This is a genomic window from Streptomyces sp. NPDC002092, assembly GCF_053593775.1.
The window spans coordinates 1-54,980 of the sequence record NZ_JBSFDG010000009.1; the positions used below are offsets into that span (position 1 = coordinate 1).

General features: G+C 70.6%; 55 protein-coding genes and 1 pseudogene. 25 read left to right on the top strand and 31 right to left on the bottom strand.

Going from position 1 to position 54,980, the window contains the following annotated elements:
* Positions 1-547: 547 nt before the first annotated feature.
* A complete protein-coding gene (locus tag ACWCRD_RS21345; protein WP_450967383.1) occupies positions 548-1,189 on the bottom strand; it encodes a DNA-3-methyladenine glycosylase in 642 nt (213 codons plus the stop codon).
* A 136-nt stretch (positions 1,190-1,325) separates the two neighbouring features.
* Between ACWCRD_RS21345 and ACWCRD_RS21350 the strand changes: the two genes are divergently transcribed.
* The 3 genes from ACWCRD_RS21350 to ACWCRD_RS21360 all read left to right on the top strand — a co-directional run bounded on the left by ACWCRD_RS21350 (position 1,326) and on the right by ACWCRD_RS21360 (position 3,341).
* A complete protein-coding gene (locus tag ACWCRD_RS21350) occupies positions 1,326-2,108 on the top strand; it encodes a sporulation protein (RefSeq protein WP_450967384.1) in 783 nt (260 codons plus the stop codon).
* A 42-nt stretch (positions 2,109-2,150) separates the two neighbouring features.
* Positions 2,151-2,690 (top strand): YbhB/YbcL family Raf kinase inhibitor-like protein, encoded by a 540-nt coding sequence (locus ACWCRD_RS21355; protein WP_450967385.1) that lies wholly within the window; start codon positions 2,151-2,153, stop codon positions 2,688-2,690.
* 144 nt (positions 2,691-2,834) lie between these two features.
* Positions 2,835-3,341: an HNH endonuclease gene (locus tag ACWCRD_RS21360; RefSeq protein ID WP_389082842.1), complete on the top strand. Its 507-nt coding sequence runs from the start codon at positions 2,835-2,837 to the stop codon at positions 3,339-3,341.
* Between the two features lie 63 nt (positions 3,342-3,404).
* Here ACWCRD_RS21360 and ACWCRD_RS21365 read toward each other — a convergent pair whose 3' ends face one another.
* The 3 genes from ACWCRD_RS21365 to ACWCRD_RS21375 form a co-directional block, all read right to left on the bottom strand.
* Positions 3,405-4,349, bottom strand: a complete 945-nt coding sequence (locus ACWCRD_RS21365; RefSeq protein ID WP_099927853.1) for an SPFH domain-containing protein — start codon at positions 4,347-4,349, stop codon at positions 3,405-3,407.
* A gap of 131 nt (positions 4,350-4,480) precedes the next feature.
* Positions 4,481-4,912 carry an NfeD family protein gene (locus tag ACWCRD_RS21370; protein ID WP_450967386.1) on the bottom strand — a complete coding sequence of 144 codons (432 nt, stop codon included), beginning with the start codon at positions 4,910-4,912 and terminating at the stop codon, positions 4,481-4,483.
* A gap of 93 nt (positions 4,913-5,005) precedes the next feature.
* Positions 5,006-5,797: an ATP-binding cassette domain-containing protein gene (locus ACWCRD_RS21375; RefSeq protein WP_115908975.1), complete on the bottom strand. Its 792-nt coding sequence runs from the start codon at positions 5,795-5,797 to the stop codon at positions 5,006-5,008.
* Positions 5,798-5,938: 141 nt separating this feature from the next.
* Between ACWCRD_RS21375 and ACWCRD_RS21380 the strand changes: the two genes are divergently transcribed.
* Positions 5,939-6,727 carry a hypothetical protein gene (locus ACWCRD_RS21380; RefSeq protein ID WP_450967387.1) on the top strand — a complete coding sequence of 263 codons (789 nt, stop codon included), beginning with the start codon at positions 5,939-5,941 and terminating at the stop codon, positions 6,725-6,727.
* Positions 6,728-6,918: 191 nt separating this feature from the next.
* Here the strand turns inward: ACWCRD_RS21380 and ACWCRD_RS21385 are convergent, their stop codons facing one another.
* The 3 genes from ACWCRD_RS21385 to ACWCRD_RS21395 form a co-directional block, all read right to left on the bottom strand.
* Positions 6,919-7,164: a chaplin gene (locus tag ACWCRD_RS21385; protein WP_450967388.1), complete on the bottom strand. Its 246-nt coding sequence runs from the start codon at positions 7,162-7,164 to the stop codon at positions 6,919-6,921.
* 169 nt (positions 7,165-7,333) lie between these two features.
* The gene (locus tag ACWCRD_RS21390; protein ID WP_344403680.1) at positions 7,334-7,975 is read right to left on the bottom strand and encodes a response regulator transcription factor; all 642 of its coding nucleotides are present in this window, start codon (positions 7,973-7,975) and stop codon (positions 7,334-7,336) included.
* Positions 7,968-9,113 (bottom strand): GAF domain-containing sensor histidine kinase, encoded by a 1,146-nt coding sequence (locus tag ACWCRD_RS21395; RefSeq protein ID WP_450967389.1) that lies wholly within the window; start codon positions 9,111-9,113, stop codon positions 7,968-7,970. The genes ACWCRD_RS21390 and ACWCRD_RS21395 overlap by 8 nt, the downstream gene beginning before the upstream one ends.
* A gap of 225 nt (positions 9,114-9,338) precedes the next feature.
* Between ACWCRD_RS21395 and ACWCRD_RS21400 the strand changes: the two genes are divergently transcribed.
* From ACWCRD_RS21400 to ACWCRD_RS21410, 3 genes are all read left to right on the top strand, one after another.
* On the top strand, positions 9,339-10,037 hold the full coding sequence (locus ACWCRD_RS21400; RefSeq protein WP_450967390.1) for an SDR family NAD(P)-dependent oxidoreductase: 699 nt from the start codon (positions 9,339-9,341) through the stop codon (positions 10,035-10,037).
* Positions 10,034-11,077, top strand: coding sequence for an S-adenosylmethionine:tRNA ribosyltransferase-isomerase (locus ACWCRD_RS21405; RefSeq protein ID WP_450967391.1), 1,044 nt, complete (start codon positions 10,034-10,036; stop codon positions 11,075-11,077). The genes ACWCRD_RS21400 and ACWCRD_RS21405 overlap by 4 nt, the downstream gene beginning before the upstream one ends.
* Before the next feature lie 341 nt (positions 11,078-11,418).
* The gene (locus ACWCRD_RS21410; RefSeq protein WP_450967392.1) at positions 11,419-12,156 is read left to right on the top strand and encodes a transglycosylase SLT domain-containing protein; all 738 of its coding nucleotides are present in this window, start codon (positions 11,419-11,421) and stop codon (positions 12,154-12,156) included.
* Between the two features lie 95 nt (positions 12,157-12,251).
* Here the strand turns inward: ACWCRD_RS21410 and ACWCRD_RS21415 are convergent, their stop codons facing one another.
* The gene (locus ACWCRD_RS21415; protein WP_450967393.1) at positions 12,252-14,771 is read right to left on the bottom strand and encodes an FHA domain-containing protein; all 2,520 of its coding nucleotides are present in this window, start codon (positions 14,769-14,771) and stop codon (positions 12,252-12,254) included.
* 241 nt (positions 14,772-15,012) lie between these two features.
* Between ACWCRD_RS21415 and ACWCRD_RS21420 the strand changes: the two genes are divergently transcribed.
* Positions 15,013-16,812, top strand: coding sequence for a streptophobe family protein (locus ACWCRD_RS21420; RefSeq protein WP_450967394.1), 1,800 nt, complete (start codon positions 15,013-15,015; stop codon positions 16,810-16,812).
* Between the two features lie 387 nt (positions 16,813-17,199).
* Entirely contained in the window at positions 17,200-18,414 is a 1,215-nt protein-coding gene (serB, locus tag ACWCRD_RS21425) for a phosphoserine phosphatase SerB (RefSeq protein WP_450967395.1), read from the top strand.
* Between the two features lie 112 nt (positions 18,415-18,526).
* Here serB and ACWCRD_RS21430 read toward each other — a convergent pair whose 3' ends face one another.
* The 4 genes from ACWCRD_RS21430 to ACWCRD_RS21445 form a co-directional block, all read right to left on the bottom strand.
* The gene (locus ACWCRD_RS21430) at positions 18,527-19,045 is read right to left on the bottom strand and encodes a SixA phosphatase family protein (protein WP_450967396.1); all 519 of its coding nucleotides are present in this window, start codon (positions 19,043-19,045) and stop codon (positions 18,527-18,529) included.
* Positions 19,046-19,110: 65 nt separating this feature from the next.
* On the bottom strand, positions 19,111-19,317 hold the full coding sequence (locus tag ACWCRD_RS21435) for a hypothetical protein (protein ID WP_450967397.1): 207 nt from the start codon (positions 19,315-19,317) through the stop codon (positions 19,111-19,113).
* Positions 19,318-19,496: 179 nt separating this feature from the next.
* Positions 19,497-19,613, bottom strand: a complete 117-nt coding sequence (locus ACWCRD_RS21440; RefSeq protein ID WP_097262240.1) for an SGM_5486 family transporter-associated protein — start codon at positions 19,611-19,613, stop codon at positions 19,497-19,499.
* A 43-nt stretch (positions 19,614-19,656) separates the two neighbouring features.
* A complete protein-coding gene (locus ACWCRD_RS21445; RefSeq protein ID WP_450967398.1) occupies positions 19,657-20,964 on the bottom strand; it encodes a CynX/NimT family MFS transporter in 1,308 nt (435 codons plus the stop codon).
* Between the two features lie 70 nt (positions 20,965-21,034).
* On the opposite strand from ACWCRD_RS21445, the gene ACWCRD_RS21450 reads away from it, so the two are divergent.
* Positions 21,035-21,724: a FadR/GntR family transcriptional regulator gene (locus ACWCRD_RS21450; RefSeq protein WP_450967399.1), complete on the top strand. Its 690-nt coding sequence runs from the start codon at positions 21,035-21,037 to the stop codon at positions 21,722-21,724.
* On the opposite strand, the gene ACWCRD_RS21455 is transcribed toward ACWCRD_RS21450, so the two are convergent.
* The 3 genes from ACWCRD_RS21455 to fabG form a co-directional block, all read right to left on the bottom strand.
* Positions 21,705-22,052 (bottom strand): hypothetical protein, encoded by a 348-nt coding sequence (locus tag ACWCRD_RS21455; RefSeq protein WP_344403692.1) that lies wholly within the window; start codon positions 22,050-22,052, stop codon positions 21,705-21,707. The genes ACWCRD_RS21450 and ACWCRD_RS21455 overlap by 20 nt on opposite strands.
* A gap of 195 nt (positions 22,053-22,247) precedes the next feature.
* Complete coding sequence (fabI, locus tag ACWCRD_RS21460; RefSeq protein ID WP_450967400.1) at positions 22,248-23,015, bottom strand: enoyl-ACP reductase FabI; 768 nt, start codon at positions 23,013-23,015, stop codon at positions 22,248-22,250.
* A gap of 5 nt (positions 23,016-23,020) precedes the next feature.
* Positions 23,021-23,740 carry a 3-oxoacyl-[acyl-carrier-protein] reductase gene (gene fabG, locus ACWCRD_RS21465; protein ID WP_344403694.1) on the bottom strand — a complete coding sequence of 240 codons (720 nt, stop codon included), beginning with the start codon at positions 23,738-23,740 and terminating at the stop codon, positions 23,021-23,023.
* Between the two features lie 256 nt (positions 23,741-23,996).
* Here fabG and ACWCRD_RS21470 point away from each other — a divergent pair, with 256 nt between their 5' ends.
* The 5 genes from ACWCRD_RS21470 (at position 23,997) to ACWCRD_RS21490 (ending at position 29,455) form a co-directional block, all read left to right on the top strand.
* Positions 23,997-25,553, top strand: coding sequence for a TldD/PmbA family protein (locus ACWCRD_RS21470; protein WP_450967401.1), 1,557 nt, complete (start codon positions 23,997-23,999; stop codon positions 25,551-25,553).
* Positions 25,550-26,944, top strand: coding sequence for a metallopeptidase TldD-related protein (locus ACWCRD_RS21475; protein WP_450967402.1), 1,395 nt, complete (start codon positions 25,550-25,552; stop codon positions 26,942-26,944). Before ACWCRD_RS21470 ends, ACWCRD_RS21475 begins: the two co-directional genes overlap by 4 nt.
* A 56-nt stretch (positions 26,945-27,000) precedes the next feature.
* On the top strand, positions 27,001-28,266 hold the full coding sequence (gene tyrS, locus ACWCRD_RS21480) for a tyrosine--tRNA ligase (RefSeq protein ID WP_450967403.1): 1,266 nt from the start codon (positions 27,001-27,003) through the stop codon (positions 28,264-28,266).
* A gap of 334 nt (positions 28,267-28,600) precedes the next feature.
* Complete coding sequence (locus tag ACWCRD_RS21485) at positions 28,601-28,999, top strand: DUF3099 domain-containing protein (RefSeq protein WP_450967404.1); 399 nt, start codon at positions 28,601-28,603, stop codon at positions 28,997-28,999.
* Positions 29,000-29,236: 237 nt separating this feature from the next.
* Complete coding sequence (locus ACWCRD_RS21490; protein ID WP_389082890.1) at positions 29,237-29,455, top strand: hypothetical protein; 219 nt, start codon at positions 29,237-29,239, stop codon at positions 29,453-29,455.
* On the opposite strand, the gene moaA is transcribed toward ACWCRD_RS21490, so the two are convergent.
* The 3 genes from moaA to ACWCRD_RS21505 form a co-directional block, all read right to left on the bottom strand.
* Positions 29,452-30,441, bottom strand: coding sequence for a GTP 3',8-cyclase MoaA (moaA, locus tag ACWCRD_RS21495; protein ID WP_450967405.1), 990 nt, complete (start codon positions 30,439-30,441; stop codon positions 29,452-29,454). The genes ACWCRD_RS21490 and moaA overlap by 4 nt on opposite strands.
* Positions 30,442-30,620: 179 nt before the next feature.
* A complete protein-coding gene (locus ACWCRD_RS21500) occupies positions 30,621-32,246 on the bottom strand; it encodes a solute symporter family protein (RefSeq protein ID WP_450967406.1) in 1,626 nt (541 codons plus the stop codon).
* On the bottom strand, positions 32,243-32,599 hold the full coding sequence (locus ACWCRD_RS21505) for a DUF485 domain-containing protein (protein ID WP_450967407.1): 357 nt from the start codon (positions 32,597-32,599) through the stop codon (positions 32,243-32,245). Before ACWCRD_RS21505 ends, ACWCRD_RS21500 begins: the two co-directional genes overlap by 4 nt.
* Positions 32,600-32,851: 252 nt before the next feature.
* Between ACWCRD_RS21505 and ACWCRD_RS21510 the strand changes: the two genes are divergently transcribed.
* The 4 genes from ACWCRD_RS21510 (at position 32,852) to ACWCRD_RS21525 (ending at position 38,570) form a co-directional block, all read left to right on the top strand.
* Positions 32,852-34,378: a S8 family peptidase gene (locus ACWCRD_RS21510; protein WP_450967408.1), complete on the top strand. Its 1,527-nt coding sequence runs from the start codon at positions 32,852-32,854 to the stop codon at positions 34,376-34,378.
* 108 nt (positions 34,379-34,486) lie between these two features.
* A complete protein-coding gene (locus ACWCRD_RS21515; RefSeq protein ID WP_450967409.1) occupies positions 34,487-36,010 on the top strand; it encodes a S8 family serine peptidase in 1,524 nt (507 codons plus the stop codon).
* 84 nt (positions 36,011-36,094) lie between these two features.
* Positions 36,095-37,459, top strand: coding sequence for a CoA transferase (locus ACWCRD_RS21520; protein WP_450967410.1), 1,365 nt, complete (start codon positions 36,095-36,097; stop codon positions 37,457-37,459).
* A gap of 100 nt (positions 37,460-37,559) precedes the next feature.
* Positions 37,560-38,570: a CopD family protein gene (locus ACWCRD_RS21525; RefSeq protein WP_450967411.1), complete on the top strand. Its 1,011-nt coding sequence runs from the start codon at positions 37,560-37,562 to the stop codon at positions 38,568-38,570.
* Positions 38,571-38,572: 2 nt separating this feature from the next.
* On the opposite strand, the gene ACWCRD_RS21530 is transcribed toward ACWCRD_RS21525, so the two are convergent.
* The 4 genes and pseudogenes from ACWCRD_RS21530 to ACWCRD_RS21545 all read right to left on the bottom strand — a co-directional run bounded on the left by ACWCRD_RS21530 (position 38,573) and on the right by ACWCRD_RS21545 (position 41,381).
* The gene (locus ACWCRD_RS21530) at positions 38,573-39,619 is read right to left on the bottom strand and encodes a zinc-dependent alcohol dehydrogenase family protein (protein WP_450967412.1); all 1,047 of its coding nucleotides are present in this window, start codon (positions 39,617-39,619) and stop codon (positions 38,573-38,575) included.
* A 126-nt stretch (positions 39,620-39,745) separates the two neighbouring features.
* Positions 39,746-40,459, bottom strand: a complete 714-nt coding sequence (locus ACWCRD_RS21535) for a VIT1/CCC1 transporter family protein (protein ID WP_450967413.1) — start codon at positions 40,457-40,459, stop codon at positions 39,746-39,748.
* Positions 40,460-40,483: 24 nt separating this feature from the next.
* Positions 40,484-40,817: pseudogene (locus ACWCRD_RS21540) on the bottom strand (amidohydrolase family protein); the annotation flags it as partial.
* A gap of 3 nt (positions 40,818-40,820) precedes the next feature.
* Positions 40,821-41,381, bottom strand: coding sequence for an acetoacetate decarboxylase family protein (locus ACWCRD_RS21545; protein ID WP_450967414.1), 561 nt, complete (start codon positions 41,379-41,381; stop codon positions 40,821-40,823).
* 181 nt (positions 41,382-41,562) lie between these two features.
* Between ACWCRD_RS21545 and ACWCRD_RS21550 the strand changes: the two genes are divergently transcribed.
* From ACWCRD_RS21550 to ACWCRD_RS21570, 5 genes are all read left to right on the top strand, one after another.
* Positions 41,563-42,552: a DEDDh family exonuclease gene (locus ACWCRD_RS21550; protein WP_450967415.1), complete on the top strand. Its 990-nt coding sequence runs from the start codon at positions 41,563-41,565 to the stop codon at positions 42,550-42,552.
* 80 nt (positions 42,553-42,632) lie between these two features.
* A complete protein-coding gene (locus tag ACWCRD_RS21555; RefSeq protein WP_099934050.1) occupies positions 42,633-42,866 on the top strand; it encodes a hypothetical protein in 234 nt (77 codons plus the stop codon).
* A gap of 49 nt (positions 42,867-42,915) precedes the next feature.
* Positions 42,916-43,707, top strand: a complete 792-nt coding sequence (locus ACWCRD_RS21560; protein WP_450967416.1) for an SURF1 family cytochrome oxidase biogenesis protein — start codon at positions 42,916-42,918, stop codon at positions 43,705-43,707.
* Positions 43,708-43,775: 68 nt separating this feature from the next.
* Positions 43,776-45,563, top strand: a complete 1,788-nt coding sequence (locus ACWCRD_RS21565; RefSeq protein ID WP_450967417.1) for a glycoside hydrolase family 15 protein — start codon at positions 43,776-43,778, stop codon at positions 45,561-45,563.
* A 5-nt stretch (positions 45,564-45,568) separates the two neighbouring features.
* The gene (locus ACWCRD_RS21570) at positions 45,569-46,324 is read left to right on the top strand and encodes an SDR family oxidoreductase (protein WP_450967418.1); all 756 of its coding nucleotides are present in this window, start codon (positions 45,569-45,571) and stop codon (positions 46,322-46,324) included.
* Between the two features lie 3 nt (positions 46,325-46,327).
* Here the strand turns inward: ACWCRD_RS21570 and amaP are convergent, their stop codons facing one another.
* Genes amaP through ACWCRD_RS21595 form a run of 5 tightly spaced genes read right to left on the bottom strand, consistent with a single transcriptional unit; the run spans position 46,328 to position 48,665 of the window.
* Complete coding sequence (gene amaP / locus ACWCRD_RS21575) at positions 46,328-46,906, bottom strand: alkaline shock response membrane anchor protein AmaP (protein WP_450967419.1); 579 nt, start codon at positions 46,904-46,906, stop codon at positions 46,328-46,330.
* A 5-nt stretch (positions 46,907-46,911) separates the two neighbouring features.
* Positions 46,912-47,562 (bottom strand): DUF6286 domain-containing protein, encoded by a 651-nt coding sequence (locus ACWCRD_RS21580; protein WP_450967420.1) that lies wholly within the window; start codon positions 47,560-47,562, stop codon positions 46,912-46,914.
* Positions 47,559-47,942 carry a hypothetical protein gene (locus ACWCRD_RS21585; protein WP_450967421.1) on the bottom strand — a complete coding sequence of 128 codons (384 nt, stop codon included), beginning with the start codon at positions 47,940-47,942 and terminating at the stop codon, positions 47,559-47,561. The genes ACWCRD_RS21580 and ACWCRD_RS21585 overlap by 4 nt, the downstream gene beginning before the upstream one ends.
* Positions 47,939-48,124: a hypothetical protein gene (locus ACWCRD_RS21590; RefSeq protein ID WP_450967422.1), complete on the bottom strand. Its 186-nt coding sequence runs from the start codon at positions 48,122-48,124 to the stop codon at positions 47,939-47,941. The genes ACWCRD_RS21585 and ACWCRD_RS21590 overlap by 4 nt, the downstream gene beginning before the upstream one ends.
* Before the next feature lie 43 nt (positions 48,125-48,167).
* Positions 48,168-48,665, bottom strand: a complete 498-nt coding sequence (locus ACWCRD_RS21595; protein ID WP_232653205.1) for an Asp23/Gls24 family envelope stress response protein — start codon at positions 48,663-48,665, stop codon at positions 48,168-48,170.
* An 89-nt stretch (positions 48,666-48,754) separates the two neighbouring features.
* Between ACWCRD_RS21595 and ACWCRD_RS21600 the strand changes: the two genes are divergently transcribed.
* Complete coding sequence (locus ACWCRD_RS21600) at positions 48,755-49,468, top strand: nucleopolyhedrovirus P10 family protein (RefSeq protein WP_450967423.1); 714 nt, start codon at positions 48,755-48,757, stop codon at positions 49,466-49,468.
* A gap of 79 nt (positions 49,469-49,547) precedes the next feature.
* On the opposite strand, the gene ACWCRD_RS21605 is transcribed toward ACWCRD_RS21600, so the two are convergent.
* From ACWCRD_RS21605 to ACWCRD_RS21620, 4 genes are all read right to left on the bottom strand, one after another.
* A complete protein-coding gene (locus tag ACWCRD_RS21605) occupies positions 49,548-50,351 on the bottom strand; it encodes an enoyl-CoA hydratase/isomerase family protein (RefSeq protein ID WP_450967424.1) in 804 nt (267 codons plus the stop codon).
* Positions 50,352-50,480: 129 nt separating this feature from the next.
* Positions 50,481-50,702 (bottom strand): helix-turn-helix domain-containing protein, encoded by a 222-nt coding sequence (locus tag ACWCRD_RS21610; RefSeq protein WP_004002281.1) that lies wholly within the window; start codon positions 50,700-50,702, stop codon positions 50,481-50,483.
* Between the two features lie 374 nt (positions 50,703-51,076).
* A complete protein-coding gene (locus ACWCRD_RS21615) occupies positions 51,077-52,675 on the bottom strand; it encodes an ABC-F family ATP-binding cassette domain-containing protein (protein ID WP_450967425.1) in 1,599 nt (532 codons plus the stop codon).
* A 682-nt stretch (positions 52,676-53,357) separates the two neighbouring features.
* On the bottom strand, positions 53,358-54,758 hold the full coding sequence (locus tag ACWCRD_RS21620) for a hypothetical protein (RefSeq protein ID WP_450967426.1): 1,401 nt from the start codon (positions 54,756-54,758) through the stop codon (positions 53,358-53,360).
* Positions 54,759-54,980: the final 222 nt, after the last annotated feature.

Sequence of the window (54,980 nt, forward strand, 5' to 3'; positions counted from 1 at the left end):
TTAAGCACGCCGCCAGCGTTCGTCCTGAGCCAGGATCAAACTCTCCGTGAATGTTTACCCGTAATCGGGTGACACATTACGAGAGCGGAACAACCGGGCGGAATAAGCCCGGCCGTTCACAGCGTCCTCGCTGTGTTTTTCAAAGGAACCTCGCCACCAGGAAACTTCCCGGTGGCGGGGTATCAACATATCTGGCGTTGATTTTTGGCACGCTGTTGAGTTCTCAAGGAACGAACGCTTCCTTTGTACTCACCCTCTCGGGCTTTCCTCCGGGCAGTTTCCCTTCGGTCTTGCGTTTCCGACTCTATCAGATCCTTTCGGGCCTGATTCCCTGTCGGCGGGGCCTTTCGACATTCACTACGTTAGCCGATTCCCCCGGCAAACTCATAATCGAGTTCTGCGAGTCCGAATTCAGGCATGCGGGCACACCGAATTCGACCCCGCCGAGGGGCGATCGTAGGTAGTGGTTTGGCCGCTTCCGGCTGCTGGCGATTGCCGTACCCGGTTCAAGCGGCTCGGGCTACATTACGCACCTTCCAAGGACGCGTCAACTTGAGCGGCGCCTCGGAACGTGGGCCCGATAGGGGCTCACCGTCGGGTCGTTGGCGATCCAGAAGCGCCACGGGTGAACGCCCCCGTCACCGGCCACGCCGGTGCGGGGACCGTTGCGTACCTGGTCCGGGGTGACGGCGGTGCCCGTCAGGATCCGCAGCGGGGTCTCCCCCGGGGCGCACGCGTCCGTGCCGTCGAGATCGCGGGCCACGTCCAGAGCTGTGGCCAGGCGTGCGGGCCCTTTGGCCAGTTCCTTGTCGTTTCGGGCCGAGAGTCGACGTTTACGAGCGAGCTCGGCGCCCTCGATGACCTCGCCGGCCCGGAGCAGGACCGCGCTCGCCCTCCCTTCGGGACCGCACACCAGGTTCATGCAGAACCACATGCCGTAGGTGAAGTAGACGTATACGTGCCCGGGCGGACCGAACATCACGCCATTGCGGGCCGTACGGCCGCGATAGGCGTGGGAGCCGGGGTCGTTCGGGCCGTCGTAGGCCTCGACCTCTGTGAGGCGCAGGGCGATCGGGCCGTCCGGTGTCGAACGCACGAGGATGCGGCCCAGGAGGTCGGGGGCGACTTCCAGGACGGGGCGGTCGAAGAACTCCCTGGGGAGTGGCGTACGGTCCGGTGACGCGATCATGGTGTACGAGCCTAGTCCAGACGGGTGGAGACCAAGGGCTGGTCAAGGTTCTCTCTCCTTGCCAGGGTGTGGGGCGGAACCGGCCGTGCCGGGATCGCGTTTGAGGGATCAAGGGTCCACACGTATAGGGAGAGACATGGCGTTCAAGAAGCTGCTCGCGAGCCTGGGGGCCGGCGGGGCTTCGGTCGAGACGGTGCTGACCGAGGTCAACGTCGTTCCGGGCGGCGTCGTCCAGGGTGAGGTGCGGATCCAGGGCGGGTCCGTGAACCAGGACATCGAGGGCCTGTCGGTCGGGCTGCAGGCCAGGGTCGAGGTCGAGAGCGGCGACGAGGAGTACAAGCAGAACATCGAGTTCACCAAGGTTCAGCTCGGTGGCGCCTTCGAGCTGCAGGCCGGGGCCGTGCACGCGGTGCCGTTCGGGCTCGAGATCCCGTGGGAGACGCCGGTCACGATGATCGACGGGCAGGCGCTGCGCGGGATGAACATCGGTGTGACCACGGAGCTGGCGATCGCGCGGGCCATCGACTCCGGCGACCTGGACCCGATCAATGTGCACCCGCTGCCGGCGCAGAAGGCGATCCTGGACGCGTTCATCCAGCTGGGCTTCCGCTTCAAGAACGCGGACATGGAGCGCGGACACATCCGGGGTACTCGGCAGAAGCTGCCGTTCTACCAGGAGATCGAGTTCTTCCCGCCGTCGCAGTACCGCGGTCTGAACCAGGTCGAGTTGAGCTTCGTGGCCGACGAGCACGCCATGGACGTCATCCTGGAGATGGACAAGAAGCCCGGTCTGTTCAGCGAGGGCAGTGACACGTTCCGGTCCTTCCAGGTGGGTCTGCACGACTTCCAGGGGACCGACTGGGCGGCGTACCTCAACCAGTGGCTGTCCGAGGTCGGCAGCAAGCGCAACTGGTTCTAGGCTCGGAACTGCTGATTCCGCCATCGATCAGGAGGTACCGAGGTGACCGAGCTCAAGCGGCGGCCGCTCCCCCATGACTTCCATCCGCCCGTGCCGTCGTTCACGGTGACGAGCGAGGACGTCCAGGAGGGCGCCACGCTCAAGGACGCTCAGGTCTACGCGGGCGGCAACACCTCGCCGCAGCTGCGGTGGGAGGGCTTCCCCGCCGAGACCAAGAGCTTCGCCGTGACCTGCTACGACCCGGACGCCCCTACGGGCAGCGGGTTCTGGCACTGGACCGTCTTCGACATCCCGGCCTCGGTGACCGAGCTGCCGGCCGGGGCGGGCAGCGGCAAGTTCGAGGGGTTGCCCGAGGGTGCCGTGCAGGTGCGCAATGACTACGGGAGCAAGGACTTCGGCGGGGCCGCTCCGCCGCCCGGGGACGGCCCGCACCGGTATGTGTTCACGGTGTACGCCGTGGATCAGGAGAAGTTGGGCCCGGATTCCGGTGCCTCTCCCGCCGTCATCGGGTTCAATCTGCGGTTCCACGCGATCGCGCGTGCCCAGCTGATCGGTGAGTACGAGGTGCCCGCCGAAGACTGACGTTCATGGAACGTTTGCCCGCCTCTGGTCTTGGAATTGATCAGGGGCGGGCAGTTTTTATTGCGTTGTCCATCTCGGCGTGCCCGGCCAGAGTTGATCCAAGCCCGCCAGGGGGTGGGCCGACTGCACGGGAGGTGGGCTGGGATGCGGGACACGCTGGTACTGAATGCGAGCTTCGAGCCGCTGTCGACGGTGACGTTGAATCGAGCCGTCGTTCTGGTACTGCAGGACAAGGCCGTTGTCGAGCAGGCCCATCCCGAGCTGCGCATGCGTGGAGCCGCGGTCGACATACCCGTGCCCCGGGTGATCCGGCTGTGCCGGTACGTGAGGGTGCCGTTCCGAAGACAAGCGCCGTGGTCGAGGCGGGGGGTGCTGGTCAGGGATCGGCACCGGTGCGCGTACTGCGGACGACGGGCGACCACCGTGGACCATGTGGTGCCGAGGGCGCAGGGTGGCCAGGACTCGTGGCTGAATACGGTGGCCTCGTGCGCGGAGGACAACCACCGTAAGGCGGACCGGACTCCGGAGCAGGCTGGTATGCCGTTGCTGCGACAGCCGTTCGAGCCGACGCCTCAGGACGCGATGCTGCTGACGCTTGGCAGTGAGGACTTCGAGGCGCTTCCGGACTGGCTGGCTCAGCCCGCCGCCTAGGCCGTACACAGAACTCGGGGCTCACCTCCGTCGGAGGTGAGCCCCGGTGTCGTACAGGACACGTCAGTCGATCGACGGCTTCTCTCGGCGTTCCGGAGCCTTCTCCGAGCCTCCGCCGCCCGAGTTGCCGCCGAACGGGCCGAAGTTGCCCATGGCGCCGGAGAGGCCCTTGAGGGCGTCGCCGATTTCGCTGGGGACGATCCAGAGCTTGTTGGCGTCGCCCTCGGCGATCTTCGGGAGCATCTGGAGGTACTGGTAGCTGAGGAGCTTCTGGTCGGGGTCGCCGGCGTGGATGGACTCGAAGACCGTGCGGATCGCCTGGGCTTCGCCCTCGGCGCGCAGGGCGGCCGCCTTGGCCTCACCCTCGGCGCGCAGGATCTGGGACTGCTTCTCACCTTCGGCGGTGAGGATGGCGGCCTGGCGCGTACCTTCGGCGGTGAGGATCGCTGCGCGCTTGTCACGGTCGGCGCGCATCTGCTTCTCCATCGAGTCCTGGATGGAGGTGGGCGGTTCGATGGCCTTGAGCTCGACGCGGTTGACGCGGATGCCCCACTTGCCTGTGGCCTCGTCGAGGACGCCGCGCAGGGCCGCGTTGATCTCCTCGCGGGAGGTCAGGGTCCGCTCGAGGTCCATGCCACCGATGATGTTGCGGAGCGTGGTGACGGTGAGCTGCTCGATCGCCTGGATGTAGCTGGCGACTTCGTACGTCGCGGCCCGGGCGTCGGTCACCTGGTAATAGATGACCGTGTCGATGTTGACGACCAGGTTGTCCTGGGTGATCACCGGTTGCGGCGGGAACGGCACGACCTGCTCGCGGAGGTCGATGCGGTTGCGGATCGTGTCGATGAACGGGACCACGATGTTGAGGCCCGCGTTGAGTGTCCGCGTGTAGCGGCCGAAGCGCTCCACGATGGCGGCGCTGGCCTGTGGGATGACTTGGATTGTCCTGATCAGGGCGATGAAGACCAACACCACCAGAATGATCAGGACGATGATGACCGGTTCCATCGTCGTTCCCCGTACCCTTCTCCGCCTCGGCGCTTTCGGAAGATCTTATGGTTGTTGAAGATCTTGCTGGTCGAGTCTGACAGACCGTCGCACAACTCGTGGGCTGTTCACTTCAGTTGAGTCCTACGAGGTCAGATGACGATCGCGGTTGCCCCTTCGATCTCCACGACATCCACTTCCTGCCCCACTTCGTAGGCGCTGCCGGCGTCGAGTGAGCGTGCCGACCAGACCTCGCCGGCCAGTTTGATCCGGCCTCCGGAGCCGTCGACGCGCTCGAGCACGACGGCCTGCTTGCCCTTCAACGCCTCGACTCCCGTGGCGAGTTGGGGGCGTTGCGCGCTGTGCCTGGCCGCGATGGGGCGTACGACGGCGATGAGGGCGACCGAGACGACGACGAAGGTGAGTACCTGGGCCACGGAACCGAAGCCCACTCCGGCCATGACGGCGGCGGCGACGGCGCCCACTGCGAGCATCCCGAACTCCGGCATCGCGGTCACCACGAGCGGGATTCCGAGCGCAGCCGCGCCGACCAGCCACCACACCCATGCGTCGATGTCGTTCACATGGTCATGGTAGGACCGCGGGTCCTGCCTCGGACAGGGCGCAATGTGGCTGGGTGGGCTTCTTGCCGGGGTTTTCGCGCGGGCTTCACACCGTCAGGACAGCGGCAGGCCCTGAGCGGTCCAGCGGTCGCCGACCTGTTCGACGACGAGCGGGAGGCCGAAGCAGAGGGAGAGGTTGCGGGAGGTGAGCTCGAGTTCCAGCGGGCCGGCGGCGAGGACCTTGCCCTGGCGGATCATCAGGACATGGGTGAAACCGGGGGCGATCTCCTCGACATGGTGGGTGACCATGATCATCGAGGGGGCGATCGGATCGCGGGCGAGGCGGCCGAGGCGGCGGACCAGGTCCTCGCGGCCGCCGAGGTCGAGGCCGGCGGCGGGCTCGTCGAGGAGGAGGAGCTCGGGGTCGGTCATCAGGGCGCGGGCGATGAGGGTGCGCTTGCGCTCGCCCTCGGAGAGGGTCCCGAACCTGCGGTCCACGTACTCGGTCATGCCGAGGCGGTCGAGGAAGGCGCGGGCGCGCTGCTCGTCGATGTCCTCGTAGTCCTCGTGCCAGCCGGCGGTCATGCCGTAGGCGGCGGTGAGGACGGTCTGCAGGACGGTCTGGCGCTTGGGGAGCTTGTCGGCCATGGCGATGCCGGCCATGCCGATGCGGGGGCGCAGTTCGAAGACGTCGACCTTGCCGAGGGTCTCGCCGAGGATGGTGGCGCTGCCGTTGCTGGGGAAGAGGTAGCTGGAGGCGACGTTCAGGAGGGTCGTCTTGCCGGCGCCGTTGGGGCCGAGGATGACCCAGCGCTCGCCTTCCTTGACCGACCAGGAGACCTGGTCCACCAGAGCCCGGCCCTCCCGGACCACGGATACGTCCTGAAGCTCCAGAACATCGCTCATGAGCGCGTTGTCTCCCCTTGCAGTGTGACCGGTCTCGGCGTCTCGGCTGTCGCGTGCGCGCTTTTCGGGCGCAGCCCTCGATGAAATCTACGCCACCGGCCGCCCGGCCCATTCCATCGGTCCGGTCCTTAGGGTGGGGGCATGCTCTCGGAACCGCGTTCAGGACGCTTTGCCGCTTGGGGAAACGCCCTTTTGGCCGGACTTGTCTCGCCGGACGACGCCGTGCTGGCGATCGTCGGGGACGATGCCGTGCATCGCATGGAGGGGCTGCCCGGTGAGTCGGCGCCCGTCGGGCTCACGCTGGCGTTGGGCCGGCTGCGGGCGCTCGGCGTCACGGCGCTGCGGGTCGCGCTGCCCGCGCCGGGGCATCCGCTGGGGCTGAGCGGGCCGCCGGAGTTCAATGCGCGGGCGATGGACGCCGAGGAGGCGGTGGTCTGTCATGGCGCCGCGTTCGGGTTGGTGCCCGAGGTGTACGAGGCCGGGCCCGAGGGCGATGTGCACGTGGAGGTCGTGTGGCACTGCCTGCCGGTGCGGGAGGCTCCACCGGCGGATGTGCCCTCGCTGGGTGAGGCCGAGCGGGAGCTGGCGGAGGCGTTGCGGGAGGCGACGGAGGTGCTGGCGCGGTTGGACGTGGCCGGGTCGGGGCCGGTGGCGGAGGCGGCGATCGATGCGTACCGGGCGCGGGCCGAGCGGGGGCGTGAGGTGCTGGCGCCGGGTTATCCACCGCGGGCGGTGCGGGTGCTGGAGCTGGCGCAGCGGGTGGGGCTGCTGATTTCGCTTGCTCGCGGCAACGGGCACGGGGGTGCGGTCAGCTCCGCCGAGATGGCGGCGCGGGCTCTGGCTCTGCGGCCGGTGGAGCGGACGGCCCGGCGGGCGCAGGTCGCGGCGTACAACTCCGTTGTGGAGGAGCGGGAGCGGGGGGTGCGGTGAGCGGGGGCGGTTTTGTGGCCGGCGGTTGTCGTCGCGTCTGGGGGCTCTGCCCCCAGGCCCCCGTGTCGGCCTGAACGGCCTCGTCCTCAAACGCCGGACGGGCTGAAAGACACCCGTCGACCGGCACGGAAAACTGATCGGCCTCCCGGGATGCCCGGGAGGCCGTAGTCAGTGCATGCGGTTGGCCTGCGTCAGTGGTTGACGGCCAGGTTGCCGAAGGCGGGGTTCAGCACGCCGACGACGTTCACGCTGTTGCCCGAGACGTTCACGGGGACGTGCACCGGGGCCTGGACCACGTTGCCCGAGACGATGCCCGGCGAGCCCACTGCCGTCCCGTCGGCGTGCGCACCGCAGGTGGCGGAGGCCATTCCGGCTCCAGCGGCGAGCAGACCGCCGGTCACCATCGTCACGGCCGCTGCCTTCTTCAGGTTCTTCACTTTCCAAGCCCTCCCTAGCGGTTGCTGCGGCAATCGCCGCAGCACGCACTGAAGAACGGCGGAGATCCCCGGAGGATGCGCCATCCGGGGGACATTCCCACGACGGTATGAATCTCAGTCCGGAGCGGAACCCTCCGTATTGCCGCGGCGTCCCGGCGCGCGGCGCGTTTCAGCCGGTCACACCGTGTCGGACGGCCCACAGCGCCGCCTGGGTGCGGTCCGCCAGGTCGAGCTTCATCAGGATGTTCGAGACATGGGTCTTCACGGTCTTCTCGGACAGGACGAGGGCGCGGGCTATCTCCCGGTTCGAGCGGCCGTCCGCTATCAGGCCGAGCACCTCGCGCTCCCGTTCCGTGAGTGAACCACCTCGCCCTTGGCCCGAGTTGGCCTCCTCCTGGGACAGCAGGGCGCCCGCGACCTCGGGCTGCAGCAGGATGTGCCCGGCGTGGACCGAGCGGATGGCGCCGGCCAGGGCGTCCGGGTCCACGTCCTTGTAGACGTATCCGGCGGCGCCCGCGCGCAGGGCCGGGACCACCGTGCGCTGTTCGGTGAAGCTGGTGACGATCAGCACGCGCGCGGGGTTGTTCAGCTCGCGCAGCTTGCGCAGGGCGTCCACGCCGTCCATGCCGGGCATCTTGACGTCCATCAGGACGACGTCGGGCTGCAGTTCCTCGGCACGGGCGACTCCTTCGGCGCCGTCGGCCGCCTCGCCCACGACCTCGATGTCGTCCTGCACTTCGAGGAAGGTGCGCAGGCCGCGACGGACCACCTGGTGGTCGTCGACGAGCAGCACCTTGATTGCGTCAGCCACCGGGGACCTCCATCTCGATCGTGGTGCCCTTTCCGGGCGCCGACTCCACGGTCAGCACGCCGCCGACCCCGCTCGCGCGGTCCCGCATGGACACCAGGCCCAGGTGGCGTCCCGCGCGGCGTATCGACTTCGGGTCGAAGCCGCTGCCGTCGTCCGTGACGCGCAGGACCGCTCCGCCCTCGCGCCGGGACAGCGTCACGTCCACGTGCCGCGCCCCGGAGTGCCGCAGGGCGTTGTGCAGGGCCTCCTGGGCGACGCGCAGGACGGCCTCCTCCTGGGCGGCGGGCAGGGCGCGTACGCCGCAGCTGTCGAAGGTCACACGCGCGGTGTGGGCGCGGTCGAGGACCTGGATCTGGGTGCGCAGGGTGGCGACCAGGCCGTCCTCGTCGAGGGCCGCGGGGCGCAGCTCCACGACGGCGGCGCGCAGTTCGTCGGCCGCCTCGGCGGCGAGCGCGGCCACCTGTTGCAGCTCGCCCTTGGCGCGGGAGGGGTCGCGGTCGACGAGGGCGGCGGCGGCCTGGGCGGTCAGGCGCAGGGAGAAGAGCTTCTGGCTGACGGCGTCGTGCAGCTCGTGGGCGAGGCGGGAGCGCTCCTCGGCGATGGTCAGCTCGCGGCTGCGCTCGTACAGGCGGGCGTTGGTGAGGGCGATCGCGGCGTGCTGGGCGAGGATGGCGAGCAGGTCCTCGTCCTCCTCGGTGAAGCCGCAGCTGCCTTCCGCTTTGGGACAGTTCTTGTTCGCCAGGAACAGGGCGCCGATGACCTCGTCGCCGTCCCTGATGGGCAGGCCCAGGAAGTCGGACATGTCGGGGTGGGCGGAGGGCCAGCCCTCGAAGCGGGGGTCCTTGCGGACGTCGGCGAGGCGCTCGATCTTCGCCTCCTGCAGCATCGCGGCGAGGATGCCGTGCTGGCGCGGGAGCGGGCCGATGGCCTTCCACTGCGCGTCGCTCACGCCGTCGACCACGAACTGGGCGAAGCCGCCGTGGTCGTCGGGGACGCCGAGGGCGGCGTACTGCGCGTCGAGCAGTTCGCGGGCCGAGGCGACGATCGTCTTGAGGACGTCGCGCACCTCGAGATGCCTGCTCATGGCCAGCAGCGCGGTGCTCACCGCGGTGAGGCCGGACCGGGGGCCGTGACTCATGCCCTCAAGGTACCGGCGGGGTGTGACAGCGGGGATCGGACCTGTGACGGCGGGGTCTGCGCCGGTGGGCCTAGGGCGGGCGGACTAGGTCCGGGGCCCCGGACGGGCGGCTTAGTCCGAAGGGCCCCGGCTGGTTGGGGCCCGCGTCCGAGGCGGGGCGGGCGGCGCGGTTCCTAGGTTGAGGTCACCGCCGATCGACGGGCGGCCGAGACGAGGGGACGTGTCATGCCGGTAGCGATCATCACGGGGGCTTCGAAGGGGCTGGGGAGGGCGCTGGCCGAGGCACTGGCCGCGCGCGGCTGGGATCTGGTGCTCGACGCAAGGACGCAGGGGGCTCTCGCCGAGGCGGCGGGGGCCGCGTCCGCGTACGGCACGCGGGTGAGCGCCGTGCGCGGGGACGTCACGGACGCCGGTCACCGGGCGGAGCTGGTGGCGGCCGCGGAGAAGCTGGGCGGCATCGATCTGCTGGTGAACAACGCCAGCGCGCTGGGTGCCGAGCCGCTCGTACGGCTGGAGGAGCTGCCCCTGGAGGGGTTCCGGCGGGCGCTGGAGGTGAACGTGGTGGCCGCGCTGGGCCTGGTCCAGGAGGCGCTGCCGCTGCTGCGGACGTCCGAGGCGGGCACGGTGATCGCGGTCAGCTCGGACGCGGCCGCCGAGGCCTATGAGACCTGGGGCGGGTACGGCGCCTCGAAGGCGGCCCTCGACCATCTCGCGGCTGTGCTCGGCGAGGAGGAGCCCGGGCTGCGGGTCTGGGCGGTCGACCCCGGGGACATGGCCACGGACCTGTATGCGGCGGCCGTACCGGACGACCGCGATCCGCGGCCGGCACCGGCGAGTGTGGTGCCGGCGTTCCTTCGGCTGCTGGACGAGCGCCCCGCGAACGGCCGGTACGCAGCTCCGGCGCTGCTGAAGGAGCAGCGATGACGGTGGCGGTGCACGTACCGGAGGAGCTGTCGGCCCGGATCCCGGTCGAGCAGCGTGGGGCGGGGCTCGACCGGGATGCCGTACGGCTGCTCGTGTCGCGCGGCTGCGAGGTGTCGCACCATGCGTTCGTGGAGCTGCCGCGGCTGCTGCGGGCCGGGGATCTGCTCGTGGTGAACACCTCGCCCACGCTGGCCGCGGCCGTGGACGGGCGGGCCGGGCACGCGCGCGTGGTGGTGCACTTCTCGACGCGCGGGGACGACGGGCGGTGGGCGGTCGAACTGCGGGATCCGGACGGAAAGGGCACCACGCGCGCGCGTGCGGGCGGGCCCGCGGGACTGGAGGTGCGGCTGCCCGGGGGCGTGCGGCTGGTCCTGGAGGAGCCGCTGAGCGCGCGCGGCGACCGGTTGTGGTGGGCGCGGGTGTCGGGGGCCGGGGTCCTCGGGCTGCTGCGGGAGCACGGGCGGCCCATTCGCTACTCCTATACGGAGCGGGACCAGCCGCTGTCCGTCTACCAGACGGTGTTCGCGCTGCCGCCGGCCGACGGGGCGGGCAGTGCGGAGATGCCGAGTGCGGCGCGGCCCTTCACGGCGCGGTTGGTGGCGGAGCTGGTGAGCCGGGGTGTGCAGTTCGCACCGATCACCCTGCACACCGGGGTGGCCTCGGCGGAGGCGCACGAGCCGCCGTATCCGGAGCGGTTCTCCGTGCCGGAGGCGTCGGCTCGACTGATCAATGCCGCCCGGGCGGGCGACGGACGGGTGGTCGCGGTCGGGACGACGGCCGTGCGGGCCGTGGAGTCGGCGGCGGGGCCGGACGGCGTCGTACGCGCGCGTGAAGGGTGGACGGATCTGGTTGTCACCCCGGAGCGCGGGGTACGGGTGGTGGACGGGCTGCTGACCGGGCTGCACGAGCCGGAGGCCTCGCATCTGCTGATGCTGGAGGCGATCGCCGGGCGGGCCGCGGTCGACCGCAGCTACGAGGAAGCGCTGCGCGGGCTCTACCTGTGGCACGAGTTCGGGGACCTGCACCTCATCCTCCCGTAGGAGGCCCCTTACGCAGTGCATTGCTCAAGCAACTCATGGTGAGACTGTCGCGGCGGCGATGTGAGCCCGCGCATAGGGCGCAGATCACGTACGAAGGGCGATAGGAGACAGACCCTCCCCTCATGAGCGGGGCGAACGGTCCAGTCTGTCCGTTTTTGCCCTCACCCGATCCACTACCGGGGATCGTACGTCACACCTTTGCCACGACATTTTGCGGCCGCTAAGAATGGCTGCCGTCGCTCAGCGCCGCGGGTTCCCCCCGCGGCGTTTGTGCGGGAAGGACCCGTGTCCCCCGCCGGACGTAGAGCGACCTCCGCGCTATTCGAAGAGGTCCGTCTGCCATGCTCAAGAACACCAGCATTCGCCGTCTCAGTCGCTCGCTGACCCGTCACCAGAAGGTCGCGATGGCCGGTGTCGCCACCCTCGGTGCCGCCGCTCTCGCGTTCTCCGCGGTGCCCAGCAACGCCGAGACGACCACGAACGAGGCCACCGTCTCGACGGCCAAGGTGGAGTACGGCTCCAACCAGATCAAGGACGTCAAGGCCAGCGTCACCGACCAGCTCGCCGGTGCCAGCCTGAAGGCCGAGGCCATCAAGGCCAAGGCCGAGGCCAAGCAGAAGGCCGCCGCCGCGGCCGCCGCGAAGAAGGCGGCCGCCGAAGCCGCGGCGAAGAAGAAGGCCGAGGCCGCGCGCCAGGCGAAGGAGGCCGCGAGCCGGGCCGCCCAGCGTGCCGCGATCAAGCCGGTCGCCAAGACCTACGCGAACAACCTCGACGGCTGGATCAGGAACGCGCTGGACATCATGCAGTCCAAGGGCATACCGGGCAGCTACAACGGCCTGTACCGCAACATCATGCGGGAGTCCTCGGGCAACCCGAACGCCATCAACGACTGGGACATCAACGCCATCAACGGCATCCCGTCGAAGGGCCTGCTGCAGGTCATCCCGCCGACCTTCAGCGCCTACCACGTGGCCGGCACGTCCTGGAACATCTACGACCCGGTCGCCAACATCACCGCCGCCGCCAACTACGCGGCCGACAAGTACGGCTCGATCGACAACGTCAACAGCGCGTACTGAGGTCGGCGCGGACCTCTTCACGCAAGCGCCGAAGGGCGGCACCCTCTGGGGGTGCCGCCCTTCGGCGTCGTACGAGAGCCGTCGTAGCGGAGCACCTACTTGCGCATGACCTCCGGCTCGTGGCGGCGCAGGAAGCGGGCCACGAAGAAGGCGCAGATCACACCGAGCGCGATCAGGGCGATCATGTCCATGCTCCAGGCGCCCACGGTGTGCTCCCAGAGCGGGTCGTTGGGCTTGCCCTTGCCGGGCGGGCTGATCCGGTTGAAGTCGAGCGTGGTGCCCGCGGCGGCGACGGCCCAGCGCGAGGGCATCAGATACGAGAACTGGTTGACGCCGATCGCGCCGTTCAGGGCGAAGAGGCAGCCGGTGAAGACGACCTGGACGATCGCGAACATGACCAGCAGCGGCATGGTCTTCTCGGAGGTCTTCACCAGGGCCGAGATGATCAGGCCGAACATCATCGAGGTGAAGCCCAGGGCCATGACCGGGATGGTGAGCTCGAGCAGCGGCAGGTTCTTGAGAACCAGCCCCTCCGTCGGGATCTTCCGGCTGGCGAAGCCGATCATGCCGACCATCAGGCCCTGCAGCACGGTGATGAAGCCGAGCACGAAGACCTTCGACATCAGGTACGCGGAGCGGGACAGGCCGGTGGCGCGCTCCCGCTCGTAGATGACCCGTTCCTTGATCAGCTCACGGACGGAGTTCGCGGCACCCGCGAAGCAGGCGCCGACCGCGAGGATCAGCAGGACGGTGGTGGCCGTGCCGTTCGGGACGGGCTGCTGGGTCGTCGGGTTGATCTCCGTGTTGACCAGCAGGTCCTTGCCCGAGTCGATGAGCAGGCTCACCGAGCCGAGGACGAGCGGCAGGATCACCGTCAGGGCGAGGAAGCCCTTGTCGGAGGCGATGACCGAGACATAGCGGCGCACCAGGGTGACGAACTGGCTCATCCAGCCCTGTGGCTTCGGCGGCTTCATCGCCTGCATCGGAGGCATCTGTACGGACTGTGGTGCAACGGCGTCGATGTCCGCGGCGTACATCTGGTAGTGCTGCGAGCCCTTCCAGCGTCCGGCCCAGTCGTAGTCACGGTAGTTCTCGAAAGCGGAGAAGACATCGGCCCAGCTGTCGTAGCCGAAGAAGTTCAGCGCCTCCTCGGGAGGGCCGAAGTAGGCGACCGCGCCGCCCGGGGCCATCACCAGGAGCTTGTCGCACAGCGCCAGCTCGGCCACGGAGTGGGTGACGACGAGGACCGTACGGCCGTCGTCGGCGAGGCCGCGCAGCAGCTGCATGACGTCGCGGTCCATGCCCGGGTCGAGACCGGAGGTCGGCTCGTCGAGGAAGATCAGCGACGGCTTGGTCAGCAGCTCCAGGGCCACCGAGACGCGCTTGCGCTGGCCGCCGGAGAGGGAGGTGACCTTCTTCTCCTTGTGGATGTCGAGCTTCAGCTCGCGCAGCACCTCGTCTATGCGCGCCTCGCGCTCGGCGCCGGTGGTGTCGGCCGGGAAGCGCAGCTTGGCCGCGTACTTGAGGGCCTTCTTGACGGTCAGTTCCTTGTGCAGGATGTCGTCCTGCGGGACCAGACCGATGCGCTGGCGCAGCTCGGCGAACTGCTTGTACAGGTTCCGGTTGTCGTAGAGGACGTCGCCCTGGTTGGCGGGCCGGTAGCCGGTGAGCGCCTTGAGCAGGGTCGACTTGCCGGAGCCGGAGGGTCCGATGACCGCGATGAGCGACTTCTCGGGGACGCCGAAGGAGACGTCCTTGAGGATCTGCTTGCCGCCGTCGACCGTGACGGTCAGATGGCGGGCCGAGAAGGAGACCTCACCGGTGTCGACGAACTCCTCGAGGTGGTCGCCGACGATCCGGAACGTGGAGTGGCCGACGCCGACGATGTCGGTCGGGCCGAGCAGCGCCGAGCCGCCCTTGGGGATCTGCTGGCCGTTGACGTAGGTGCCGTTGTGCGAGCCGAGGTCGCGGATCTCCATGCGGCCGTCGGGCGTCGAGTGGAACTCGGCGTGGTTCCGGGAGACCTGCAGGTCGGAGACGACCAGCTCGTTCTCCAGGGCACGGCCGATACGCATCACGCGGCCGATGGAGAACTGGTGGAACGTGGTGGGGCTGCGGTCGCCGTAGACCGGCGGCGCCCCCGCGCCACCAACGGGGCCCTGCTGCTGCGGGATCGCCGCGGCGGCCTGCTGCGGCTGCTGCCAGCCGGGTTGCGGGGCCTGCTGCTGGGGCGGTGCCTGCTGCTGCGGTGTCTGCTGGGCCCAGCCGGGGCCCGCGCCCTGGGCGGCGTACGGCTGCTGCTGGGGCTGGGCGACCGCGGCCGCCGCGCCGGTGACGTTGACCAGCGGGCCGTCGGTCGCGTTGCCGAGGTGCACCGCGGAGCCGGGTCCGATCTCCATGTGATGGATCCGCTGCCCCTGCACGAACGTGCCGTTGGTGGAGCCCTGGTCCTCGATGACCCAACTGCGGCCGCCCCAGCTGATCGTGGCGTGACGCCAGGACACTCTGGCGTCGTCGAGCACGATGTCCCCCTGCGGATCACGTCCGAGGGTGTACGGCCTGGACGGGTCGAGCGTCCAGGTACGTCCATTCAATTCCAGTACGAGTTCCGGCACTCCATGCCCCACTGAGTAGTCCCCCGAGTTACCCCCAACACAGGGAGTCTAGGGATGTCGAACATCGTCGGGAACTATTTCAGGCTCGCCCCCCTGACCGAAAGTCGGGCCTTGTGAACCACCACGCACATGCGCATCGGTTGGTTCCGTTGACGGGGTTGAAAACGGCCCGGAGAGTGGTAATCCACGCGAGGGGGACATGCGCGGCCGCCGTGCCGCAATGCGGATCGGGGGGTCTGCCATGAGCGCGTCCATGGGCACGTCGTCGAGTGTCGAGTCCGCCAGGAGCGGAATCAGGGTGCCGTGGGGGGACGTCCTGCTGTCCGCGATCGCCTCCGTGAGCTGGGCGTTGATCGGGATGGCGGGCACGGCGGCACTCGGCCTGCATCTGCTGGAGGCGGACGCGTCGGGCTCGCTCGGGCCGATGACCGCGGCGGTGGTGGCACTTGGGGCGGGTGGTTCGGTGACACCGTCCGGCGACGTGTCCGCGTTCGGTCTGAAAGGTGCTCAGGCGCACACGGCCGTCACGATCACGCCATTGGGGGTCAGCCTGGTCGGGGCGCTTTTGCTGTCGTGGTTCTTCCTACGGTCCTTGCGGGCGGCGGGAGTTGTGATCGCACCGGCCGAACTCCTCGCGCGCGCGGGCGCCGTGGTGGCGCTGTTCGTGGCGACGCTGGGCGGGCTGGCGTGGGCGGGGCACGACGTCATCACCATCGACGGCGGTGCGCTGGGGCTCGACAAGCTGCCCGGCGGGGGCGGCGGGGGTGGGGGCGGCGTCGACATCCCCGGTCTCGGCGACATCGGGAACATCGGCGGGCTGCTGCCCGACAACATCGGCAACCTCATCCACGCGAAGGCGGCGGTCGGCTTCACCGTCGACACGGCGCCCACACTGCTGGGCGGTCTCGGCTGGTCGGCCGGCATCCTGCTGATCGCCCTGCTGGCCTCGCGTCGCACTCCCCTGCCCCACGGCTGGGAGGCCGTGCACCGGGTCGTACGGCCGGCGGTGTCGGCCATCGTCACGGTGATGCTGCTGGCGGTGGCGGCGGGGTTTGCCGCGGGGGCGTACGCGGCGATCGGTGACGACCACCCGAAGCGGATCTTCGGCGCCGCGCTGCTGGGCGCGCCCAACGGCACCTGGCTGGGCATCCCGATCGGTCTGTTCGTGCCGTTCGACGGCAAGGCCACCGGCGTGCTGACCAGGTTCCTGCCGCATCCGCTGGACGGCCTGCTCACCGCGAAGACCGACCGGTCGGTGACGCTGGCGCGGCTGGCGGACCTGGACGGGCGGGTGTGGCTGCTGGGGGTGGCGGCGGCCGTGCTGATGCTGCTGGCGGGGGTGCTGGCCGCGGTGCGGACGCCTGTCGGGGCCGGGGCTTCGCAGGCTGGTCCGGGCGCCCTCGCCTTCGCCGGGCGGTGTGCGGTGCGGCTGGGGATCGTCACGGCGCTGACGTTGCCGCTGCTCGCGTGGCTGACGGAGGTGTCGGTGGACGCCTCGCTGTCGGTGCTGGGCTTCGATGCCTTCGGCGCCGGGGTCGAGTTGCACGGGCACCTCGGCGTGGCGCTGCTGCTGGGCGCCCTGTGGGGTGCGGGAGCGGGGGCCGCCGGGGCGCTGCTGGCGTGGGCGACCGGCGCGGCGGGGCGGCGGGCCGCGCCGTTGGCGCTGGGCAGCGAGGTCGCGGGGGTGTACGCGCCCGAAACCGGGGGCGGGATGCCTGCCGCCGGGGGCGCGTCGGGTCCGTACACGCCCAGTACGCCGTACCGGGCGCCGAACCCCACCACCAATCCGTATCTGCGGCTGCCGGACGAGCTTCGGGAGCCGGAGGACGCGCGCCCGCCGGACCGGCAGGGCCCGCCGGACGCCCCCGGCCGCGGACAGCCGCCCGGTACCGGCAACATGTACGGCGCCCCGACGGTGGCCCGTCCGATGGGCAACCCGCCCCGCCCCCGCCGCGGGAACCGACCGAACCCCGGCCCGAACGAGGCCCCACCCCCACCCCCGCCGCCGCCCCCTCCGGGGCGACCGCAGGACGACCGCTGAGCCACACACATCGGCCGTCATGGGAACTGTCCCGCGCGCATGCCGCTCGGGGCGACCGGACCGCGGAGCCAAATACACCGGCCCCAGGCCCCCGGCACACGCACGCCGTCCGAGGCACCCGCCCCCAGCCGGAGCGACCGGGACAGTCGTCGCCCCTACGAGCCCCGCCAGCCGAGGCGCACCGCAGAACCGATCCGCCCGCCCCGGCGCACCTGCACCCCTCCAAGGCACCGGCCCACCCGCGAAGCAGCCGGGCTGCCGGTGTCCTCGGTGCAGGTGTCGTCGGGCCGTAAGGCCCTGGACATCCGCTCGACACCCACTGTTCCGTGTCCGGCAGGCGGACCGCGGCGGCGGGCGGCACTGGGTGCCGGATACGGTGGGTACACCATGAGCGCATCGCAGACCTCGACCTCTGACGTCCCCACCCTCCTCGTCAAGATCTTCGGCAAGGACCGGCCGGGCATCACGGCCGGCCTGTTCGACACCCTCGCCGCCTACTCCGTCGACGTGGTCGACATCGAGCAGGTCGTCACCCGTGGCCGGCTCACGCTGTGCGCGCTCGTGACCCCGCCGGCCCACGGGCTGGAGGGAGATCTGAGGGCCACCGTCCACAGCTGGGCCGAGTCGATGAAGATGCAGGCGGAGATCATCTCCGGGCGTGGCGACAACCGCCCGCGCGGCCTCGGACGCTCACTGGTCACGGTCCTCGGTCACCCGCTCACGGCGGAGGCGACCGCCCGGATCGCAGCGAAGATCGCCTCCGTGGGCGGCAACATCGACCGCATCTTCCGCCTCGCCAAGTACCCCGTCACCGCGGTCGAGTTCGCGGTGTCCGGCGTCGAGACCGAGCCGCTGCGCACCGCCCTGGTGACGGACGCCGCGGCACTGGGTGTCGATGTGGCGGTCGTCGCGGCGGGGCTGCACCGGCGGGCCCAGCGGCTGGTCGTCATGGACGTCGACTCGACTCTCATCCAGGACGAGGTGATCGAGCTCTTCGCGGCGCACGCCGGCTGCGAGGACAAGGTCGCCGAGGTGACCGCGGCCGCGATGCGCGGGGAGCTGGACTTCGAGCAGTCGCTGCACGCGCGCGTGGCGCTCCTGGAGGGGCTCGACGCGTCCGTGGTGGACAAGGTGCGCAGCGAGGTGCGGCTGACGCCGGGGGCGCGGACCCTGATCCGTACGCTCAAGCGCCTCGGATACCAAGTGGGCGTGGTCTCCGGCGGGTTCACCCAGGTCACGGATGATCTGAAGGAGCGGCTGGGGCTGGACTTCGCGCAGGCCAACACCCTGGAGATCGTCGGCGGCAAGCTCACCGGCAGGGTCACCGGCGAGATCGTCGACCGTGCGGGCAAGGCGCGGCTGCTGCGCCGGTTCGCCGCGGAGGCGGGCGTACCGCTCGCCCAGACCGTGGCGATCGGCGACGGCGCCAACGACCTGGACATGCTCAACGCGGCCGGCCTCGGCGTCGCCTTCAACGCCAAGCCTGTCGTAAGGGAGGCCGCGCACACCGCGGTGAACGTGCCCTTCCTGGACACGGTCCTGTATCTGCTGGGTGTCACCCGTGAAGAGGTCGAGGCCGCGGACACGCACGACGAGCAGTAGTCGCCCCCATCGGCACGGAGGGGCCTGCCCGGCACCGCGGTGGTGCCGGGCAGGCCCCTCGGTCGTCGTGTCGCCTGCTCGCTTCGTCAGTCGTCTGGTTGCGCCGTCTCGGCTACTCGGTCGGCGCCCAGTAGTCCAGCAGCGTGGCCACGCCCGGCTCCAGGCCCTTCCAGGGCCCCTCGAAGGAGAGGACGGCGAAGGCGGCGGCCGGGAAGCCGCGGCGGTTCATCCGCTCGCCTGCGTCACCCTCGGACGAGCCGGCCAGGATCTCGGCGAGGCCCTGCACGCCCGGGTTGTGGCCGATGAGTACGGCGTTCTGCACATCGTCGGGGGTCTCGTTGAGCAGCGCGATCAACTCGCCGGGTGAGGCCTCGTAGACCCGCTCCTCGTAGACGGTTTTCGGCCGGTGCGGGAATTCATGGACGGCGAGCTTCCAGGTCTCTCGGGTCCGGATCGCGGTGGAGCACAGGGCCAGATCGAAGGGGATACCGGTGTCGGCCAGCTTGCGTCCGGCGACTGCGGCGTCCGTGCGGCCCCGCTCAGCGAGGGGCCGTTCGTGGTCGGTCACCTGTGGCCAGTCGGCTTTCGCATGCCGGAAGAGGACGATCCTGCGGGGTTCTGCGACGCTCATGGAACCCAGCTTCGCATGAAACAGGCCATGGGGCGCAGGGAGTTGACTGGCGGCCGAACCGGTGCTCAGCGGGCTATGAGCTGCTGCGCCCGCTCGAAGAGGTGGGTGATCGCCGGGTCGCCCGCCGCCGCCTGTGCGTCCGACGGGTTCAGCATCAGAGCGAGCAGCACGATGAAGGCGAGCGTGGGCAGGGCGAGGGCCCACCAGGGCAGCCGGATGTCCATGCCACCCGTGGTGGCCGGGTGGGGCCGGGTGTGCGACTGGGCCGACATGGGTGCCTCCGCTGGTCTTCGGGTCTCGGTGATCCGCCTTACGCGGTCACACCTCGAAGTTACGGAATCCGGGGCCCCCAACCCATCCGGAGATCCACCCAGTTGACCCTGACACTCACCCCCTAGGGGATGGTGGTGCTAGCCCCACCATCGGGCCCATCGGGCCGCCCGGCGGAGGGTCACGGCGAGGCGATCGTCGCGATGACGGCGATGATCACGAAGATGGCGAGGAACGAGCCGAAGACGAGCAGCATCTTCTTCTGGCCGTTCTGGGGGTTCGGGTCGAGCACTGGCATACGGCAAGTCTCGCACCCGTCGCCCACGGCGGTACGGGCGGGGTCAGCGGGCCGCCTCGTCCTCCACCGTGCGGTTGCGCCCCGCCAGGACGCCGACGGCCATCTGCGGGACCATCAGGGCGGCCATCAGCGCGATCGGCAGCCCCCAGCCGCCGCTGTGCTGGTAGAGCACGCCCACCAGGAGCGGGCCGGGTATGGAGATCAGATAGCCGGTGCTCTGGGCGAACGCCGACAGCTGGGCGACGCCCGCGCCGGTCCTGGCCCGCATGCCGACCATGGTCAGGGCCAGCGGGAAGGCGCAGTTGGCGACGCCGAGCAGCAGTGCCCAGGCCCAGGCTCCGGCGGCCGGTGCGAGGTACAGGCCGGCGTAACCGGCGAGTCCGCAGGCGCCCAGCGCGATCACGATCGGCCCCTGGTGCGACAGCCGGGCGGCGACGCGCGGGATGACGAAGGCCAGCGGCACGCCCATCACCATGGTGACGGCGAGCAGCAGCCCCGCCGTGCCCGCGGGCACGCCCGCGTCCCGGAAGATCTGCGCCATCCAGCCCATCGTGATGTACGCGGCGGTGGCCTGCAGCCCGAAGAAGACGGCGAGCGCCCAGGCGGTGCGACTCCGGGTGATCCGCAGCGCGGGCGCCTCCACGCGCGCGTGCTCCTGCCGCCCGGCCGGCTCCTCGGCGGGCGCCACGCCCCGCTGCCGTACGAACGGGATCCACGGCAGTACGGCGGCCGCCGCGAGGGCCGCCCAGACGGTGAGTCCCGACTGCCAACTGCCGCCCAGCGCCTCGGTCACGGGCACGGTCACCGCGGCCGCCGCGGCGGTGCCCAGGGCGAGGGCCATCGAGTAGAGGCCGGTCATGGAGCCGACCCGGTCCGGGAACCAGCGCTTGACGATGACCGGCATCAGGACGTTGCTGACCGCGATGCCCATGAGGGCGAGCGCACTGGCGGCGAGGAAGCCGGCCGTGCCGGCTGCGCCCCCGACGTATGGCCGTATGAGCAGGCCCGCGGTGATGGCGACCATGCCCGCGCACACCACCGCGCCCGGCCCGAAGCGGCGGGCCAGGCGGGGGGCCGTGACACCGAAGACGGCGAAGCAGAGCGGGGGCACGGAGGTGAGCAGGCCGGCCACGCTGCCGCTCATGCCGAGCCCGTCGCGGACCTCTTCGAGGAGCGCGCCCAGGCTGGTGATGGCGGGACGGAGGTTGAGGGCCGACAGGACGATGCCGAGCACCAGCAGTCTCGTCCGCCACACGCGCGTGGCGGGTCGCCGGGGCTCGTGCGCGGCCGGAACGGCCACGGTGGTGAACGTCTTCGTACGGGTTTCCTCACGTGCCATGCCGTCCATCATAGAATCATAGGATGATTGGTTGTCCATCCCCAGGTCGGTCGGATCCGCCCGTCGCGTGCGAAGGTGTGCCATGCCCCTGAGTCATCCCCGCCGTTCCGCGCTGTCCGAGCAGGTCATCGCCGCGCTGCGGCACCAGATCACCTCGGGCGAGTGGCCGGTCGGCTCCCGCATCCCGACGGAGCCCGAACTGGTCGAGCAGCTCGGGGTGGCCCGGAACACGGTCCGTGAGGCGGTCCGCGCCCTCGCGCACAACGGCCTGCTGGACATCCGCCAGGGTTCGGGCACATATGTCGTGGCGACCAGTGAGCTGGCGGGCGTGATGCACCGCCGTTTCGCCGACGCGGACCCGCGGCACATCGCCGAGCTGCGCTCCACGCTGGAGTCGGCCGCCGCCAGGCTCGCCGCCGGACGGCGCACGGAGAAGGACCTCAAGCAGCTGGACGCCCTGCTCGTACGGCGCGAGGAGGCCTGGGGGTCGGGTGACACGGAGGCCTTCGTGACGGCGGACGCGACCTTCCACATGGCGGTGGTGGCGGCCTCGCACAACGACGTGATGACCGCGATGTACGCGGACCTCGGCGAGGTGCTGCGGGACTGGCTGCGCGAGGACGTCGGCCAGGAGCTCACCCCGGAGACGTACATGGAGCACACCCGCCTGGTCGACGCGATCCGCACGGGCGACGCCGAGGCGGCCGGTGCGGAGGCCGCGAGCTATCCGTTCCTGTGCCGTCCGGGACGGTTCAGCGCCTCTGGTGACTGATCCACACCGAGCCGACTTCCTTCCAGCACCGGCCGGTGAGCCGTACGGTCATCGCCGGCTCGGTGTCGACGGGAGTGCCGTCGGTGTCGAGGTCCCACCAGCGGGCGCACTCGACGTGCAGGCTGACGCCGTCGGTCAGCGGATAGGGGTTGTGGCAGTACGCGGTCACGTGGGAACCGGTCACCCTGGTGCGGCACTCGGCGCCGAAGAGCTGCGGCGCCGGCGGCTTCCCGGGCTTCACGCGCGCGTGGGGCATCGCCTCGTACGGCAGGGACATCACGAGAGCGACGGCGACGGTCACTGAGGCCAGGTTGCGGAAGATGCGCACAAGGGGACCTCCTCGGCCGTGCTGGGGAGGGAATCACGTGCCGGACCCGTAATCCAGGGTGCGCAGTGGTGGCCCGGCCCGCCCGGTCACATAGCCCGAACGGGTGAGCTCTCGCACCGAGGACGGCGGACGCGCTGAGGGCCCGCACCCGGCGGGGTGCGGGCCCTCAGTGTCGGCCGGGGCTCAGCGGCGGCGTCAGGCGCCGATGGCGTGCAGACCGCCGTCCACGTGGACGATCTCGCCCGTGGTCTTCGGGAACCAGTCGCTCAGCAGCGCGACGATGCCCTTGCCGGCCGGCTCCGGGTCCTTGAGGTCCCACTCCAGCGGGGAGCGCTCGTCCCAGACGGCGGCCAGGTCGCTGAAGCCCGGGATGGACTTGGCGGCCATGGAGCCGATCGGGCCCGCGGAGATCAGGTTGCAGCGGATGTTCTGCTTGCCCAGGTCACGGGCGAGGTAGCGGCTGGTGGCCTCCAGGGCGGCCTTCGCCGGGCCCATCCAGTCGTACTGCGGCCAGGCGTACTGCGCGTCGAAGGTGAGGCCGACGACCGAGCCGCCGTTCTGCATCAGCGGCAGACAGGCCATGGTCAGCGACTTCAGGGAGTACGCCGAGACGTGCATGGCCGTGGCGACCGACTCGAACGGCGTGTTGAGGAAGTTGCCGCCGAGCGCGTCCTGCGGCGCGAAACCGATGGAGTGCACGACGCCGTCGAGGCCGCCGAGCTCCTCGCCGACCAGGTCGGCCAGTCGGGCCAGGTGCTCGTCGTTGGTGACGTCGAGCTCGATGACCTTGGTGGGCTTGGGGAGCTTCTTGGCGATGCGCTCGGTCAGCGTGGGCCGCGGGAACGCGGTCAGGATGATCTCGGCGCCCTGCTCCTGGGCCAGCTTGGCGGCGTGGAAGGCGATGGAGGACTCCATCAGCACACCGGTGATCAGGACGCGCTTGCCCTCGAGAATTCCGCTCATGGTTGTCAGTGACCCATTCCCAGTCCGCCGTCAACGGGAATGACGGCTCCAGTGATGTACGAGGCGTCGTCCGAGGCGAGGAACCGCACCGTCGCGGCCACCTCCTCCGGCTGCGCGTAACGGCCGAGCGGCACCTGCTTGACGATGCCCTCGCGCTGCTCGTCGGTGAGCACCTTGGTCATGTCGGTGTCGACGAAGCCGGGCGCGACGACGTTGAAGGTGATGTTGCGCGAACCCAGCTCACGGGCGAGGGAACGCGCGAAGCCGACCAGGGCGGCCTTGGAGGCGGCGTAGTTGGCCTGGCCGGGGCCGCCGTACAGCCCGACGACCGACGAGATCAGGACGACACGGCCCTTCTTGGCGCGCAGCATGCCGCGGTTGGCGCGCTTGACCACGCGGAAGGTGCCGGTGAGGTTGGTGTCGATGACCGAGGTGAAGTCCTCCTCGGACATGCGCATCAGGAGCTGGTCCTTGGTGATGCCGGCGTTGGCGATCAGGACCTCGACCGGGCCGTGCTCGGCCTCGATCTCCTTGTAGGCCTGCTCCACCTGCTCGGTGTCGGTGATGTCGCATTTCACCGCGAGGCAGCCCAATTCCGTCAGGGCGGCCGGCGGCTCACCCGAGCGGTACGTGATCGCGACCTTGTCGCCGGCGTCGGCGAATGCGCGGGCGATGGCGAGGCCGATGCCCCGGTTGCCTCCGGTGACGAGAACCGAGCGGCTCAACGGATCACCCTTTCGATAGCGGTCTGATACCCCCCGCCCGAACACCTGGATGACAGGCGGCTTCCTCGAAAACCTATCGGTCCGGGTGCTCCCGCGGACAATCGGGCACCGACAGTGGCTTACGGGACTCACTGTCGGGTCCCTACAGAAAGTTCCCGGTACCGGCTCGAAACCTGTGGTCCGCGGCCCGGTCACGCGAAATGATCGGGGCAACCGCCGGTCCGATCACAGGTCACGACAACAAGGAGAGACCTCGGTGCCTCATACCATCGACGAAGCCTTCACGGCACTTCCCCTACGGGCCCTGGCCGACGCGGCGCTGGCACGCGCGCGTGCCCTCGGTGCCCAGCATGCGGACTTCCGGTTCGAGCGGGTGCGCAGCGCGTCCTGGCGCTTCCGGGACGCCAAGCCCGCCGGTTCGTCGGACACCACTGATCTCGGGTACGCGGTACGGGTCGTGCACGGCGGCACCTGGGGCTTCGCGTCGGGGGTGGACCTGAGCCTGGACGCCGCCGCCAAGGTCGCCTCGCAGGCGGTGGCGATGGCGAAGCTCTCCGCCCAGGTGATCAAGGCGGCCGGTTCGGGCGTGGGGGCACCTCCCACGCCTTTCGGGCAGTGGGGGAGGGTGGAACTCGCCGACGAGCCCGTGCACGCCGAGAAGACCTGGATCTCGTCGTACGACATCGACCCGTTCTCCGTGCCCGACGAGGAGAAGTCGGCGCTGCTGACGGACTGGAGCGCGCAGCTGCTCGCGGCGAACGGGGTCAACCATGTCGACGCCTCGCTGCTCACCGTGCACGAGAACAAGTTCTACGCCGACACGGCCGGGACGGTGACCACGCAGCAGCGCGTGCGGCTGCACCCGCAGCTGACGGCCGTGTCGGTCGACGAGTCGAGCGGCGAGTTCGACTCGATGCGGACGATCGCGCCGCCCGTGGGACGCGGCTGGGAGTACCTCACCGGCACCGGCTGGGACTGGGAGAGCGAGCTCGAGCAGATCCCGGAGCTGCTCGCCGAGAAGATGCGCGCGCCGAGCGTCGAGGCGGGCCTGTACGACCTGGTCGTGGACCCCTCCAACCTGTGGCTGACGATCCACGAGTCCATCGGTCACGCCACCGAGCTGGACCGTGCCCTCGGCTACGAGGCCGCCTACGCCGGCACCTCCTTCGCCACCTTCGACCAGCTCGGCAAGCTGAGGTACGGCTCCGAGCTGATGAACGTCACCGGCGACCGCACCGCCGAGCACGGCCTCGCGACCGTCGGCTACGACGACGAGGGCGTCGAGGGCCAGTCCTGGGACCTGGTGAAGGACGGCACGCTCGTCGGCTACCAGCTGGACCGGCGGATCGCGAAGCTGACCGGGTTCGAGCGGTCCAACGGCTGTGCGTTCGCCGACTCCCCCGGACACGTGCCGGTGCAGCGCATGGCGAATGTGTCGCTGCAGCCGGATCCGGCGGGGATGGCGACGGAGGACCTGATCGGCGGGGTGGACCGGGGCATCTACGTCGTCGGTGACCGTTCATGGTCGATCGACATGCAGAGGTACAACTTCCAGTTCACGGGTCAGCGGTTCTTCAAGATCGAGAACGGTCGGATCACCGGGCAGCTGCGGGATGTCGCGTACCAGGCGACCACCACCGACTTCTGGGGCTCGATGGCCGCGGTGGGCGGCCCGCAGACGTATGTCCTCGGGGGCGCCTTCAACTGCGGCAAGGCCCAGCCGGGCCAGGTCGCCGCCGTCTCGCACGGCTGCCCGTCCGCGCTCTTCAAGGGCGTCAACATCCTCAACACCACGCAGGAGGCCGGTCGATGAGCGCCCGCAGCAGCAAGCCGCACGAGATCGTCGAGCGGGCGCTGGAGCTGTCCACCGCCGACGGCTGTGTCGTCATCGCCGACGAGCACTCGACCGCCAACCTCCGCTGGGCGGGCAACGCGCTCACCACGAACGGCGTCACCCGTGGACGCACTCTCACGGTCGTCGCGACCGTCGACGGCAAGGAAGGCACCGCCTCCGGTGTCGTCTCCCGCTCGGCCGTGACCGTGGACGAGCTGGAGCCGCTGGTGCGGGCCGCCGAGGCCGCCGCCCGTGGCGCCGGGCCTGCGGAGGACGCACAGCCGCTGGTCACGGGCGTCACGCAGTCGCCGGACTTCGTGGATGCGCCCGCCGAGACCTCGTCGACGGTGTTCGCCGACTTCGCGCCGGCACTCGGTGAGGCGTTCGCACGCGCGCGTGCGGGCGGCCGTGAGTTGTACGGCTTCGCCAACCACGAGCTGGTGTCGAGCTATGTGGGTACGTCGACGGGCCTGCGACTGCGGCACGACCAGCCCAACGGGACGCTGGAGCTGAACGCCAAGTCCCCGGACCGTACCCGCTCGGCTTGGGCGGGCCGCTCCACGCGTGACTTCAAGGACGTCGACCCGGCCGCGCTGGACGCGGAACTCGCCGTGCGCCTCGGGTGGGCGGAGCGGCGGATCGAGCTGCCGGCCGGGCGGTACGAGACGCTGCTGCCGCCGACCGCTGTCGCGGACCTGCTGATCTACCAGATGTGGTCGGCGTCGGGCCGGGACGCGGTCGAGGGCCGTACGGTGTTCTCCAAGCCGGGCGGCGGCACGCGCGTGGGCGACAGGCTCAGCGAGCTGCCGCTGACCCTGCGCAGCGACCCGAACGAGCCGGGCCTGGAGTCGGCGCCCTTCGTGATCGCGCACTCCTCCGGCGGCGACCAGTCGGTGTTCGACAACGGGCTGCCGCTCGCGGCCACCGACTGGGTAAGGCAGGGTGAACTGGCCCACCTGACCACCACCCGGCACAGCGCGGGCCTGACGGGGCTGCCGGTGGCTCCCTCGATCGACAACCTCGTCCTGACCGGCGGGGACGACCGCTCCCTTGAGGAGATGGTCGCGAACACCGAGCGGGGGCTGCTGCTGACCTGCCTCTGGTACATCCGCGAGGTCGACCCGGCCACGCTGCTGCTCACCGGCCTGACCAGGGACGGCGTCTACCTCGTCGAGAACGGTGAGGTCAGCGGCGAGGTCAACAACTTCCGCTTCAACGAGTCGCCCGTCGACCTGCTCGGGCGGGCGACGGAGGCCGGGCGTACGGAAAAGACGCTGCCGAGGGAGTGGAGCGACTGGTTCACTAGGGCTGCGATGCCTGCGCTGCGGGTGCCCGACTTCAATATGAGCTCTGTCAGTCAGGGCGTATAACCTCGTAGGCGGCTGTCGCTCGACTGCCCGAAGATCATCAAGGAGATACGAGAACCGTGACGGACATCGTCGACGAGCTGAAGTGGCGCGGGCTGATCGCCCTCTCCACTGACGAGGACGCATTGCGCAAGGCGTTCGCGGACGGTCCCGTCACGTTCTATTGCGGCTTCGACCCGACCGCGCCCAGCCTGCACCTCGGCAACCTCGTGCAGATCCTGACGATGCGCCGGATCCAGGACGCGGGCAACCGGCCGCTGGGCCTGGTCGGGGGTGCCACCGGCCTGATCGGTGACCCGAAGCCGAACTCCGAGCGCACGCTCAACGCCCCCGAGATCGTCGCCCAGTGGGTCGAGCGGCTGCGCGCGCAGATCGCCCCGCTGCTGGACTTCGAGGGACCGAACGCCGCGGTCATGGTCAACAACCTGGACTGGACGCAGGGTCTGTCGGCCATCGAGTTCCTGCGGGACATCGGCAAGCACTTCCGCGTGAACAAGATGATCAGCAAGGAGGCCGTCGCCCGGCGCCTGGAGTCCCAGGAAGGCATCAGTTACACCGAATTCAGCTACCAGATCCTGCAGGGCATGGACTTCCTGGAGCTGTACCGGCGGTACGGGTGCACGCTGCAGACCGGCGGCAGCGACCAGTGGGGCAACCTCACCTCGGGTACGGACCTGATTCACAGGGTCGAGCCCGAGGCCGTGGTGCACGCGCTGGGCACTCCGCTGATCACCAAGGCCGATGGCACCAAGTTCGGCAAGACGGAGTCCGGCACGGTCTGGCTCGACCCCGAGATGACCACGCCGTACGCCTTCTACCAGTTCTGGCTGAACGCGGACGACCGGGATGTCTCCAAGTTCCTGCGGATCTTCAGCTTCAAGTCCCGTGAGGAGATCGAGGAGCTGGAGAAGCAGACCGAGGAGCGCCCGCAGGCCCGTGCCGCCCAGCGCGCGCTGGCGGAGGAGCTGACGACGCTGGTGCACGGTGCCGACCAGACGGCCGCGGTGATCGCCGCGTCCCGTGCCCTCTTCGGGCAGGGCGAGCTTGCGGAGCTGGACGACGCGACGCTGGCGGCCGCGCTGTCCGAGGTGCCGCACATCCAGGTCACCGAGCTCGGTCCGATCGTGGACCTGTTCGCCGAGGTCGGCCTGGTCGCCAGCAAGTCGGCTGCGCGGCGGACCGTGAAGGAGGGCGGGGCGTACGTGAACAACGTGAAGGTCACGTCCGAGGACGCCGTGCCCTCCAAGGAGGATCTGATTCACGGGCGGTGGCTCGTGCTTCGGCGGGGCAAGAAGAATCTTGCCGCCGTTGAGGTGGGCGCGTAATCGCCGTGGGGTGCGGGTGATCTGCGGGCTGCGGCTTCGTCGTGGTGGTGCGCGCCCACGCGGCGGAGCCGCAGATCGATACAGCCCCGCGCCCCTTCGGGGCACGCTTCAGCTCACGCCCGCCGTCTGTGCCGGCCCGGGCGGCGTACGGTGCATGCCGGGCGAGGCTGTACGTGCTACGGCTGAGGTCGTTCGGGCAGGTAGGCGGTGCCCCGGTCTCGTAGGCGGCGCAGGCGCGGCGTAACGTTGGAGGTGTCCGGGCGCCGTTCCCAGACCGGGGGCGGACCGGGCACGGGGACGGGGACGGTCCGATGCGGGCGGATGGTGGAATGTGATGCGGAAGCTGCATGGCGTCGGCAACAGCCAGGTGTTCCGGATCACCGGGGCCAGGGCGAGCCTCGAGGAGGACGTGCGCGGCCGGCAGCGCCGGTACGTCATCTCGATGTCGATCCGTACGGTGTCCGTGATCCTCGCGGCCTCGCTGTGGAACGTCGAACGGCCTGTGGCGATCGTGGCGTTGGTCCTCGGAGCGGTCCTCCCCTACATCGCCGTGGTGATCGCCAACGCGGGCCGGGAGAACGCGCCGTCGCTTCCGTCGACTTTCGTCAGTGTCCCGATGCGTCCGATGATTGCGCCGCTGGGGACGAAGGACGGTTTCGCGGAACCGGTCCCGGAAGATGTCGCGGCCGAGCCCGCACCGGGCGCACGAAGCGAGCCGCACGACCGGGCGTGACCATGGCGCAGGGGTCGCAAACGGAAGGCGGCTCCGCACCAAGCTCAAGAAAAGCTCAGATCAATCATGTTGTTCCGGTGCCGGGCAAACGGTTATCCGTGACATACTTCGTAGGCGCTCCGCATCCCCCGTCGGAGCGACAGACCGACGCCGGGCAGCTCCCCCCGTGGCTGCTCGGCGTCGCCTTGTTCGGCGGCTTTTCTCCGCGCCTTGTTCAGCCGGTTGTGAGACGAACCTGTGAGTGACGAGAACCCGATCTGCTCCGCCAAGGGCTGCCGTGCCGATGCCGTCTGGGTGCTCGCATGGAACAACCCGAAGATCCACACGCCGGAGCGGCGCAAGACGTGGCTCGCCTGCGAGGAGCACCGGGAGCATCTGTCGCAGTTCCTCGGGGTGCGGGGTTTCCTCAAGGACGTCGTGAAGTTCGACGACTGGGAAGCGCCCGAGAACTCCTAGCCGCCGATCGCCGACATCGGGCGGTCCGGCTGGACGAACGACGGGTCGTCCAGGCCCGCTCCCGCCTTCTTGCCCCACATGGCCAGTCGCCAGATGCGGGCGATCTCCTCGTCCGGGGCGTCGGAGCGCAGGGCTGCGCGCAGGTCGGTCTCCTCCTGTGCGAACAGGCAGGTGCGTATCTGGCCGTCGGCGGTGAGGCGGGTACGGTCGCAGGCCGAGCAGAAAGGGCGGGTGACGGAGGCGATGACACCGACGCGGTGCGGACCGCCGTCCACGACCCAGCGCTCTGCGGGGGCCGAGCCGCGCTCGTCCGTGCCCTCCGGAGTCAGCTCGAAGCGGGTGCGCAGCGAGGCCAGGATGTCGCCCGCGGTGACCATGCCCTCGCGCTTCCAGCCGTGCTGGGCGTCCAGGGGCATCTGCTCGATGAAGCGCAGCTCGTAGTCGTGCTCCACGGCCCAGGCGAGCAGGTCCGGGGCCTCGTCCTCGTTCAGTCCCGGCATCAGGACGGTGTTGACCTTGACCGGGGTCAGGCCTGCGTCGCGGGCGGCCTGAAGGCCCTCGATGACGTCCTTGTGGCGGTCCCGGCGGGTGAGGGTCTTGAAGGTGTCCGGGCGCAGGGTGTCGAGTGAGACGTTCACCCGGTCCAGGCCCGCTGCCTTCAGGGCCGTCGCCGTGCGCTTGAGTCCGATGCCGTTCGTCGTCAGGGACATCTGGGGGCGGGGGTGCAGCGCGGCGACCCGCTCGACGATGCCGACCAGGCCCGGGCGCAGCAGGGGCTCGCCGCCGGTGAAGCGGACCTCCTTGATGCCCAGGGAGGTGACGGCGATGTCGATCAGGCGGACGATCTCGTCGTCGGTGAGCAGGTCGGGCTTGGACAGCCACTGCAGTCCCTCTTCGGGCATGCAGTACGTACATCGCAGATTGCACCGGTCGGTCAGCGAGACCCTCAGGTCGGTGGCCACTCGGCCGTAGGTGTCGATGAGCACGTGGGCCCCCTCCCTCGTAGCTGATCAGATACGGATCAGTGCCGGTCCATCATTTCCGTTCACTTGTGAGCCTACGTGACGTCACTGACAACAACAGCGGCCCGATCCCACGAGGTACGGCGCGGCCGCGTCGTAGGGACCTACGACGCGGCCGGGTCAGGGGCCGTTTCCAGCTGTCGTCAGTGGGCGCCGGTGCCGGTCAGGGAGCGGACCTCCAGCTCCGCGTACTTGCCCTTGTCGGGCTCCTCCTTGGACAGGTAGGTGCCGATGACGCCGAGCAGGAAGCCGACCGGGATCGAGATGATGCCCGGGTTCTCCAGCGGGAACCAGTGGAAGTCGACGTGGGGGAACATCGACGACTCCTTGCCGGAGACCACCGGCGAGAACAGCACCAGGCCGACCGCCGTGATCAGGCCGCCGTAGATCGACCACAGGGCTCCGGAGGTGGTGAACCGCTTCCAGAAGAGGCTGTAGAGGATGGTCGGCAGATTGGCGGAGGCGGCGACCGCGAAGGCGAGGGCGACGAGGCCGGCCACGTTCAGGTCGCGGGCCAGGGCGCCGAGGCAGATCGAGACGGCACCGATCGCGACCGTAGCCCAGCGGGCCGCCCGCAGTTCCTGCTTCTCGGTGGCCTCGCCCTTCTTGATGACGTTCGCATAGATGTCGTGGGCGAACGACGAGGAGGAGGCGAGGGTCAGGCCCGCGACGACCGCGAGGATCGTGGCGAAGGCGACCGCGGAGATGGAGGCGAGCAGGATGGCGCCCCAGTTGGAGTCGACACCGCCCAGGTGCAGGGCCAGCAGGGGTGCCGCCGTGTTGCCCGCCTTGTTGGAGGCGATGATCTCGTCCGGTTTGATGAGCGCCGCGGCGCCGAAGCCCAGCGCGAGCGTCATCAGGTAGAAGGCGCCGATGAGGCCGATCGCCCAGTTCACGGACTTACGGGCGGCCTTGGCCGTGGGCACGGTGTAGAAGCGGATCAGGATGTGCGGCAGGCCCGCGGTGCCCAGCACCAGGGCGATGCCCAGGGAGATGAAGTCCAGCTTGGACGTCGAGGTGAGGCCGTACTTCAGGCCGGGCTCCAGGAACGCCGACCCCTTGCCGCTGTTGTCGGCGGCCTTGCCGAGCAGGTCGGAGATGTTGAAGTCGAACTTCAGCAGCACCAGGAAGGTCAGCAGCAGGGCGCCCGCGATGAGCAGCACCGCCTTGACCATCTGGACCCAGGTGGTGCCCTTCATGCCGCCGATGGTGACGTACACGATCATCAGGATGCCGACGAGGGCGACGATGCCGATCTTGCCTGCGTCGCTGGTGATGCCGAGCAGCAGCGAGACCAGGACCCCCGCGCCCGCCATCTGGGCCAGCAGGTAGAAGATCGAAACGACGATGGTGGAGGTGCCGGCCGCGGTGCGGACGGGCCGCTGGCGCATCCGGTAGGCGAGGACGTCGCCCATGGTGTAGCGGCCCGAGTTGCGCAGGGGCTCGGCCACCAGGAGCAGCGCCACCAGCCAGGCGACCAGGAAGCCGATGGAGTACAGGAAGCCGTCGTAGCCGGCCAGCGAGATCGCGCCCGCGATGCCGAGGAAGGACGCGGCCGACATGTAGTCGCCGGAGACGGCGAGGCCGTTCTGGAAGGCGGTGAACTGGCGGCCGCCCGCGTAGAAGTCGGCGGCGTCCTTGGTCTGGCGGCCCGCCCATACGGTGATGACGAGGGTCGCGGCGACGAACACCGAGAACAGGGTGATGATCAGCGTCCGGTGCTCACTGGCCGCACCCGCGGCCAGCACGCTCTGCTGCGCGATGCTCATGCGTCGCCCTCCATACGGGACTTGATCGCCTCGGCCTTGGGGTCGAGCTTGGCGGCGGCGTGCCGCGAGTACCACCAGGCGATGAGGAATGTGGTGAGGAACTGGGCGAGGCCGAGCACCAGGGCGACGTTGACGTTGCCGAACAGCTTGGTGCCCATGAAGTCGTCCGCGAAGTTCGACAGCAGGACGTAGAGCAGGTACCAGGCGATGAAGCCGACGGTGAGCGGAAAGGCGAAGGAGCGGTGGGAGCGGCGCAGTTCACCGAACTCCGCACTCTCCTGCTCCGCGACGAACTCCTCGGTGGAGGGAAGTCGGGCTTGGGTCTTCGAGGGGGGCGGTGTCTCGGTGGCCACGGAGTCTCCTCGCGTTGCGGATGCGGTTGTGACGGGGATCGGGGGCGAGTGTCCTCGCGCTCCCTGTCCAAGGTCACGGCGCCACGCGAGGACAGGTTCAACTCCCTTGACCTGTTTCCGAACTCACCTTGGGCAACTCATTGCTGACCAGCGGCGCCGGGAGATAGCTTCGGCCTGCACCGCCCGTCATGTACCTGCCCGAGCAGCATCTGCGTCTCGGGCGGTTTCGTTTCCGGATGATGTGGAGACCCCATGGCTCATCTGCGTTCCAGACGTCGGCTCGCACTCGCCGTACCGGTCGTGCTGTCGCTGACCGCCTCGCTCGGCTTCCTGCCGGCGGCCGCCCAGGCCGCCCCGCGCGCGGGGTCCACGGCACAGGCGGCCGACGCGGAGAACTTCGCGTATCTCGTCAACACCAAGACGGACCATCGCACGATCGAGTCGGTCAAGAAGGCGATAGCCAAGGCCGGCGGCACCGTCGTCGTGGCGTACGACAGGATCGGCGTGATCGTCGTCCACTCCGCGAACCCCGCCTTCGCCCAGCAGATACGCAGGGCGCCCGGCGTGCAGTCCGCGGGGGCCTCGCGCACCTCGCCGGTGACGGCGGCGGGGACCACGGACGAGGGGGCGGTGCAGTACCTCTCCAAGGCCGAGGCCGCGAAGATCGCGGGGAGCTCGACGGCCGGCGAGGAGCCGCTCGAGGCGGACCAGTGGGACCTCAGGGCGATCGGTGCCGACAAGGCCGCCGAGGTCGACCCGGGCAGCAAGAACGTGACCGTCGCCGTGATCGACGTCGGCGTCGACGACACCCATCCCGACATCGCCCCGAACTTCTCCGCCTCGCAGTCCGCGAACTGCGTGAGCGGCAAGGCGGACACGACGTACGGCTCCTGGCGGCCGGTGGACGCCGAGCACTACCACGGCACCCATGTGGCGGGGGAGATCGCCGCGGCACGCAACGGCATCGGTGTCGCGGGGGTGGCGCCCGGTGTGAAGGTCGCCGGCATCACGGTGGCCCAGCCGGACGCGAACCAGCTGTTCTTCCCCGAGAGCGTCGTGTGCGCCTTCGTGTTCGCCGCCGACCACGGCGTCGAGATCACCAACAACAGCTACTACGTTGATCCGTGGCAGTACAACTGCATGGACGATCCCGATCAACGTGCCATTGTTGATTCGGTCAACAGAGCCCAGCTGTATGCACAGCGCAAGGGCACGCTCAATGTCGCCGCCGCGGGCAACTCCAACGACGACCTCGACTCGAACGCCCTCGTCGACGCCTCGAGCCCCGACGACTCGACGCCTGTCACCCGGACGGTCGACCCGCACAAGTGCTTCGACGTGCCGACCCAGCTGCCGGGTGTGGTCACGGTCAGCGCGACGGGTGTCACGGGCGCAAAGTCGTACTACTCCAGCTACGGCGACGGTGTCATCGACGTCGCGGCGCCGGGCGGCGACAAGTACAAGATTCCCGACACGCCGTCGAAGAACGGCCGCATCCTCTCCACGCTGCCGAACGACTCCTACGGCTTCCTGCAGGGCACGTCGATGGCCACACCGCACGTCGCGGCCGTCGCCGCGCTGCTGAAGTCGACGCACCCGTGGGCGACTCCGGCCCAACTGCAGGCCCTCCTCAAGGCGCAGGCCGACAATCCGGGCTGCCCGGCCGGCCCGTACGACGGGGACGGCGACGGCGTCGTGGACGCCACCTGCGTGGGCGGCAAACGGATCAACGGATTCTACGGTTTCGGTATCGTCAACGCGCTGCGCGCAGTGAAGTAGATCCAGTGCCTGCCCGGGCGGCGCGGTGACAGGGACCGCGCCGCCCCGGACCGTCCGCACGGTCCGTACCCACCGCTCGCACCGCGAACGAACTGGAGACACCGACACATGACAGCGCCTCACCCGCGCTACCGCCGCGCGATCGCGATCCCGCTGGGCATGGCGATGGCGACGGCCCTCGCGTTCCTGCCGAACGGCACGGTCGCGGCCGCGGACAGCGTGCCGGCGGCCACGAGCGCCGCCGACGCGAGCTCGCTCAGCTACGTCGTCAACGTCCGCTCCGGGCATGGAGCTCCGGCGTATGTGAAGAAGGCGATCGCCGCGGCCGGCGGCACGATCGTGACGTCGTACGACGAGATCGGCGTGATCGTCGTCCACTCGGCGAACCCCGACTTCGCCAGGATCATCCGCACCGTGCGCGGGGTGGAGTCGGCCGGCAACACCCGCAACGCGCCGCTGCCCGCCCAGTCGACGACCGACATGGGCGCCCCGACGGCGCTCACGGCCGAGGACCTGAAGGGCGTTCAGGCCGCCGACGGGCAGGACCCGCTGGAGCCCCTGCAGTGGGATCTCGCCGCCGTCAAGGCGGACAAGGCGCACGAGAAGTCGCTGGGCAGCCCGAAGGTCACGGTCGGCGTGATCGACACCGGCGTCGACGACACGCACCCCGACATCGCGCCGAACTTCAACCGGAACGCCTCGGTCAACTGTGTCTCGGGCAAGCCGGACACGACCGACGGCGCCTGGCGCCCCGGCGCCTCGGAGAGCCCGCACGGCACGCATGTGGCGGGCGAGATCGCGGCCGCGAAGAACGGCATCGGCATGACCGGTGTCGCCCCGGGCGTGAAGGTCGCCGGCATCAAGGTGGCGAACCCGAACGGCTACTTCTACACCGAGGCCGTGGTCTGCGGCTTCGTGTGGGCGGCCGAGCACGGCGTCGACGTCACCAACAACAGCTATTACACCGATCCCTGGTACTTCAACTGCACCGACGACCCGGACCAGAAGGCGCTCGTGGACGCCGTCACCCGGGCCGCGCGGTTCGCCGAGCGGAAGGGCACGGTCAACGTCGCTGCGGCCGGCAACGAGAAGTACGACCTGGCCTCGGACTCGATCACGGACCCGTCCTCGCCGAACGACGGCACCCCCTCCGGCCGGGTGGTCGACCCGTCCAAGTGCCTTGACATACCGACCCAGTTGCCGGGTGTGGTGACCGTGGCGGCGACCGGCGCGAAGGGCATCAAGTCGTCGTTCTCCAACTACGGTCTGGGCATCATCGACGTGGCCGCGCCGGGCGGCGACTCGACCCGTTACCAGGCCCCGGCCCCGCCGGCCACCAGCGGCCTGATCCTGGGCACGCTGCCGGGCGGCAAGTGGGGCTACATGGCCGGTACGTCGATGGCCTCGCCGCATGTGGCAGCGGTCGCCGCATTGATCAAGTCAACCCATCCGCACGCCTCCGCCGCCCTGGTGAAGGCCCTGCTGTACGCCGAGGCCGACGGCACGGCCTGCACGGACCCGTACGACATCGACGGGGACGGCAAGGTCGACGCGGTGTGCGAGGGGCCGAGGAACTACAACGCCTTCTACGGCTGGGGCACGGTGGACGCCCTGGCCGCGGTGACCAAGTAGCGGGCAAGAAGCAGACAGAAGCAGGACGCACGCCGCCGGGTCGCCGTCCATATATTGATTCAGTCAATGATGCATAGTGCAGTCATGACTGCAATCAAGTTCGCATGGTCTGCACTGGGCGGCGATGCCGCTCTTCTCCCGCGGGTGTCGGACGTGGTGCGGGAGGGCGCTCTCCAGGGGCGCCTTCCCGTACGGGAGTTGGCGCGGGCCTGCGTCGGGGCCTGCGCGCTCGCCGCTGCCGAGTTGGGCGCACTGCGGAGCGGGCTTCCCGAGGTGCCCGCGGTCCGGGTGGACGACGGCGCCGTCGCCGCGGCCTTCCACAGTGAGCGGCATCTGCTGGTCGACGGGCGGGCGCCGGTCAGTTTCGCGCCGTTGTCGCGGTTCTGGCGGACGGCGGACGGATGGGTGCGGACGCACGCGAACTATCCGCACCACCGGGCACGGCTGCTGGACGCGTTGGGCGTGCCGGACGACGTGGCCGCCGTCGAAGCCGCCTTGGCCGAGCGGTCCGCGCCGGAGGTCGAGGAGGCGGTGTACGCGGCGGGGGGCCTGGCCGTGGCACTGCGCACCCCCGAGGAGTGGGCCGCGCACGAGCAGGCCGTTCAGGTGGCCGCGCGGCCCCTGGTGGAGCGCGAACGGCTCGGCTCCGCGCACGCGCGTGTGCCCGCCCCGCTCGACGGGTCTCCCCTGCTGCCCGCGGCCGGACTGCGCGTCCTCGACCTGACGCGGGTGCTGGCCGGCCCGGTCGCCACCCGCACGCTCGCCCTGCTGGGCGCGGACGTGCTGCGCGTGGACCCCCCACAGCTGCCCGAACTGCCCGACCAGCACGCCGACACGGGCTTCGGGAAGCGGTCGGCGACGCTGGACCTGAGGGCCGACCGGCGCACCTTCGAGGAACTGCTCGCGGCGGCGGACGTGGTCGTCACCGGGTACCGGCCGGGCGCCCTGGACCGGTTCGGTCTGTCGCCGCACGCGCTGGCGGAGCGGCGGCCCGGGGTGGTCGTGGCGCAGGTGTCGGCATGGGGCGCGTACGGGCCGTGGAGGGAGCGGCGGGGCTTCGACAGCCTGGTGCAGGTGGCGTCGGGGATCGCCGCCACCGAGGGCTCGCCTGGGCAGCCGGGGGCGCTGCCCGCGCAGGCGCTCGACCACGGGACGGGCTATCTGCTGGCGGCGGCGGTGCTGCGGGCACTGACCGAGCAGTCGTACGAGGGTGGCAGCCGGTTCGTACGGCTGGCGTTGGCGCGGACCGCCGAGTGGCTCGTGAACGGCATCGGGGCCGGTGCCGCGAGCGACGACTCGTACGACGGGCCCGGTACCTGGCTCGCCGAGACGGACAGCTCGCTGGGGCGGCTGCGGTACGCGCTGCCGCCGGTGTCCTTCGCGGGCGGGCCCGCCGACTGGGCGCGGCCGCCGGCGCCCTGGGGGACGGATCCCGCGCGCTGGGTCTGAGTCACGGGAGCGCCCGAAAGCGTACCTGTGAGCAGAATGCCGTACCCCAGTTGTCTTACTCCACTTGCCCGGTTCTGTGACGGCTGGCGAACATCGTGAGGTGACCCTGATAAAACCCACGGCCGGGGAAGCCGAGGCCGGGGAGCCCGTACGGCGCTCCCGGGCCGGCCGAGCCGTCGCCGTACTCGTCCTGGTGGCCCTGGCCGCGCTGATACCGCTGCTCGGCCCGTCCCTCGCGCTGCACGGCACGGGGGAGGCCGCCGCACCCGGGGTCAGCGGCATCGCCCTGCTGCGGGCGGTGCTGTTCGCCGCGTTGTGCGTGCCGGTGGGCGAGTTGTTCGTCAAGCGTCTGGCCCGTTCGCTGCCCGACGCTCCGCAAGACGCGCCCCGCAGCTGGGCGCCGTATGCGGCCGCCGCCGGTTTCGTCGCCGCACTGGGCCTCGCCTCGGTCGTGTCCACCGGCAACCTGGTGCCGCACAGCCTCGCCGACATCAACGTCGGCGGCCTCTACGACTCGCGGGACGGCAAGCTCGCGCTGATCGAGGTCAACGCCTTTCTCGCAGCCGGCCTCTGCGCCCTCTCGCGCCGCCCCGCCACCCAGGTCTGGCCGCTGGCAGCGATCATCACTGCGGAAGCCCTGCGGGCGCACCCCACGACCGAACACAGCCCGTTGCTCGGGTCGGGACTGACGGCCGTGCACCTGACGTGCGCGACGCTGTGGTCGGGAAGTCTGCTGCACACGCTGCGGACGCTGCGCCGGTGGGGGCCCTCCGAGACGGGCGCGGCCCTGCTGGGGCTCTACGCGCGCGTGGCGGCCGTTCTGCTCGCCGCCATCACCGCGACCGGGGTGTGGAGTTCGCTGCGCCGCATGCCGTCGCACACGATCCTGGACCAGCTGACGACGACGGCGTACGGGCGCACCCTGCTCGCCAAGGTGATCCTCGTGGCCACCGTCACCCTGCTCGCCCTGTGGGCGCGGATCCGGCTGCGCCGCGCCACCGACCCGCTGACCGCCTGCTCCCCCGCGCGCGTCGAGGTCGCCGCGCTAGGGGTGGTGGTCCTGGTGTCGGGGCTGCTGACGGCGCTGCCGCTGCCGATCCGCTGGTCGTGACGTCAGTCGTTGGTGACGAGCACCTTGAGGGCCGTGCGCTCGTCCATCGCCTTGTAGCCGTCGGGGACGCCCTCCAGACCGACCGTCAGGTCGAAGACCGGTGAGGCGTCGACGGTGCCGTCCAGGACGTCGGGCAGCAGTTCCGGGATGTAGGCGCGGACCGGTGCGACGCCGCCGCGCAGTGCGATGTTCCGGTCGAACATGACGCCGAGGTCGACTCCGGTGCTGCTGCCGTGCGGCACTCCGACGAAGCCGATCGCGCCGCCGTCGCGGGTGATGTTGACCGCCGTACGCATGGACTGTTCGGTGCCGACGGCTTCGACCACGGCGTGTGCGCCCTGTCCGCGGGTGAGCTCGCGTACGGCCTCGACGGCCGCGTCGCCGCGCTCGGCGACGACATCGGTGGCGCCGAAGCGGCGCGCGATGTCGGTACGGACCTGGTGGCGGCCGAGGGCGATGATCCGCTCCGCACCCAGCCGCCTGGCGGCGAGCACCGCGCACAGGCCGACGGCTCCGTCGCCGACGACGGCGACCGTGGCTCCCGGGCGGATGCCCGCGCCGAGGGCCGCGTGGTGGCCGGTGCCGAGGACGTCGGAGAGGGTCAGCAGGGCGGACAGCAGGTGGTCGTCGCAGGCCGCGTCCTTGGGGAGCTGGACGAGGGTGCCGTCGGCGAACGGCACGCGCACGGCCTCGCCCTGGCCGCCGTCGTAGCCGACGGAGCCCCAGAAGCCGCCGTGCTCGCAGGAGGTGGTGAGGCCCTCGCGGCAGTAGTCGCAGACGCCGTCGGACCACATGAAGGGCGCGACGACCAGGTCACCCCGCCGGACGGACGAGACCTCGCTGCCGGTCTCCTCCACGACGCCGAGGAACTCGTGCCCGATGCGCTGCCCCGGCTGCCGGGCCGCCTCGCCGCGGTACGCCCACAGGTCGCTGCCGCAGATGCAGGCGCGCAGCACCCGCACCACGGCGTCGGTGGGCAGCTGCACCACGGGCTCGGGCACGTCCTCCACGCGCATGTCGTACGGGGCGTGGATGGTGGTGGCGCGCATGGCGAGGGTCCTTCTCGTGCGGTGTCATGGGTGCGCTCGGGGGGTGGTCGGGCGCACTTCACGGTACGCCGCCGCGGACGCCCGCCGCTCGCCGAGGCGCCGCGGACCAGCAGGAACCGGGCGGGGCTAGACCCCGGCCGCCCCAAGCAGCGCCCCCGCCGCGTAGGTGACCCCCATGGCCAGCGCTCCGCCCGCCACGTTGCGCAGCACGGCAGGCCCGGGCCGGGCGCCGCCGAGGCGTGCGCTGGTCCAGCCGGTGAGGACCAGGGCCGCCAGCACCGAGACCACGGTGACCGGGAGCCGCCAGTGAACGGGCGGCAGGACGATCGCCAGCAGCGGCAGCAGCGCTCCGACGGTGAACGCGAGGAAGCTCGCCCACGCCGCGTGCCAGGGATTGGTCAGCTCGTCGGGGTCGATGCCGAGCTCCACGCGCGCGTGCGCCCTGAGTGCGTCCCGTTCGGTCAGCTGCTCGGCCGCCTCCCTGGCGACCTCGTGGGACATGCCCCGCTCCTGCAGCAGCCCGGTGAGTTCCTCCAGCTCCGCCTCGGGCTGTTCGCGCAGCTCCCGCCGTTCCAGGGCGAGTGCGGCCATCTCGGAGTCCCGCTGGGTGGAGACCGACACGTACTCCCCGGCGGCCATCGACATCGACCCGGCGAGCAGGCCCGCGAGACCGGCGGTGAGCAGGGCCGAGCGGTGGTCCGTCGCGCCGGCCACGCCGACGACGAGGCCCGCGGTCGACACGATGCCGTCGTTCGCGCCCAGCACGGCCGCGCGCAGCCAGTTCAGCCGCTCACCCAGTGCGCCCCCATGGGCCTCGCCGGCGTGCGTTGGTTCCGTCACACCGGGAGGATCCCACCACGGGCGTCACCACACCCGTACCGACGCTCCCCGTGCGAACGCCGGGCTCGTCGCGTGCGACGGCGGTTCGGTGAGCGGATCGGCCAGTTCCGCCTCCGTCGGCCCCACCTTCGCCGCGAGGATCCAGCAGGTGGAGGTCGAAGCCGTACACGCGGGCCGCGTTGTCCCCGACCATGGCGGCGACCTCGTCGCGCGGCACGCCCGCGTAGGCGATGCGCAGGCCTTCCCTGGAGTACGGGTAAGTGCCCTCGTCGTGCGGGTAGTCGCTGCCCCACATGACCTTGTCGACACCGATGCGGTCGCGCGGCGGCACCTCGTGCGGGCGCATGAAGCCGGCGCCGCATCAGACGCTCCCCGCCGGGGGCGCGTCGAGGATCTGCCGCGGATCGTCGTAACGCTGGTGGATGTACGGCAACAGGGCCTGGGCACTGACCCGCTCGACGACCTTGCCGCGCCGGTCGCTGGTCTTCTCACCGATGGTGATGTCGACGAGCCTCAGGACCGGGAGGTCGGCCACCGGGTCGTACATGGACTCGCGCAGGACGACCTCCCCGGTGACCCGCTCCAGCCGGCGCACCTTCTCGTTGCACAGGCAGTGCACCAGCACCGGATCGCCGTCGAAGCCCCAACCGTCCACCGCGGGAAGGAACTTGAAGGTGAAGTCGGTCTTCCGGCTCGGCTCCGGCAGCGGCAGTGGTCCGTTCACCGCGCCGCGCACCTCGACGAAGGCGATGCCGTGCCGGGCGAGCGAGGCGCGCACGACGAGGCCCTCGCGCTCGAACGCCACCTCGCCCAGCTTCTTGGCCACCACCCGGGTGGACCAGATGTCGGGAAGCTTCGCGACCGGCGTGCGCGCGGCGGCCATCTCCGCCTCGGTCCGTGCCCCGTACCGTACGCGTGCCATAGCCGTACCGCGCTTCCGCCGACCGTCACACGCCGGGCGGGCAGCACGCTGGCACCGGCCGCCGAAAAAGGTCCATAGCCGGGGCACAGACATTCGCGCCATTCGCGGCACTCGAACAGACCGGCGGGGAAGGCCACCTGACGGACAGGACTGTCAGTGCCGGGCCGTATCCTCAGGGACCATGCTCGAAGACCGTACGACCGCAGCGTCCTCCCCCACAGCGTGGCCGGCCGCGTATCCGCAGGGATACGCGGTCGTTGACGTGGAGACCACCGGCCTGGCCCGGGACGACCGGATAATCTCCGCGGCCGTCTACCGCCTGGACGCGCGCGGCGAGGTCGAGGACCACTGGTACACGATGGTCAACCCGGAGCGGGACCCGGGACCGGTGTGGATCCACGGTCTGACGAGCGAGGCGCTCGAGGGCGCGCCCCTCTTCCAGGACATCGCCGAGGAGTTCGCGACCCGCCTCGAGGGCCGGGTGCTCGTCGCGCACAACGCGGTCTTCGACTGGCAGATGATCGCGCGGGAGTACGCGCGTGCGCAGCGCGAGGCGCCGGTGCGGCAGCGGCTGTGCACCATCGCGCTCTCCAAGGAGCTCGGTCTGCCGCTGCCCAACCACAAGCTGGAGTCGCTGGCCGCCCACTTCGGCGTCGTACAGCAGCGCGCCCACCACGCGCTGGACGACGCGCGCGTGCTGGCGGAGGCGTTCCGGCCGAGCCTCGCGGCCGCGGCGGCCGGGGGCGTACGGCTGCCGCTGCACGAGTGCCGGCCGCTGACGGAGTGGGCGGACCGGCCGGCGCCGCACATCGGACAGCAGAGCAGCGGCTACGGCAGTTATCGGTCGAGCAGTTGGCGCCCTTCCCGCAAAAGGCCCACATGCCCGTATCCCAATCCAGGGCGTTACGAAGACGGCAAACCACTCAAACAGGGCATGCGGATCGCCTTCTCCGGGGACACCTCCGTCGAGCGGGAGCTGCTGGAGGACCGCGCGGTCGAGGCGGGGCTGCATGTCGCGACGAGCCTGTCCCGGCTGACCAGCCTGCTCGTCACCAACGACCCGGACTCGGGTACGTCGAAGGTGGTCAAGGCCCGGCAGTACGGGACCCCGGTGGTGGACGAGGCGGCCTTCGGGCAGCTGCTCAGGGATGTGGAGCCCGCCGACGGATGACCCGTACGGACGGGTGATTGCCACGCGACTCGCCCGCCGCCCGCTCGCCCGCGCGGCTGCGACGGCTCACCCTGTGGCGCATGGCGACCTGTGAAGTATGTGGCAATGACTACGGAATGACCTTCGAGGTGCATGCGCAGGGAGCGGTGCACGTCTTCGACTGCTTCTCCTGTGCCATCCACCGCATGGCACCCGTGTGCGAGCACTGTCGTGTGCAGATCATCGGGCAGGGGGTCGAGGTCGACGGCCAGTGGTTCTGCGGAGCGCACTGCGCCCGCGAGGAGGGCAAGGTGGGCATCGTCGACAAGGTGTAACCCGCCACCCGGCCTCATGCACCCCACGACCGAGTTGTACGGTCGTGGGGTGTACCGCTTCCTGTTGTCCCGGCAGTGGGTGATTCTCACCCTGATCGCCCTCCTCCTGATCCCCACGATGATCAGGCTGGGCATCTGGCAGAAGCACCGCTACGAGATGCGCACCGCCCGCAACGACCTGGTCTCCGCGGCGCTGCACGCCAAGCCGGTCCCCGTGGAGCAGCTCACCTCCCCCGGGCACGCGGTCACCAGCGCCGACAAATACCGCACCGTCACCGCGACGGGCACCTTCGACACCGCCCGCGAGGAAGTCGTCAGGCGCCGCACCAACTCCGACGACGAGGTCGGCTTCCATGTCCTGACCCCGTTCGTCCTGACGGACGGCAAGGTGGTGCTGGTCAACCGCGGCTGGATCCCGGCGAACGGGGCGCAGACCACCTTCCCGAAGATCCCCGCACCGCCCGCCGGCAAGGTGACCATCAAGGGGCGGCTGAAGGCCGACGAGACGACCGCGGCGAGCGGCATCAAGGAGATCAAGGGACTGCCGGACCGGCAGGTCATGCTGATCAACAGCGAGGAGCAGGCGCGGCGGCTCGGGGCCACGGTCCTCGGCGGTTACATCGAGCAGACGGCACCGGAGGCGAAGGGCAACAGCCCCGAGCAGATCTCCGACCCCGGCAGCGAGGACGCCCCGCTGAACTACGCGTACATGATCCAGTGGTGGCTGTTCGCCGCCGGTGTCCCGGTGGGCTGGTGGGTGCTGGTACGGCGCGAGCGCCGTGACCGGGAGGAAGCGGCCGCCAAGGAGCACGCGGAGGAAGCGGAACCCGCGGCGGTGTAGCCACGCGCCGGTCACTCCCCCGGCCCCACCCCGGATTGCCCTGCGGACCTTGCGGGAACCCGCACTCCGTGCACCCCCGTATCGAGGACTACGCGCTCATCGGCGACGAACAGACCGCGGCCCTGGTCGGCCGGGACGGCTCCGTCGACTGGCTGTGCCTGCCCCGCTTCGACTCGCCGGCCTGCTTCGCCAAGCTGCTCGGCGACAAGGAGAACGGCCACTGGCGCATCGCACCCAAGGGCGCCGAGAGCCACTGCACCCGCCGCGCCTACCGCCGCGACACCCTCGTCCTGGACACCGAGTGGGAGACCGACGAGGGCGCGGTGCGCGTCACCGACCTGATGCCGCAGCGCGACCGTGCCCCCGACCTCGTACGCATCGTCGAGGGCCTGCACGGCAAGGTGACCGTCCGCAGCACGCTGCGGCTGCGCCTCGACTACGGCTCGATCGTGCCGTGGATGCGCAAGTCCGACGGCCAGCGGGTGGCGATCGCCGGCCCGGACTCGGTGTGGCTGCGCACCGAACCCCAGGTGCACACCTGGGGCGAGGACTACGGCACGCACTCGGAGTTCACCGTCAAGAAGGGGGAGAAGGTCGCGTTCGTGCTCACCTGGCACCCCTCGCACCACCCGCGTCCGCCCCAGATCGACCCGTACAAGGCGCTCCACTCCAGCGTGAAGGACTGGCAGAAATGGTCCGCCGCATGCCGGTACGACGGCCCCCACCGCGATGCCGTGATGCGCTCCCTGATCACGCTCAAGGCCCTCACCTTCGCGCCGACCGGCGGCATCGTCGCCGCCCCCACCACCTCCCTGCCAGAGGAGCTGGGCGGGGTGCGCAACTGGGACTACCGCTACTGCTGGCTGCGTGACTCCACCCTCACCCTCGGCGCGCTCCTGGCCTGCGGCTACCACCAGGAGGCCGAGGCCTGGCGGAACTGGCTGCTGCGCGCGGTCGCGGGCGACCCGGCCGACCTGCAGATCATGTACGGCCTGGCGGGCGAGCGGCGGCTGCCCGAGTTCGAGCTGCCGTGGCTGTCCGGCTTCGCGGATTCGACGCCCGTACGGATCGGCAACGACGCCGTGAACCAGCTGCAGTTGGACGTGTACGGGGAAGTGCTGGACTCGCTGTGGCTGGCCCGGAAGTCGGGCCTGTCCGTCAAGCCGCACATGTGGGCGATCCAGGCCTCCCTGATGGACTGGCTGCACGCCGAGTGGCGGCAGCCCGACGAGGGGCTGTGGGAGGTGCGCGGCGGCCGGCGCCACTTCGTCCACTCCAAGATCATGGTGTGGGTGGCCGCCGACCGTGCCGTGCGCACGCTGGAGGAGAACCCGAAGCTGCGCGGCAGCCTGGACGACTGGCGCGCACTGCGGGACGAGGTGCACCGCGAGGTGTGCGAGAAGGGCTTCGACGCCGAGCGGAACACGTTCACCCAGGCCTACGGCTCCCGCGAGCTCGACGCCGCGCTCCTGCTCATCCCGCGCGTCGGATTCCTGCCTCCGGACGACCCACGGGTGGCCGGCACCATCGACGCGATCCGCGAGGAGCTGGGCCACGGCGGCTTCATGCGCCGCTACAGCACCGACGAGACGACGGTCGACGGACTGCCCGGCGACGAGGGCACGTTCCTGGTGTGCTCGTTCTGGCTCGCGGACGCACTGCACATGACGGGCCGCAAGAAGGAGGCCCGGGAGCTGTTCGAACGGCTGGTGGGGCTCACCAACGACGTGGGTCTGCTGTCCGAGGAGTACGACCCCGTCGACGGGCGCCAGCTCGGCAACTTCCCGCAGGCCTTCAGCCATGTCGGCCTGGTGAACACCGCCCTCGCCCTGTTCGGGGACGACGAGGCAGGATAGGGCCCATGGATCTTGGACTGAAGAACCGGGTGTACGTCGTCACCGGGGCCACGCGGGGCCTCGGCAACGCCGCCGCGCGTGAGCTCCTCGCGGACGGCGCGAAGGTGGTCGTGACGGGGCGGGACGAGAAGCGGGTCGCCGACGCGGCGGCCGAGCTGGGGCCCGACGCCCATGGGGTGGCCGTCGACAACGCCGACCCGCAGGCTCCGGCGCGGCTGATCGCGGCGGCCCGTGAGAGGTTCGGCCGCTTCGACGGCATCCTCATCAGCGTCGGCGGGCCTCCGGCCGGGTTCCTGGCGGACAACACGGACGACCAGTGGCGTACGGCGTTCGAGTCCGTCTTCCTGGGGGCCGTGCGGCTTGCCAGGGAGGCCGCCGCGCAGTTGGAGGAGGGCGCTGTCATCGGGTTCGTCCTCTCGGCCTCGGTGTACGAGCCGATTCCCGCGCTCACCATTTCCAACGGGCTGCGCCCCGGCCTTGCCGGGTTCGCCAAGTCCCTCGCCGACGAGTTGGGGCCGCGGGGAATCCGGGTCGTGGGCCTGCTCCCCTCCCGTATCGACACGGACCGGGTCCGTGAACTGGACGGACTGTCCGCCGATCCCGAAGCCACGCGTGCCGCCAACGAATCCCGTATTCCACTGCGGCGTTACGGCACACCGGAGGAGTTCGGGCGGACGGCGGCTTTCCTGTTGTCGCCCGCCGCCTCCTATCTGACGGGGATCATGATCCCCGTGGACGGCGGAATGCGGCACGGGTTCTGAAGGTCAACTCACCCTTTCCGCGCGGTGTTTGACGCCTTTCATCCGCACTTCGGCGGGAAATGCGGCGAGACCCGCGGAATTGCGTGCGTGCATCAGGGCCCGGGTCGTGAGGTCGTGCAGCGCCGTTCCCGGGTCCACATGCGGTTCCAGGTGGAGTTGCACACGCGCCTCGGGGGCGGTGCGGCGGCCGGTCAGACGGGCACGGGCATGCGCCACGCCCTCCAACTCGCCCGCCTCGCTCGCCAGTACGCCCTCCAGGGCCCGGCCCCGCAGCAGCGCGCCCTCGCCGTCGCCGGTGTCCACCAGGACCTCGGCGAGGCGGCGCCGGCGCAGGACCGCGGCCAGCCACCACAGGGCCAGCAGCACCAGCACGGCCAGTGCGGCGATGACGGTCGGCCACCACCAGCCGGAGCCCTGCCAGCGGGTGCGTTCGGCGTCACTGAGCAGGACGTCGTGCCGGCCGTGGTGGATCCACCAGGACGGTGGCGGAGCGCCGAGTCCGACGGCCAGGACGGAGCCGCCCAGCAGGAGCAGGGCGAGTCCGACGATCCCGATCAGTACCCGGTTGACGATCCTGGGCATCGCCCTCACCCCTTCCGTCCGGGACGCCGTACGTGCACGGACAGCGCGGGCGGGTGGGTGAGCCCCAGGCCGCTGATCGCGTCGTCGAGCGTGGCGTTCAGGTCGGCGCGTACGTCGCCCAGTTCGCGGAAGTGCGAGAGGGCGTACACATCGGCGCGGGTGCGGCGCATCCGGACCCGTACCGACTGGACGCCGGCGACCTCCATGGCGCGGTCGCGCAGCACGAAGGCGGCCGCCTCGCGGTGCAGTCCGGCGCGGACGTCGGCGTGGGTGCGCCGCATCGGCAGGACCCCGCGCAGCCCGGGCGTGAGCGCCAGCACGACCAGCCACAGGCCGAGGGCGGCGGCGACCCCGGCGCCGACGAGCACCCAGGTGTCGTCGAGGTGGCGCTCGGCGAGCTGACGGGCGAGTTCGCGCCGCCAGGCCATCGCCGGCCGGTGCGCCCGTACGGCCGCGATGTCGTACAGGAACAGGCCCGCGACCGCCAGGACCAGTACCGCCACGATGCCCGCGGGGACGCGGCGCGCCGACCAGAAGCGGCCCTGATCGCCGTCGTGGCCGGACGGCGCGGGCCCGTAGGCCGGTTCGTCGGCGGGTGCCTTCTCGATGACCGGCAGTCGTTGTGTGGTGCCCTCGGAGCCCTGGGGCTCGCTCATCGCGTCCTCCCCTGTGCCACGCCGTGTGCCGGGGTCAGATGCAGCCGCTCCACGTGGACGGCGACCTCCGGCACCTCCATGCCCACCAACGCGCCTACCCGCGAAGCGACATGTCGACGCACATCCGCGCAGCGGGCACCGATGTCGCAGGGATAGTCGAGTTCGATGTGGACGCGGACGTGGGCGGCCGCATGGTGCACGGCCACGGTGGCGTGCGCGGGCGAGGTCTCCTCGGACTGGTCGCTCAGGGTCTCCCGGGCCGCCTGGGCGGCGATCTTCGAGACCACCCGGTCGGCGATCCTGGTGGCCCCGCGCTCGCCCGGCGCGACGGTGGCCGTGGGGCTGGACAGCTCACCGACACCGTCGCTCACCGTGCTCACCGCCGGCGGTCGTCACGCGTACGGAAGAACTCGCCGATCTCCAGATCCCCCTCCAGGAACCGGCCGACGACGAAACCGATGGCGCCCAGGGCGGCCACCAGCACGAAGGCGCCGAAGCCGCCGAAGTATCCGGCGAAGCCCAGCGCCATTCCGGCGATCATGCCGACCACAGCCCTGCTCATCGTGCGCTCCCCTCAGCGGTGCGGTTGTCCGGTCGCCTGCCGGTCACTGGAGCCGCTGCTCCGGCTCCTCGTCCTCTTCCTCCGGCAGCTTCACATCACTCACCGCGATGTTGACCTCGACGACCTCGAGACCCGCCATCCGCTCCACCGCCGCGATGACGTTCTCGCGCACGGCGTGGGCGACGTCGGAGATCGAGACGCCGTATTCGACGACGATCTCCAGGTCCAGCGCCGTCTGCACCTCGCCGACCTCGACCTTCACACCCCGTGTCACGGACTTCGTGCCGCCCGGCACCCGGTCGCGCACGGCCCCGAAGGTACGGCTGAGCCCGCTGCCCAGCGCGTGCACGCCGACCACGTCCCGCGCGGCCAGCCCCGCGATCTTCTCCACGACACCGTCGGCGATCGTCGTCCGCCCCCGGGTGGCGGGGTCTCCGCCGCCGCGCCGCGTCGGCTGCGCCTTGCGCATCGTCGGCGGGTCCGTCACCTCGCTCGCTCCTCCGGGGGCCTGCGTCCGGTTCTGCTCCGTCATGTCGGTCATCGCCGCACGTCCCTTCCGGTTCGTCGTCCCTACGACCACGGTAAGCGGGGTTCCGTCGCCGCGCGCCGGGGATGCGGCAGGCTGGAGGAATGACAGCGGAACGGTGGGCACACGCGGTACGGCATCAGCTGAGCCTGGGCAGACTCCTGCCCCTGGGCGGACCGCACGACGGCGCGTGGATCTCGGAGGAGGCAGCCGAGGCGGTACTCCGGCGCGCTGCCGAGGCGCTGCGCGGGGTACGGCTGGACGCGCTCCGCATCGCGCTCGCCGACCCGGACACGGCTCAGGACCCCGCCGTACCGCCGCCGCCGAGCGCCCTGCCGCCCGGACCGCTGCGCGTGACGGCGGACTTCGCCACGACGGCGTCCGAGCCACTGCCGATCAGGGCGGCCCTCGTACGTACGACGCTGGCAGCCGCGGCGACGGAACTGCTCGGCCTGACGCTGGCCGAGGTGGACCTCCGGGTCACGGCCCTGCTGGACCAGGCACCGGAACCCGTGCCCGTACGCGCATCGGAGCCGCCACGCGCCGCGGAGCCCGACGACGCGGACGAACTGCGGGTGGCGTCCGCCGCCCTGATGGTCCCGGGGGTCACCCACCTGACGGGCGGCCTGGGCCGAGCGGCGGTGCACATCACGGAACTCCAGGAGGAGGGCGCGCTCGCCCACCGCCACGCGCGCGTGGAGATCGCGGTGAGCGCCAACCACCGGGCCGTGGACGTGGCCCGCGAGGTACGTGCAGCCGTCGCCGGGGTGCTACCGGATCACCCGACGGTGGCGGTACTGGTAACTGCGGTCAGCTGACGTCCCCGTAGGGGGCGCGGGGAACTGCGCGACAAGCCCCCACGGAGCCGCAGACAAACAGCGCGCAACCGCCGGAGGCTCACTCCCCGAGGCCGGCAAGATCCCGCAACCGCCGAGCCTGAGCGGCCCGCTCAGCAGCACGCTGCTCATCGAAGGACCGCCCGTGCGCGCCACGAATCAGCGCCTTGGTCTCGATCACGGCGTCCCGCGGCGCAGCCAGAATCGCCGAAGCCAGATCCCGCACCGCACCGTCGAGCTGATCGCCCGGCACAGCGAGGTTGGCGAGACCCGTGCTGACGGCCTCCTCGGCCGACACAAAGCGCCCGGTGACGCAGATCTCCAGCGCGCGGGCATAGCCGACCAGCCCCACCAGCGGATGCGTCCCCGTCAGGTCCGGCACCAGCCCGAGGCTGGTCTCGCGCATGGCGAACTGCACGTCGTCGGCGACGACGCGCAGGTCACAGGCGAGCGCGAGCTGGAAGCCCGCACCGATGGCGTGGCCCTGGACGGCGGCGATGGACACGAGGTCGCTCCGTCGCCACCAGGTGAAACCGGCCTGGAACTCGGCGATGCTCGCGTCGAGTTCACCGTCGCTGCTGCGCGCAAGGTCGATGAACGTCGGCTCGCCCTCGATTCCCTCGGGCGTGAACATCTGCCGGTCGAGCCCGGCCGAGAAGGACTGCCCCTCGGCGCGCAGCACGACGACACGGACGGAGCCCGGCAGGACCCGCCCGGCCTCGGCGAGCGCACGCCACATCGCGGGGCTCTGCGCGTTGCGCTTGGCCGGGTTGGTCAGCGTCACCGTGGCGATCGCGTCGTCGACGGTGAGCCGTACGCCGTCCTTGTCGAGTACCGGACCGAGGTCCTGGGCGGGCGAAGCCATGGAGTGCCTCCGATGAGTGCGGTCAGCAGAGCAAGCTAAAGCGCAAAGCTAAGTGACTGCACAGTAACCACCCGGCCGATCTGCCGACCGACCGGGTGGCCACCATCGAAGCCGATGGGCCGCCCGGGATCAGGACGAGGCGGCCTTCTTGCCCCGCGTCGCCCCGCCACGCCCACGGAGCGTGACGCCCGACTCGCTGAGCATCCGGTGTACGAAGCCATACGAGCGGCCGGTTTCCTCGGCCAGCGCCCGAATGCTCGCACCGGAGTCGTACTTCTTCTTCAGGTCTGCCGCGAGCTTGTCGCGCGCGGCGCCGGTTACCCGGCTGCCCTTCTTCAGAGTCTCGGCCACCCGTGCCTCCTCATGGGAAGTGCGCTCTGGTCCCCTCATGATCACCCCTCCGGGCTTTCATGGCCACCCATTCGGCAAGGTCCGTGAGACAGGGTTTTGACGACAGGAGCGCATCCCCACAAGCGGAATCTGCAATTCCTCCCGGCTGCGTTCGTACCGCCGAACGGGTTCTTTTATGAAGTGCCAGGTCAGAGACGTACGACGGCCGAGCCCTTGTCGATAAAGGGCTCGGCCGTGAAATGGATGTAGGACACACCTCGGTACGAGGAGATCTCACACAGATGATGGATCACGGATCGGCCGAATGATCCATACGCTGTGGATCACGCCTTCGATCAAGCTGCGCTGACGATCCAGCTGACGTTCCACCGGGCTCAGGCGAGGGCGACCAGGTCCGCGTAGTCGGCGCCCCACAGGTCCTCGACGCCGTCCGGCAGCAGGATGATCCGCTCGGGCTGCAGCGCCTCGACGGCGCCCTCGTCGTGGGTGACCAGGACGACCGCGCCCTTGTAGGTGCGCAGGGCGCCGAGGATCTCCTCGCGGCTGGCGGGGTCGAGGTTGTTGGTCGGCTCGTCCAGCAGCAGGACGTTCGCGGAGGAGACCACCAGGGTCGCGAGCGCCAGGCGGGTCTTCTCGCCGCCGGACAGCACGCCGGCCGGCTTGTCGACGTCGTCGCCGGAGAACAGGAACGAGCCGAGCGTCTTGCGCACCTCGACGAGATCCAGGTCGGGGGCGGCGGAGCGCATGTTCTCCAGGACCGTGCGCTCCGGGTCGAGGGTCTCGTGCTCCTGGGCGTAGTAGCCGAGCTTGAGGCCGTGGCCCTCGACGACCTCGCCGGTGTCGGGCTTCTCGACGCCGCCGAGCAGGCGCAGCAGGGTCGTCTTGCCGGCGCCGTTGAGACCGAGGATGACGACGCGGGAGCCCTTGTCGATGGCCAGGTCGACGTCGGTGAAGATCTCCAGCGAGCCGTACGACTTCGACAGGCCCTCGGCGGTGAGCGGCGTCTTGCCGCACGGCGCGGGCTCGGGGAAGCGCAGCTTGGCGACCTTGTCGCTCTGGCGCACCGCCTCCAGGCCGGAGAGCAGCTTGTCCGCGCGCCGGGCCATGTTCTGCGCGGCGACCGTCTTGGTGGCCTTGGCGCGCATCTTGTCGGCCTGCGAATGCAGGGCGGCGGCCTTCTTCTCGGCGTTGGCCCGCTCGCGCTTGCGGCGCTTCTCGTCGGCCTCGCGCTGCTGCTGGTAGAGCTTCCAGCCCATGTTGTAGATGTCGATCTGGGCGCGGTTGGCGTCCAGGTAGAACACCTTGTTGACGACCGTCTCGACCAGGTCGACGTCGTGGGAGATCACGATGAAGCCGCCGCGGTAGGTCTTCAGGTAGTCGCGCAGCCAGACGATCGAGTCCGCGTCGAGGTGGTTCGTCGGCTCGTCGAGCAGCAGGGTGTCCGCGTCGGAGAAGAGGATGCGGGCCAGTTCGATACGGCGGCGCTGACCGCCGGAGAGCGTGTGCAGCGGCTGGCCGAGCACCCGGTCGGGCAGGTTGAGCGCGGCGGCGATGGTGGCGGCCTCGGCCTCGGCGGCGTACCCGCCCTTGGTGAGGAACTCCGTCTCCTGGCGCTCGTACTGCTTCAGCGCCTTCTCGCGGGTCGCGCCCTGCCCGTTGGCGATGCGCTGTTCGTTGTCGCGCATCTTGCGGATCAGTACGTCGAGACCGCGCGCCGAGAGGATGCGGTCGCGGGCGAGGATGTCGAGGTCGCCGGTGCGGGGGTCCTGGGGGAGGTAGCCGACCTCGCCGGAGCGGGTGACCGTGCCGCCGGCCGGGATGCCCTCGCCGGCCAGGACCTTGGTGAGGGTGGTCTTGCCGGCGCCGTTGCGGCCGACCAGGCCGATGCGGTCGCCCTTGGCGATACGGAAGGAGGCGGACTCGATGAGGACGCGGGCACCGGCGCGCAGCTCGATACCGGAGGCGGAGATCACGGACAGGCTCCAGGGCAGAAAGGGTTGACGGGTGGGCGGCTGAGGCGTTCCCGCCGTCTAATGCGCGAGGAGAATGGCCATGGGCCAAGTCTAACGGGGCTGTGCAAGCACTTTTTCTGTGTTCGGGTGTTCGGGCCGCCTGCCGGGGACGTCGTTGCCGAGGGCTGTGCGGTGCGGGGTGATCCGGCCCCAGGGCGTCGACGGCGATGAGCTGGGACGTCCATGACGTCGGCGGACATGGCCGGGCGGTGATCAGGGCCGCTGCGTGAGGTACGGCACGCTCGGGCGGGGCGGCGGGGGTCGGGGCCGTCACCCCGGCCGGGGTGGTGAGCGGGGCCCCCGTGCGGCCCTGTGCATGGCGCCCAGCGTTGTGCCGCGATATGCCGTCGTGCGACTGCGGCGCCGTCGTGGCTGGTCGCGCCCCGCGGCGGAGCCGCATATCGATACAGCCCCGCGCCCCTAAAAGCCGCTGTCCGACCGCCCACCTGAAAGCCTGCGCCCGACCGCCAACCTGAAAGCCGCCACCGGACCGCCGGGCTGAAAGCCTCCGCCCGACCGCCAACCTGGAAGCCTCCGCCCGACCGCCGGGCTGAAACCCTCCGCCGGACCGTCGACCTGAAAGCCGCTGGCGGACGGTCGACCTGAAAGCCGCTGCCGGGCCGCCGAGGATTTTGGTCCCTGCTCAGCTGCCGCCGGTGTGCACTTGGAAGGCGGCGCGGCGCACGGCCTTTGCCAGGGCCGGGTCCGGGTGGGCCGCTGCGAGGGCGACGAGGACCTGGACGGTGCGGGGGTGGCCCACCGCCCGTACCTCTTCCAGGAGCAGGGGGACCGTCGGCTGCACGGCCGACTCCAGGTGGCGTACGAGCATCGGGGCCTCGCCGTGGTCGGCGACCGCGGCGGCGGTGTCGACCCACAGCCAGGTGGCCTCCTCGCGGGTGAGGACCTCGTGGGCGTCCTCGGGGTCGACGCCGTCGTGCTCGGCCAGCCACAGCAGGGCGTACGGCCGCAGGGTGGGCTCGTCGGCGACGGCGCGGACGTCCGGCTCGGCGGGGGCGCCGACCACGCGCAGTGCCTCGAAGGCGAGACCGCGCAGCAGGGCGTCGTCGCCGCGGGCGGCGGCGATGAGTTCGGTGACGGCGCTGCCGACGGGGCGGGCGGCGAGCCACGCGCGGTATTCGGCGCGGGCGGCGTTGGGGCGCAGCTGGGCGCAGCCGCGGAGCATCTCGTCGGCGGCGACCTCGATGTTCCCGGCGGGGCTCTGCGCGGCGACGCAGATCTGCTCCAGCTTGACCCAGACGGCCCAGCTGCCGAGCGGGGTGAGGGTGGCCTGTCCGCCGCCGTAGGTGAGGGCGCCGACGGAGGCGAGGGCGTGCAGGGCCCAGTCGAGGAGGGGGGCGAGCGGGGTGTCCTCGGGGCTCGTCTCGACAGCGGGTTCGGGCTGCGGACCGTAGGGGATCTCGCAGCGCTCGGTGCGCAGTTCGGTGACCCGCTGTTCCAGGAGGTCGAGGAGCTGGTCGACCGGGACGGGCCCGGCGGACAGCTGGAGGAAGGACAGCACCTGGGGCATGGCCGAGACGACCTCGGCGACGGCGGCGGGCTCGTGGTCCGCGGGCTCGCCGTGGGCGAGGGACCAGGCGTCGAAGAGGGCGACCCAGCCGCGCAGGACCGCGCTGTCGTCGCGGTTCCAGGCGCGCAGCCGCCAGCCGGGGCGGGCGCTGTCGCCGTGCACCTCGACGAGGCCGGCGAGGCGGGCGGTGTCCCAGTCCGCGCGGACCTGAGCCACGGTCAGGCCGAGGTCCCGGGCGGCCCGTTCGGCGGTCGCGTCGGCGAGGGTGGCCTTGCCGTCGGCGGTCGCGCCGTCGCTGCCCGGGCCGAGCGCGGCGTCGGCCCAGCGGGCGACGCGGGCCGCGGCGGCCAGCTGGGAGCGAGCCATTCTGGCCAGCTCCGCGGGTGCCGGGGTGCCCTCCGGGGGGCGGGGTGCGGCGCGGCGCGGGCGGCGCTGGTTCACGGCTCTGGGGGCGGCGGACAGGGATCGCGGGCCGACGAGTCGAAGCCTGGAGTCGCGCGGGATACGGGACGTCACGGGTGCAGTCTTCCGGTTGACGGTCCGAAAACCCAAACGGAATGTCACGGCGGGCGACGGGACTGGCCAACGCACGGGGTCCGGCGGGCGGCTCGGGGACGGGAACAGGCCAGTGGTACGGCCTTAAACGGAATGCTGCCGACTGTTCAGCTCCGCTCGGGTCCGGCGGCGCGGGAAGGGGTGTGGGAGGGGGTCGCACAAGCGGCGTAAGGCACCGGCAGA

Excerpts from the sequence above, each read along its gene's own strand:
- ACWCRD_RS21345 (WP_450967383.1), bottom strand. The coding sequence starts at position 1,189 with ATGATCGCGTCACCGGACCGTACGCCACTCCCCAGGGAGTTCTTCGAC.
- ACWCRD_RS21350 (WP_450967384.1), top strand. The coding sequence starts at position 1,326 with ATGGCGTTCAAGAAGCTGCTCGCGAGCCTGGGGGCCGGCGGGGCTTCG.
- ACWCRD_RS21360 (WP_389082842.1), top strand. The coding sequence starts at position 2,835 with ATGCGGGACACGCTGGTACTGAATGCGAGCTTCGAGCCGCTGTCGACG.
- ACWCRD_RS21365 (WP_099927853.1), bottom strand. The coding sequence starts at position 4,349 with ATGGAACCGGTCATCATCGTCCTGATCATTCTGGTGGTGTTGGTCTTC.
- ACWCRD_RS21375 (WP_115908975.1), bottom strand. The coding sequence starts at position 5,797 with ATGAGCGATGTTCTGGAGCTTCAGGACGTATCCGTGGTCCGGGAGGGC.
- ACWCRD_RS21380 (WP_450967387.1), top strand. The coding sequence starts at position 5,939 with ATGCTCTCGGAACCGCGTTCAGGACGCTTTGCCGCTTGGGGAAACGCC.
- ACWCRD_RS21395 (WP_450967389.1), bottom strand. The coding sequence starts at position 9,113 with ATGAGTCACGGCCCCCGGTCCGGCCTCACCGCGGTGAGCACCGCGCTG.
- ACWCRD_RS21400 (WP_450967390.1), top strand. The coding sequence starts at position 9,339 with ATGCCGGTAGCGATCATCACGGGGGCTTCGAAGGGGCTGGGGAGGGCG.
- ACWCRD_RS21405 (WP_450967391.1), top strand. The coding sequence starts at position 10,034 with ATGACGGTGGCGGTGCACGTACCGGAGGAGCTGTCGGCCCGGATCCCG.
- ACWCRD_RS21410 (WP_450967392.1), top strand. The coding sequence starts at position 11,419 with ATGCTCAAGAACACCAGCATTCGCCGTCTCAGTCGCTCGCTGACCCGT.
- ACWCRD_RS21420 (WP_450967394.1), top strand. The coding sequence starts at position 15,013 with ATGAGCGCGTCCATGGGCACGTCGTCGAGTGTCGAGTCCGCCAGGAGC.
- serB (WP_450967395.1), top strand. The coding sequence starts at position 17,200 with ATGAGCGCATCGCAGACCTCGACCTCTGACGTCCCCACCCTCCTCGTC.
- ACWCRD_RS21430 (WP_450967396.1), bottom strand. The coding sequence starts at position 19,045 with ATGAGCGTCGCAGAACCCCGCAGGATCGTCCTCTTCCGGCATGCGAAA.
- ACWCRD_RS21435 (WP_450967397.1), bottom strand. The coding sequence starts at position 19,317 with ATGTCGGCCCAGTCGCACACCCGGCCCCACCCGGCCACCACGGGTGGC.
- ACWCRD_RS21440 (WP_097262240.1), bottom strand. The coding sequence starts at position 19,613 with ATGCCAGTGCTCGACCCGAACCCCCAGAACGGCCAGAAGAAGATGCTG.
- ACWCRD_RS21445 (WP_450967398.1), bottom strand. The coding sequence starts at position 20,964 with ATGATGGACGGCATGGCACGTGAGGAAACCCGTACGAAGACGTTCACC.
- ACWCRD_RS21450 (WP_450967399.1), top strand. The coding sequence starts at position 21,035 with ATGCCCCTGAGTCATCCCCGCCGTTCCGCGCTGTCCGAGCAGGTCATC.
- fabI (WP_450967400.1), bottom strand. The coding sequence starts at position 23,015 with ATGAGCGGAATTCTCGAGGGCAAGCGCGTCCTGATCACCGGTGTGCTG.
- ACWCRD_RS21475 (WP_450967402.1), top strand. The coding sequence starts at position 25,550 with ATGAGCGCCCGCAGCAGCAAGCCGCACGAGATCGTCGAGCGGGCGCTG.
- ACWCRD_RS21485 (WP_450967404.1), top strand. The coding sequence starts at position 28,601 with ATGCGGAAGCTGCATGGCGTCGGCAACAGCCAGGTGTTCCGGATCACC.
- ACWCRD_RS21500 (WP_450967406.1), bottom strand. The coding sequence starts at position 32,246 with ATGAGCATCGCGCAGCAGAGCGTGCTGGCCGCGGGTGCGGCCAGTGAG.
- ACWCRD_RS21510 (WP_450967408.1), top strand. The coding sequence starts at position 32,852 with ATGGCTCATCTGCGTTCCAGACGTCGGCTCGCACTCGCCGTACCGGTC.
- ACWCRD_RS21515 (WP_450967409.1), top strand. The coding sequence starts at position 34,487 with ATGACAGCGCCTCACCCGCGCTACCGCCGCGCGATCGCGATCCCGCTG.
- ACWCRD_RS21520 (WP_450967410.1), top strand. The coding sequence starts at position 36,095 with ATGACTGCAATCAAGTTCGCATGGTCTGCACTGGGCGGCGATGCCGCT.
- ACWCRD_RS21530 (WP_450967412.1), bottom strand. The coding sequence starts at position 39,619 with ATGCGCGCCACCACCATCCACGCCCCGTACGACATGCGCGTGGAGGAC.
- ACWCRD_RS21545 (WP_450967414.1), bottom strand. The coding sequence starts at position 41,381 with ATGGCACGCGTACGGTACGGGGCACGGACCGAGGCGGAGATGGCCGCC.
- ACWCRD_RS21550 (WP_450967415.1), top strand. The coding sequence starts at position 41,563 with ATGCTCGAAGACCGTACGACCGCAGCGTCCTCCCCCACAGCGTGGCCG.
- ACWCRD_RS21555 (WP_099934050.1), top strand. The coding sequence starts at position 42,633 with ATGGCGACCTGTGAAGTATGTGGCAATGACTACGGAATGACCTTCGAG.
- ACWCRD_RS21570 (WP_450967418.1), top strand. The coding sequence starts at position 45,569 with ATGGATCTTGGACTGAAGAACCGGGTGTACGTCGTCACCGGGGCCACG.
- amaP (WP_450967419.1), bottom strand. The coding sequence starts at position 46,906 with ATGCCCAGGATCGTCAACCGGGTACTGATCGGGATCGTCGGACTCGCC.
- ACWCRD_RS21580 (WP_450967420.1), bottom strand. The coding sequence starts at position 47,562 with ATGAGCGAGCCCCAGGGCTCCGAGGGCACCACACAACGACTGCCGGTC.
- ACWCRD_RS21590 (WP_450967422.1), bottom strand. The coding sequence starts at position 48,124 with ATGAGCAGGGCTGTGGTCGGCATGATCGCCGGAATGGCGCTGGGCTTC.
- ACWCRD_RS21595 (WP_232653205.1), bottom strand. The coding sequence starts at position 48,665 with ATGACCGACATGACGGAGCAGAACCGGACGCAGGCCCCCGGAGGAGCG.
- ACWCRD_RS21600 (WP_450967423.1), top strand. The coding sequence starts at position 48,755 with ATGACAGCGGAACGGTGGGCACACGCGGTACGGCATCAGCTGAGCCTG.
- ACWCRD_RS21605 (WP_450967424.1), bottom strand. The coding sequence starts at position 50,351 with ATGGCTTCGCCCGCCCAGGACCTCGGTCCGGTACTCGACAAGGACGGC.